This window comes from Hymenobacter fodinae (assembly GCF_004745825.1).
GTDB lineage: Bacteria > Bacteroidota > Bacteroidia > Cytophagales > Hymenobacteraceae > Hymenobacter > Hymenobacter fodinae.
Window position 1 is genome coordinate 461374 of the sequence record NZ_SRLA01000003.1, and the last position, 57671, is coordinate 519044.

46 protein-coding genes (1 of these 46 running past the window's edge) are annotated in these 57671 nt (G+C 54.5%); 20 read left to right on the forward strand and 26 right to left on the reverse strand.

Translation table 11 applies throughout. The features are described 5' to 3' along the window. The first annotated feature begins 505 nt into the window (after positions 1-505). Entirely contained in the window at positions 506-1687 is a 1182-nt protein-coding gene (locus EU556_RS15775) for a glycosyltransferase (protein ID WP_135435105.1), read from the forward strand. 63 nt (positions 1688-1750) lie between these two features. Here EU556_RS15775 and EU556_RS15780 read toward each other — a convergent pair whose 3' ends face one another. Then, on the reverse strand, positions 1751-2698 hold the full coding sequence (locus EU556_RS15780; protein ID WP_135435106.1) for a hypothetical protein: 948 nt from the start codon (positions 2696-2698) through the stop codon (positions 1751-1753). Between the two features lie 289 nt (positions 2699-2987). Here EU556_RS15780 and EU556_RS15785 point away from each other — a divergent pair, with 289 nt between their 5' ends. After that, positions 2988-3968: a glycosyltransferase family 2 protein gene (locus EU556_RS15785; RefSeq protein ID WP_135435107.1), complete on the forward strand. Its 981-nt coding sequence runs from the start codon at positions 2988-2990 to the stop codon at positions 3966-3968. Between the two features lie 61 nt (positions 3969-4029). Further along, complete coding sequence (locus tag EU556_RS15790) at positions 4030-5007, forward strand: glycosyltransferase family 2 protein (RefSeq protein WP_135435108.1); 978 nt, start codon at positions 4030-4032, stop codon at positions 5005-5007. A 4-nt stretch (positions 5008-5011) separates the two neighbouring features. On the opposite strand, the gene EU556_RS26760 is transcribed toward EU556_RS15790, so the two are convergent. The 7 genes from EU556_RS26760 to EU556_RS15825 all read right to left on the reverse strand — a co-directional run bounded on the left by EU556_RS26760 (position 5012) and on the right by EU556_RS15825 (position 11739). Beyond that, complete coding sequence (locus EU556_RS26760) at positions 5012-6592, reverse strand: glycosyltransferase (RefSeq protein WP_135435109.1); 1581 nt, start codon at positions 6590-6592, stop codon at positions 5012-5014. 7 nt (positions 6593-6599) lie between these two features. Further along, positions 6600-7874, reverse strand: coding sequence for a glycosyltransferase family 2 protein (locus EU556_RS15800; protein WP_135435110.1), 1275 nt, complete (start codon positions 7872-7874; stop codon positions 6600-6602). Positions 7875-7883: 9 nt separating this feature from the next. Further along, positions 7884-9167: an ABC transporter ATP-binding protein gene (locus EU556_RS15805; protein ID WP_135435111.1), complete on the reverse strand. Its 1284-nt coding sequence runs from the start codon at positions 9165-9167 to the stop codon at positions 7884-7886. Between the two features lie 5 nt (positions 9168-9172). Next, positions 9173-10030, reverse strand: a complete 858-nt coding sequence (locus EU556_RS15810) for an ABC transporter permease (RefSeq protein WP_135435112.1) — start codon at positions 10028-10030, stop codon at positions 9173-9175. 307 nt (positions 10031-10337) lie between these two features. Further along, positions 10338-10646 (reverse strand): hypothetical protein, encoded by a 309-nt coding sequence (locus tag EU556_RS15815; RefSeq protein ID WP_135435113.1) that lies wholly within the window; start codon positions 10644-10646, stop codon positions 10338-10340. Between the two features lie 448 nt (positions 10647-11094). Continuing rightward, positions 11095-11367 (reverse strand): hypothetical protein, encoded by a 273-nt coding sequence (locus EU556_RS15820; RefSeq protein ID WP_135435114.1) that lies wholly within the window; start codon positions 11365-11367, stop codon positions 11095-11097. Between the two features lie 102 nt (positions 11368-11469). Beyond that, a complete protein-coding gene (locus EU556_RS15825) occupies positions 11470-11739 on the reverse strand; it encodes a hypothetical protein (protein WP_135435115.1) in 270 nt (89 codons plus the stop codon). A 576-nt stretch (positions 11740-12315) separates the two neighbouring features. Between EU556_RS15825 and EU556_RS15830 the strand changes: the two genes are divergently transcribed. Together EU556_RS15830 and EU556_RS15835 are read left to right on the forward strand one after the other, a co-directional pair. Next, entirely contained in the window at positions 12316-12639 is a 324-nt protein-coding gene (locus EU556_RS15830; RefSeq protein WP_135435116.1) for an STAS domain-containing protein, read from the forward strand. Positions 12640-12804: 165 nt separating this feature from the next. Next, positions 12805-13332, forward strand: coding sequence for a DUF421 domain-containing protein (locus tag EU556_RS15835; RefSeq protein WP_135435117.1), 528 nt, complete (start codon positions 12805-12807; stop codon positions 13330-13332). A 42-nt stretch (positions 13333-13374) separates the two neighbouring features. Here the strand turns inward: EU556_RS15835 and EU556_RS15840 are convergent, their stop codons facing one another. The 4 genes from EU556_RS15840 to EU556_RS15855 form a co-directional block, all read right to left on the reverse strand. Further along, complete coding sequence (locus EU556_RS15840) at positions 13375-13779, reverse strand: response regulator (protein WP_135435118.1); 405 nt, start codon at positions 13777-13779, stop codon at positions 13375-13377. Positions 13780-13791: 12 nt separating this feature from the next. Further along, a complete protein-coding gene (locus EU556_RS15845) occupies positions 13792-15222 on the reverse strand; it encodes a PAS domain-containing protein (protein ID WP_135435119.1) in 1431 nt (476 codons plus the stop codon). Positions 15223-15366: 144 nt separating this feature from the next. Continuing rightward, entirely contained in the window at positions 15367-16347 is a 981-nt protein-coding gene (locus tag EU556_RS15850) for an ABC transporter ATP-binding protein (protein WP_135435120.1), read from the reverse strand. Between the two features lie 48 nt (positions 16348-16395). Further along, the gene (locus EU556_RS15855) at positions 16396-16854 is read right to left on the reverse strand and encodes a nucleoside deaminase (protein WP_167855599.1); all 459 of its coding nucleotides are present in this window, start codon (positions 16852-16854) and stop codon (positions 16396-16398) included. 307 nt (positions 16855-17161) lie between these two features. Between EU556_RS15855 and EU556_RS15860 the strand changes: the two genes are divergently transcribed. Then, entirely contained in the window at positions 17162-18706 is a 1545-nt protein-coding gene (locus EU556_RS15860; protein WP_135435122.1) for a SulP family inorganic anion transporter, read from the forward strand. A gap of 71 nt (positions 18707-18777) precedes the next feature. Here EU556_RS15860 and EU556_RS15865 read toward each other — a convergent pair whose 3' ends face one another. After that, positions 18778-19353, reverse strand: a complete 576-nt coding sequence (locus EU556_RS15865; protein ID WP_135435123.1) for a class I SAM-dependent methyltransferase — start codon at positions 19351-19353, stop codon at positions 18778-18780. A gap of 181 nt (positions 19354-19534) precedes the next feature. Here EU556_RS15865 and EU556_RS15870 point away from each other — a divergent pair, with 181 nt between their 5' ends. Beyond that, the gene (locus EU556_RS15870; RefSeq protein WP_135435124.1) at positions 19535-20890 is read left to right on the forward strand and encodes an amidohydrolase family protein; all 1356 of its coding nucleotides are present in this window, start codon (positions 19535-19537) and stop codon (positions 20888-20890) included. A gap of 121 nt (positions 20891-21011) precedes the next feature. Here EU556_RS15870 and uvrA read toward each other — a convergent pair whose 3' ends face one another. After that, entirely contained in the window at positions 21012-23555 is a 2544-nt protein-coding gene (gene uvrA / locus EU556_RS15875) for an excinuclease ABC subunit UvrA (RefSeq protein WP_135435125.1), read from the reverse strand. Positions 23556-23827: 272 nt separating this feature from the next. On the opposite strand from uvrA, the gene EU556_RS15880 reads away from it, so the two are divergent. Next, the gene (locus EU556_RS15880) at positions 23828-25117 is read left to right on the forward strand and encodes an aminotransferase class V-fold PLP-dependent enzyme (protein ID WP_135435126.1); all 1290 of its coding nucleotides are present in this window, start codon (positions 23828-23830) and stop codon (positions 25115-25117) included. 2 nt (positions 25118-25119) lie between these two features. On the opposite strand, the gene msrB is transcribed toward EU556_RS15880, so the two are convergent. After that, on the reverse strand, positions 25120-25575 hold the full coding sequence (gene msrB / locus EU556_RS15885) for a peptide-methionine (R)-S-oxide reductase MsrB (RefSeq protein WP_135435127.1): 456 nt from the start codon (positions 25573-25575) through the stop codon (positions 25120-25122). A 66-nt stretch (positions 25576-25641) separates the two neighbouring features. On the opposite strand from msrB, the gene EU556_RS15890 reads away from it, so the two are divergent. Further along, positions 25642-26034 (forward strand): STAS/SEC14 domain-containing protein, encoded by a 393-nt coding sequence (locus EU556_RS15890; protein WP_135435128.1) that lies wholly within the window; start codon positions 25642-25644, stop codon positions 26032-26034. Positions 26035-26049: 15 nt separating this feature from the next. Here the strand turns inward: EU556_RS15890 and EU556_RS15895 are convergent, their stop codons facing one another. Then, positions 26050-27390, reverse strand: a complete 1341-nt coding sequence (locus EU556_RS15895; RefSeq protein ID WP_135435129.1) for a leucine-rich repeat-containing protein kinase family protein — start codon at positions 27388-27390, stop codon at positions 26050-26052. A gap of 60 nt (positions 27391-27450) precedes the next feature. Between EU556_RS15895 and EU556_RS15900 the strand changes: the two genes are divergently transcribed. The 4 genes from EU556_RS15900 to EU556_RS15915 all read left to right on the forward strand — a co-directional run bounded on the left by EU556_RS15900 (position 27451) and on the right by EU556_RS15915 (position 33047). Next, positions 27451-30843, forward strand: coding sequence for a DEAD/DEAH box helicase (locus tag EU556_RS15900; RefSeq protein ID WP_135435130.1), 3393 nt, complete (start codon positions 27451-27453; stop codon positions 30841-30843). Between the two features lie 227 nt (positions 30844-31070). Beyond that, positions 31071-31793: a dioxygenase family protein gene (locus EU556_RS15905; protein WP_135435131.1), complete on the forward strand. Its 723-nt coding sequence runs from the start codon at positions 31071-31073 to the stop codon at positions 31791-31793. A 41-nt stretch (positions 31794-31834) separates the two neighbouring features. Then, entirely contained in the window at positions 31835-32338 is a 504-nt protein-coding gene (locus EU556_RS15910; protein WP_135435132.1) for a hypothetical protein, read from the forward strand. A gap of 1 nt (position 32339) precedes the next feature. After that, entirely contained in the window at positions 32340-33047 is a 708-nt protein-coding gene (locus EU556_RS15915; protein ID WP_135435133.1) for a pirin family protein, read from the forward strand. 149 nt (positions 33048-33196) lie between these two features. Here the strand turns inward: EU556_RS15915 and EU556_RS15920 are convergent, their stop codons facing one another. Both EU556_RS15920 and EU556_RS15925 read right to left on the reverse strand, forming a co-directional pair. Beyond that, a complete protein-coding gene (locus EU556_RS15920; RefSeq protein ID WP_210116308.1) occupies positions 33197-34810 on the reverse strand; it encodes a protein adenylyltransferase SelO in 1614 nt (537 codons plus the stop codon). 171 nt (positions 34811-34981) lie between these two features. Beyond that, positions 34982-35836, reverse strand: coding sequence for a ThuA domain-containing protein (locus EU556_RS15925; RefSeq protein ID WP_135435134.1), 855 nt, complete (start codon positions 35834-35836; stop codon positions 34982-34984). Between the two features lie 246 nt (positions 35837-36082). On the opposite strand from EU556_RS15925, the gene EU556_RS15930 reads away from it, so the two are divergent. Continuing rightward, positions 36083-37513 (forward strand): RtcB family protein, encoded by a 1431-nt coding sequence (locus EU556_RS15930; RefSeq protein ID WP_135435135.1) that lies wholly within the window; start codon positions 36083-36085, stop codon positions 37511-37513. 383 nt (positions 37514-37896) lie between these two features. Continuing rightward, complete coding sequence (locus EU556_RS15935) at positions 37897-40005, forward strand: T9SS type A sorting domain-containing protein (RefSeq protein WP_167855600.1); 2109 nt, start codon at positions 37897-37899, stop codon at positions 40003-40005. A gap of 113 nt (positions 40006-40118) precedes the next feature. On the opposite strand, the gene EU556_RS15940 is transcribed toward EU556_RS15935, so the two are convergent. Next, positions 40119-41921, reverse strand: a complete 1803-nt coding sequence (locus EU556_RS15940; RefSeq protein ID WP_135435137.1) for a M61 family metallopeptidase — start codon at positions 41919-41921, stop codon at positions 40119-40121. 229 nt (positions 41922-42150) lie between these two features. Here EU556_RS15940 and EU556_RS15945 point away from each other — a divergent pair, with 229 nt between their 5' ends. Further along, positions 42151-42408: a hypothetical protein gene (locus EU556_RS15945; protein WP_135435138.1), complete on the forward strand. Its 258-nt coding sequence runs from the start codon at positions 42151-42153 to the stop codon at positions 42406-42408. A 290-nt stretch (positions 42409-42698) separates the two neighbouring features. Further along, positions 42699-42965: a hypothetical protein gene (locus EU556_RS15950; protein ID WP_135435139.1), complete on the forward strand. Its 267-nt coding sequence runs from the start codon at positions 42699-42701 to the stop codon at positions 42963-42965. Positions 42966-43210: 245 nt separating this feature from the next. Here EU556_RS15950 and EU556_RS15955 read toward each other — a convergent pair whose 3' ends face one another. Further along, positions 43211-45415: a right-handed parallel beta-helix repeat-containing protein gene (locus EU556_RS15955; RefSeq protein WP_135435140.1), complete on the reverse strand. Its 2205-nt coding sequence runs from the start codon at positions 45413-45415 to the stop codon at positions 43211-43213. 363 nt (positions 45416-45778) lie between these two features. Next, positions 45779-47137, reverse strand: a complete 1359-nt coding sequence (locus EU556_RS15960) for a glycoside hydrolase family 2 TIM barrel-domain containing protein (RefSeq protein ID WP_135435141.1) — start codon at positions 47135-47137, stop codon at positions 45779-45781. Positions 47138-47402: 265 nt separating this feature from the next. Between EU556_RS15960 and EU556_RS15965 the strand changes: the two genes are divergently transcribed. The 3 genes from EU556_RS15965 (at position 47403) to EU556_RS15975 (ending at position 53023) form a co-directional block, all read left to right on the forward strand. Further along, positions 47403-49772 carry a glycosyltransferase gene (locus EU556_RS15965; RefSeq protein ID WP_135435142.1) on the forward strand — a complete coding sequence of 790 codons (2370 nt, stop codon included), beginning with the start codon at positions 47403-47405 and terminating at the stop codon, positions 49770-49772. 1293 nt (positions 49773-51065) lie between these two features. After that, the gene (locus EU556_RS15970; RefSeq protein ID WP_135435143.1) at positions 51066-52370 is read left to right on the forward strand and encodes a flavin monoamine oxidase family protein; all 1305 of its coding nucleotides are present in this window, start codon (positions 51066-51068) and stop codon (positions 52368-52370) included. Positions 52371-52396: 26 nt separating this feature from the next. After that, the gene (locus EU556_RS15975; RefSeq protein ID WP_135435144.1) at positions 52397-53023 is read left to right on the forward strand and encodes a thiamine phosphate synthase; all 627 of its coding nucleotides are present in this window, start codon (positions 52397-52399) and stop codon (positions 53021-53023) included. Here the strand turns inward: EU556_RS15975 and thiH are convergent. The 5 genes from thiH to thiC all read right to left on the reverse strand — a co-directional run. Next, positions 53020-54141, reverse strand: coding sequence for a 2-iminoacetate synthase ThiH (gene thiH, locus EU556_RS15980; RefSeq protein WP_135435145.1), 1122 nt, complete (start codon positions 54139-54141; stop codon positions 53020-53022). The genes EU556_RS15975 and thiH overlap by 4 nt on opposite strands. A gap of 66 nt (positions 54142-54207) precedes the next feature. Continuing rightward, positions 54208-54981 carry a thiazole synthase gene (locus EU556_RS15985; RefSeq protein WP_317128717.1) on the reverse strand — a complete coding sequence of 258 codons (774 nt, stop codon included), beginning with the start codon at positions 54979-54981 and terminating at the stop codon, positions 54208-54210. After that, a complete protein-coding gene (locus EU556_RS15990) occupies positions 54978-55610 on the reverse strand; it encodes a thiamine phosphate synthase (RefSeq protein ID WP_135435146.1) in 633 nt (210 codons plus the stop codon). Before EU556_RS15990 ends, EU556_RS15985 begins: the two co-directional genes overlap by 4 nt. Before the next feature lie 9 nt (positions 55611-55619). Continuing rightward, positions 55620-56372, reverse strand: a complete 753-nt coding sequence (locus tag EU556_RS15995) for a hydroxymethylpyrimidine/phosphomethylpyrimidine kinase (protein ID WP_135435147.1) — start codon at positions 56370-56372, stop codon at positions 55620-55622. Positions 56373-56507: 135 nt separating this feature from the next. Beyond that, positions 56508-57671: the 3' portion of a phosphomethylpyrimidine synthase ThiC gene (gene thiC, locus EU556_RS16000; RefSeq protein WP_135435148.1), read on the reverse strand. 708 nt of this gene lie beyond the right edge of the window; 1164 of the gene's 1872 nt are visible here — the last part of the coding sequence; its start codon lies off the right edge, out of view; it ends in the stop codon at positions 56508-56510.

Sequence of the window (57671 nt, forward strand, 5' to 3'; positions counted from 1 at the left end):
ATACCGCTCCAGTAAGTCACCCGGTGGCTTGCTGGAGCGGTAATGTTATTCCATAGTCATTTTGAAATCAAAAGTCTAATGGCAGACCTGCTACTGAGCATATTAAAAGCAAAGAATCAGCAGTTTAGCTCTGGTTGCACTTTGGTGAATGCCTACGCCAGCAAACTTTTAGCTTTTTACATAGCAATTACTTAATATTAAATAGCGTTTTGTTAGGCAGTAGACTGGCGTTGAGCACTTATCATCATCTTGCTCTCATCTAGATGCTTAACTTGGCTAACATATTTGCGTGGCCTACTGCCAAATGGCCTACTTAGATGCGGCAGCCGGGGATCATATCTGAATAGCTACTTTCCCATTCTAGGCCACTTTGCACGTTGCCTGGTCCCTAGCAAGTGCTACCTGCACCTAATCTGCGCCCTGCCCTTCCATCCTGTCTCCCCCTCCTCAAATCTGCTTCGCAACCCTCCTCATTTCACAGGACTGAGCGCCAGATTTTCCAGCTATGAATTTTGTTTTTGTCAGTTTACAGCGCATCAATACCGACCGCGAATCGACCTCTACCAACCTGGCGCGAGAACTGGCCCGGCAGAACCACAACGTGCTGTACGTTAATTCTCCCGTCAACCGCAAAGATTATTTCTTTACGCCAGAGTCGCCGTTTGTAGCCGCGCATTTGCATGCCATCAAGTCTAAGGCCACCCCGTTGCAGGAGTTGGCCCCGCACTTGTGGGTGCTCTACCCCACGCAGCCCCTCGACTCCTTCAATTGGGTTCCGTTTACAAAGCTATTCTTGTGGCTAATTAAGTTTAATAATCAGCGTTTTGGCCACGAGATTCAGAAGGCCACGCAAGACTTGGGCTTCGATGAGTTTATCCTGGTAAACGACAAAGACATCTTTCGCAGCTTCTACCTGAAGGAGATTCTGCGGCCCCGCCACTACGTGTACATGGACCGTGACTACACCGTGGGGGCGCCCTACTGGCTCCGGCACGGCCCTAGCCTAGAGCCCGCGCTCATGCGCAAAGCCGACGCCGTAGTGTGCAACTCCCTCGACTTCACCAAGCGGGCTCAGGTGTACAACCCGCACAGTTTTTATATTGGGAATGGGTTTGACGTAGCGCAGTTTAATATTTCGCACTCCGCACCCGTGCCTGAAGACCTGAAGTCGATACCAGAGCCGCGGATTGGGTATGTGGGTGCGCTCATCACTCTGCGCCTCGACCTAAACTTACTCATTGAAATAGCCCGCGCCCGGCCAACTTGGAGCTTCGTGCTGATTGGTGCCGAAGACGACGCCTTTGCCCAGAGCACCTTGCATCATCTACCCAATGTGTTCTTTCTGGGCTATAAGCATACTCGGGAGGTCCCGGCCTACCTGCTGCATTTTGATGTGTGCATTAACCCGCAGGTGCTCAATGATTTCACCCGCAGTAATTTCCCACTCAAGATTCTCGAATACCTAGCCTTAGGCAAACCCGTAGTGGCCACCGAAACCAATACCATGAATGAGGTATTTGCGGATCACACGTACTTGGCCACCGGCGCAACCGAATACCTGGTGCAGATTGAAAAAGCGCTAGCAGAAAATACCAGCGCCCTGGCTCAGGAGCGGGTGGCCTACGCCGAAAAGTTTAGCTGGGAACACATTGCCAAGCTGTTTATTACGCACTTGCAAACGCTCTAGGCCACCGGACCAGAGCCGGCCGGAGGCTTTACCACGTGCCCACTTACAAGGGCACACATTGCGTTAGTAATGCCGCTCTACGTATGTAAACAGTTCTGCTTCGGTTTTAGCGTGGTATATCTCGGCGCCTGAAAGCTTAGGGAAGATGGTAGTAAACTCCTGCAGGGCATGCTCTACGCCCCGCTTCGAAAAAATAATATTCTTCCCGCCAAAGTAGCTGGCCAGCGTAGCCGTGCCGCCATGCACCGAAATAAAGGCGGATGCATTAGCGTACACGAGCAATTGAAAATGATTGAAACTGGTGACCGAAGCCCGATGCTGCTGGTACAAATCTTCCATCAGAAGCACTTCCGGGTGGTGCGCTCGTAGCCACGCGTGCTCATTGAGCTCCAGTATCTCACTGTTATCGAGTACAATACTGGAAGCCGACGGACGATTGTACAGTATTTTATATTTTCCGGAGAGAGCAGTAATTATTCTATCCAGCAGCTCTATGCTAAAATAATTTATCGGGGGCTGCCCCCATTCGATATTAAACTTATTGGCTATAATCAGCACCGGTTTCTCATACACGAACACCGCATTTTGGTACTTGGCCTTCAGAGGCACGGGCATCCACTTACGGTAGTCGAAGGAGTTGCAGTGCGTCATGTTAGGAACCTCGTAGCTTTCGTCATTAGATTCCCACTCCCGCTGCTCAAACTTCTCTTCGTGGTCGGGGCTGAAGTAATACAGCTCCCGGGTGTTTTTGCACGAGGCCGTGCGTAGCAGCGTACCGTTTTGGTAATGCCAATAAGCGAAAGGCAGCACAAACAACAGCTCCTGCTGAAACTCGCCGTGATACTCAATTACCTTGTAAGGCTCTCTTGTTACGGTGTCTTGGATCAGGTATTTCGTCTGCAGCAGTCGCGCGTAGTAGTTGTCACGAATGAAATAGTGGTTGTCGCCGCTTACCTGCCGGTTTTTAAGAATGGAGTACAGCCGCAGCAACTTAATAAGTAATCCGTGCATTGCTGACAAGTTAGCAGCTATAACGCATCCGTGCCATTTCAGGCTCTAGATAATAAGTTGCGCTTGACGCTTTAGCCATTTGAATGTCGACGGGAAAGGTATAAATCCTTTCTAAACCTATCATATCTTTAATTATATTGCAAGATAAAGTTTGCAAAATGCAAATGTTAGTTTGTTACATCAGAACTAACTGAAGAGTTGTTAGCTGTTTTTTTGTCCTCAACGGCGCAATTAGCTTTCGGTCAATTGCTGCTTTTGTGTCCTCCTGCCTCTGCCAGATACCGTCACTATGTCCCGCATACCCTTATCGCCGCCCATTATAGCACCTGTAGCTATATCTGGGCCTCGTCCTCTTTGGTCTGTGATGATTCCGGTGTATAACTGCGCTAGCTTTCTACCGGAGGCTATGCATAGCGTGTTGCAGCAACAGCTACCAGAGCATCTCATGCAAATTGAAGTAGTAGACGATGCTAGCACTGACGCTGATGTAGAGGCAATCGTTGCTAGCATCGGCCAGGGCCGAGTACAGTATTACCGCCAGCCTGAAAATATAGGGAGCCTGCACAATTTTGCAACCAGTATCAGTCGGGCCCGCGGCCAGCTCGTTCACCTGCTACACGGCGACGATCGAGTTCGTCCAGGTTATTACCAAGAAATAGGTACCCTCTTTGAGCGTTACCCTGAAATAGGGGCGGCATACTGCCGATTTGGCTACATCGACGAGCGCGGTCAACTCAAGTACAATCAGGCTTTGGAGATATCTCAGGCCGGCATACTACCTGACTACTTGCTCCAAATTAGCGAGCGTAATCGTATCCAATATGCTTGTATCACTGTTAAACGCGCAACATACGAGCAGATAGGAAGCTTTTATGGTACCACGTATGGTGAAGATTGGGAAATGTGGGTTCGGATCGCGCGGCATTTTCCTATTGCTTATACCCCAAGCATATTAGCTGACTATCGACATCACGTTAGCTCTATTTCCGGCAGTAAACATATGCGTGGTGAGTATTTAGTGGACTTGCTAACAATTATGCAGAACATTCAACAACACCTACCACCTTCACAACGAAAAACTCTTCTAAAGCGCTCGAAAAAATTTTATAGTCATTACGCCATTCGACAAGCAAACAACCTATGGCATTTACGACACGACAGGAACTCAACACTTAACCACGTTCGGCAGGCATTGCTCCTGCATCAGGACCTCAGCTTGTACGTACAGGTTCTGAAGTTGCTGATTAAGGTGGTCATCAATAAACATTAGCCATTAGATCGGTTGGTGACCATTATTACTCGTGCACCTCTATCTAATACTTTGCTTTAGTATGGAAAGAACACCCCAGTCTCCCCCTCTTATCCAGCCGTTGCCACCTAGTATTAATCAGCCTCTGTGGTCAGTGATGATACCCAGCTACAACTGCTCGTCTTACCTAGAGGTAGCGCTGAGGAGCGTGTTACAACAAGCCCCCAGCGCTGAGAAGATGCAAATTGAAGTAGTAGATGATTGCAGCACTGATGCCGATGTAAGCTCCTTAGTAGCGGAGTTAGGCCAGGGACGGGTGCTTTTTTTCAGGCAAGAGCAGAACGTAGGCAGTTTACGCAATTTTGAAACCTGCATAAACCGTGCTCAAGGACAGCTCGTACACATCTTGCACGGTGACGATTTTGTGGCTGAGGGGTTCTACGCTGAGCAGGAACAACTCTTTGCCCGTTTTCCTGGGACTGGGGCTGCATTTACCAATTTCCTCTACGTAGACGAGCACGGCGATTCTATTCAGGCGCCTCAAGGTTTACTGACTGAACCGGGCATTTTGCCGAATTGGGTTACTACGCTGGCTCAGGGGCAACGTGTGCAATTTCCGGCTATGGTAGTAAAAAGAGCCGTATATGAGCACCTAGGCAGTTTTTACGGAGTGCATTACGGTGAAGATTGGGAAATGTGGACGCGAATAGCGGCAAGTTATCCAGTAGCACACTCGCCCAGAGCATTAGCTATGTACCGGGTGCATACCAACAATATCACTAGTACCACCTACTTGAGTGGCCAGTGTATTCGGGATACCAGCATAGTTATTGAATTAATTCAGCAATATCTGCCGAGAGAACAGCGCGCAGATCTGCGAAATATTTGCCGGCGTAACTATGCTCTTTATTATGCCGAAACGGCCAATAAACTTTACAAGATTACCCGCAACCGTAAAGCAGCCTTAAAACAAGCCTATGATGCCCTTCGGCTTGACTTCAACCCTGTTACTTTTAAACTATTTTCCAAACTTTGTATCAAAACCCTTATCCGATACTAACTATTCAACCCAATCTTCTTTTTACCACTTTAACTGTATGCATAATCTGATATTCTGGGTCGTAATGGTCTGCTTTATCTGGGTCGACGGTTGACAACGCTAGACCATAGAGGTATGCAACTGCCACATATACATTACCTGCAGATTCTATATGCGGCACTTCTTTGATGAAAGCTTTAGCTAACTGACTACGCAGCTCATCGGCTGTGAATGACCAGTACCACGATTTTTTCCACTCTCCTTTACCTGGCACAGTTAGCAACAATACTCCATCCGGCTTTAATACTCGGTAGCAATGTCTTAATAACCGGTTAAAATTATAAGCCAAGTGTAGAGTGTGCGTAAATATCACGCAGTCGAAGGCAGAGTCTGGAAGCTCTTTGAGAGCTAGGCAATTTCGCTTGTACCAAACTACAGGTGTGCTAGCAGCAAGCGTCGATATGTTGGGTTGGTTGGTTAGGCTATTTTCTTCTTCCTGATAAGTTGGATCCTGTAAATCGAGCACCATACCTCGCAGACCAGGAGTAACTCGCTGCCGAAACTGCTCTATATAGCCGCGCTCAACAGGCCAATACAGGTCGTAACCAAACCTTGCCTCAAATGGGACAAAATAAGCTGTTGCTACAGCCAAAGCTCGATAAAGTCGAGCTAACAGTGGCAAGTGTGGCTGAGGAGGCCAAGATCTGGTCTTGGTTATTGCCTGACAATTATCGGCCTTCGCGGGCTGATGGTATAACGCATAATGCTGGCCAGTCAGAGGAGCATATTGCTCAAAAAAATGCATTGTTTGCTTAAAACTGGGTAGTTCCCTAGCTGTGAGCTTAAAATCATCCCCCCCTGCGTAATAAGTAGTCCAGCACTCCATACCCCGCGAATAGCCTTCAATTTCCAGTGGACTTATTATGTGCTGGCGTTGTCGGTCAAGTACGACTTGCACTCCATTAAGCATCTTTTCGGTGTCCGCTGACATGGAAGCCTGATGAATTCTATAAGCCGCTACTAAAAGCTGATGCTGTAGAATAGGGTAGTGCCGAGTTAGATTTAAATACAAGTCATAATCCTCGCAATTGCGTAGGGAAGTGTCAAAGGAAAAAGCGCTTAATGCCCACCGGGTAAACATCACGGTGGATATCATACCTATGAAGTTGCCTAACGATAGTAGCCAATAGTACGGGTTGGGTGCTATAGGCATCTTTTTTACCTCCTCAGGCGACCCATCCATATAAACACGCTTATGAGAACCTGCTACAAATGCTGCCTGAGGGTGGTTTCTTAGGAATGCCACACCAATATTCAATGCATCTGATAGCAACCAGTCGTCGGCATCTAAAAATACTAGATATCTACCCCTGCTTCTGGTAATTCCAGTATTGCGAGCAGCAGAAAGCCCTTGATTGTGCTGATAGATGTAGACCACTTCTGGGTATGTGGCTACTACCTCACGCGTATTATCCGTCGAGCCATCATCAACCACTACAATTTCCTTATACTTATACGTTTGGTTCAAAGCACTTTCAATGGCATCTGCCAAGAAGTGGCCATAGTTGTAGCACGTAATGATGATGGAAACAACTGGGCGAACCATGATAGGACTATCGGTTGAGTGACTGAGATGGTTGGTTCCGATGCTTAAAGTAATAGGTCAATCCCGAAACAATCCCTTTTAGCTCAACCCACAGAGTCCGGCTACGAAAAGTAAAGTGCGGAAATCCTGCTCTTACTAATGAAGCATAATATTTAGGCAAATACCAATAGATCTGTTTAATATATCCAGAACGTGGATGGTGTTTATACTGAATTAAGGCCGCAGTTGTGAAGCCGCTCATGTATGTATATATCTGCCGCTTCAAGTCCTTTATCTCACGGCGGTGGGTGTGATATACAACGGCCCTCGGATTATACTGAATAGTATAGCCTCCTACCAGAATCCGAAACCACATTTCGGAGTCATCGTTGCAGCCAGCGGCCCCTGGCCCTAGCCGCTCATCAAAAAGGCCCACTTTATTAAAAACCTCCTTACGGAAGGCGGTGTTAGCACCTGCTCCAATTTCCCACACGGGTGGGCCAGCAGATTCTACGCGCTTAAAATAGGCTCGGTCGTAAGCAATATCAAGATACCCTCGGTTAAAGCTCCAGTGCTTCTCAAATATTTGCTGTGCTTCAGTATCTAGCTCAGCAGCAATAATTAGCCCGGTCATAGCAAATACTGATGGGTCGAGGAAAGTTTCCCACACTCGGTACACCCATTCAGGGTGCACTAACACATCGTCATCGGTGAAGGCGACAATACCCGAGTTGGCATTGTGTATCCCCGCGTTACGTGCATAAGAAAGACCTACGGAAGGTTCCATAATGTAGCGGACATCGGGGAAAGATTCGGCTACTTTTTTGGTACTATCATCGGATGGTGCATTATCCACTACTATGATTTCGGTGGGCTGGCAAGTCATCCGGTGTAGAGCCTCTATGCACATCTTCAGCGATGATGCTCGGTTACGGGTGCAAATAATTACGGAAACAGGAGCCTTAGTCGGAATGAACTCTGGAGCCCAGGGCTTTAACAACGCCCCTAACCAGTTACTCCATTGGGCAGTATCAATATCTGCTAGCCATGTCTGCCACGGAACTGCATCTACTTGTGCCTTATCAATATAGTTTTCTACTGCAGCTGCTATTGCTTTTGTAACTACGCTAGGCCACTGACTCAAGTCAATTACCTCGCCTGCCTCAATAAATGAGTGGCCAAGTGCTACATTTTTCCACCAGAATACCAAATAGTTGCCTTGATTTTGACAAACTAAGGCAGGTAGTTGCGGAGCTTTGTCGAGGTGAATATGCGTGATAGCATATGGAGGGTATGAATGCATACTGCTTGCTTAATAAAGTACGGGGTCCTGTAATGCAACAGAGAATGGAATTAGTGGGCGCACAGCGCCCCACCACTTACCCTTCCAGCCAGACTCGTCACCTCGATAATCTTCCAAATCAAATGTTAGGCAGCTTTCCAAGTCATAAACCGGAGCCGTACCTGCTAAAACGTACAGAGAAATGTAATAAGCTCCATCATTCAGAAAGTTGCCAGGAATAGTGCACTCGCCTGCTAACATCCCCTCGCGGTAGACACCAGCGGCAGACGGCACCGTAAGCACGCAGTCGCCACTACTAGTATAGAGTCCTAAATGGATGCTCAGCAGAGATTTGTCCACGAGGTTTTTCATTCGAAAGCGCACTGTAAACGGAACGCGTACATCCAGAGGCATCTTGTCGGTGAGTAAGTGAGGCACTAGTTCAACCGATTGAAATTGCACAAATTCATTACCAGGCGCTTCTAACGGATTATCCCACCTCTGCTTTATTACGTTTTGCTGAGTAGTAAGCAAAAACTTATTGACAATCTTGTCAGCAACGCCTTGTTCCTGCACTAGCCCCTGGTTTAACCATAGAGCTTGCTGACATAAATTGGCTACCGCCTGCATATTATGGCTGACAAAAATCACGGTACGCCCACCTGCGTGCGACACCTCCTTGATTTTGCCTAAGCATTTCTTTTGAAATTCGGTGTCACCGACGGCCAAAACCTCATCTAAAATCAGAATATCGGGCTCTAGATGAGCTGCTACAGCAAAGGCCAGCCGCACATACATACCAGAGGAATAACGCTTTACGGGAGTATCTAGAAACCGTTCTAAGCCAGAGAAGGTCACTATCTCGTCGAACTTCTGACGAACCTCTAACTTATTCATACCTAAAATAAATCCGCTTAGATACACATTCTCACGGCCGGTTAATTCGGGGTTAAAGCCCGTTCCTACTTCCAACAAACTGCTTATAGTACCCTTTCCACGCACTGTACCATATGTAGGGCGCACGATACGGGAGATAATCTTGAGCAAAGTTGATTTACCTGATCCATTGCTTCCAATAACTCCCCAAACTTCTCCCTGCTTGATTTCGAAATTAACATCATGTAGAGCTTTGAATAGCTGATTTTTTCCATGCCGCTGAGTTTCATTGCCCGGCGAATGAAAAAAAGGATCTTCCTTTCTTAGGATGGAAGATGTCCACCAACGCTGTAGGTCCTGCCGTAAAGAGCCAGTGCCAGTAGTACCTAATCGATAAACTTTCGATAGGCTTTCTACCTGAATTACTATATCTGACATATTGCCTATACTACGTCAATGAGTTTGTCACCCTGCTTGTTGAAAGTGAGTATTCCAACAACTAACACTACTCCTACGCAGGCAACACTATATACTACCTGCTGTGGCGTCACAAGCCCTTTGCCTAGCAGCACATAACGAAACAGTTCAAACAAAGGAGTCAATGGATTAAGTTGTACAATCCAACGCCATTTTTTCTCCACATAATTGATGGGGTAGACGACGGGAGTTAAAAACATCAGTAGTCGAATCCCTAGCCCAATAATATAGCTCAGATCTCGGTACTTACCTGTTAGTACAGATACTGTCATACCAAGACCCATGCTTAATAGAGCAATAAGGATTACAATTAGAGGAATAGCGGTAATCTGCAGAGAGGTAGGAGCAGTCCAGGCTGTAAACATGACGTAATAAGTTGTTATTAAGCACAATAGAAAGAATTGAATAGCAAAACGTAACAATTGACTCATCATTTGCGCTATGGGAATTACCATACGCGGGAAATATACTTTACTGAATATTTGTACATTATCACGAAAAATAGAACACGTACTCAGAAATGAATCATTAAATAGATTCCAGAGTACAATACCTGTCAGGTAGAATAGCGTGGGTGGAATACCTTCAGTAGAAATTCCTACTAGCTTCCCAAACACCAATACGTAAGTTATCAGTGTAATTACCGGCTGAAACAGCATCCAGAGTGGCCCTAAAACGGTTTGCTGATAACTCAGCAGAAAATCGCGGCGGACCAAACCAATTATTAAGTGACGGTATGACCACAGCTCGGAAAGACTGACCCCTAGCCAAGTTGTCTGCGGCACAATTTCCCAATCCCAGGTGCCATTTTTTTTAGTAACCATAAAGACTATAGAATTTGACGCCAAGCATTGTTGCATGCACGGGAGATTCCTTGAAAAGGTATAGCTTTTAGCCTATAATTCATAGTTTTCCTTAGAAATAGTCTAATAACACAAGTTATGCTAAACTCATTTCTGTATTATAAGGCTATCAACTAATTGATTAATAGTTGTATTCTAAGTTTAGAAAATAGAAGATATAATAGAAAAAATCCATCTATCAACTACTTGCTTATCATAATTGAGAAGCCTGCCTTTCAACTCCGACATGCAGAGTTTTAGGCAGGCTTTATATGTGATGCTTTATAGCTTAATGGCGGTTTTCGGTGGTACCGGGCTTGTGCACGTCTCCTTGCACGCTGAAGTTACTTCCCGAGTCGTCGCGGGGTAGGTCGGAGGCTATTACGTCGCGCACGTGGCCGTTCTCGGGCGTGGGTTCCCGAAACTCCGTGCTGGGCGAGCGGGTAGCAGTAGAAGCGCGCGGCGGCTTGGGCGCGTGTAGTTGGGCTTCCAGGGCATCAAAGCCGGAATAGCTGCTTTTATTTTTTTTCCAGAAGTAGAACGCGGCAGCCGCGGCGGCTAATCCGCCGAGCCAGGCGGTGGTAGCTTGCTTTTTCATATGAGCAGGAAGAATATACTATGTACGCAGGCAATGGCAGAGGTCTTACAATCAGATACCTCTCCGAAAATGCGAAGGTCACAAGTTGCCACCTTCGTTGGTTGCCACCGAAGCTATGGACACGGACTATAGCCTGGTTCCCTGCCCCGGAGACAGTGACGTTATTTAGTTAAAGAACATTTATACCGGCGCAGGCTCCACAGCCAATACTTTGTGAGCCGTTGCAACACAGAGCGCTGGCTATTTGGTACCAGTGCCTACGTTACTGTACGGAACCCGAGCCGCTATGTTAGCTATGATTGGTGCTTCAGCTATGATCGGTGCTTCTCAGTAGCCTAGCATTAGCTTAAGGGCATCTTCCGCTCCTGAATAGGCAACTGATCCAAGAGCAGCCATTTCGAGCTTATGTGGTGGCCTAGAGTGCGTTTACTTGTACAGAAACAAGCAGTTAGCGCTTGTTAGAGTAATGCTCGTCAATGGATTGGTCAATGGCCGTTTGAAAAGCTTCCAGCAGCTTGCTACGTTCCGATTCGGGCATACTTTGGAGGGCCTGTTCAAACGTCATCCGGTAAACGTGGGCCATAAAGTGAGCACCATACGTGGTAAAAAAACCATCATGGATTTTACTGAAGGCTAATTTCTCGGCGGAAGATATGGACAGAGATAAGGCCAGCCATTCTTTGGCATTGTTGGCTAAGCTGAGTTGAAGGTCTTGATCCACGGTAATAGGGCAAAAATTGAAAAATGCGGTTATGCTTAATTTACTAATAGGCTCTTAGGCCTATAGCTGGCCGGTAGTCAGTAGCCCAAGACTACTTAGTGGCTACTGAAGCGAAGGAGTTTCGGCAGCCCAGTTGACCTGCCGCAACAGCACGCGCCATTCGGTTTCTGAGGCAACCCGGCCCTGGAAGCTATACAGCATCTGTCCGTTCACAACCTCGAGAAGCGTCATTTCAGCGTCGTCATAAAGCACAATAGTTTCTTGTCCGCAGTCAGTGGGGCGACTAAAACGGGCTTGGCCGGGCGGAGCGCTGTAGCGAACAAAACCGAACGCCTGTAGAAGCTCAGCAGAGGGCTGAAAATAGGATGGCATACTATGGAATGGGTGAGGCGCAAAGCCGGGGCGCCGTGCGGAAAGTGGTACGCGTAGAACCTTCGTTCCAGCAACAGTCACCAGTGTTGCTACTTGGTTAATGGCCAACCTCTAAAGAGTAGCCTATCACCACTAGGGAGCATGGGCTCGATAGACCCAAATGCGTGCGGCTGGTTTGCAGAGCAGCCCCACAAGCCATTCTCCTACTTTTGCTAAAGATACGCGCTTTAGCTTGATAAGCCGAGCTCACCGGCTACTCTCGCTACCACGAGTGCAGAAAAGCATGAATAACAAACTTGGCAGAGCCTGACGCGGCGAATTAACCCCACTCAGCAGTGCAAGCTCCAGAAACTGACTGGGCCAGCGAAACCCGTTTTTATCTCGCATCCCGTTGCTGTAGCACTTACTATGGCCGGGACAAGTACGGAGGCAAAAATCAGTATTAAGACTCTAGCTCAGCGGTATAGTATTGATTAGCTTTATGTTGTGCAATTATCCTTCCCAGGGTAGTGCTCCTTACTACGCTTCTATTACCCCCGTTCTTGTCCTTTTTCACAATTCCTTGCTCCTACTCCTATGTCTTTCCAGCCCCACAGAATACAGTCGGATCATTTTTCCTCCTCCGAGCTTACGCCCATCAACCTGGATGCGGTAGAGGCCACTCAATTAGCCCGCGCCCTGGCGCGCGATGCACAGCGGCCCCGCCCCCAACTCATCGTCGATTGCAGCCACTTGAAGTGCCTGCGCACCTTAGGCGTTAGCCACGTAATATCGGAGCTGTTGGTGCTGCACAAGGCTGGGGCCAATATTTGGCTTCGCAACGTAGACCCCGCCCTGCAACATTGCCTGTCTCTGCTGAAGCTGACGAGCGTATTCCGGACTTCTCCCCGACTGGCCTAGGCCTATCTCACCGGATTTATCTGCCGTTGGGCTTGCCTGGCGCCTATAGCTTCCCGAGTCGAACCCCGCCCGATTCTTTTGAAACCAGGCGGGGTTTTTACGTAAACTAGTCCGGCCACCTCACCCAGGGGCAGGCAGGTTGGTAGGCTCGTACCCATTCTAGTTATGTTCAAGAAAGTAGACTGGCAGGCCATCTTTATTCCGGAAACCCCGCTGCTGGAGATTTTCATTCGGGGCTCACTGGTGTATTTGGGGCTGTTTCTGCTGCTGCGCGTGCTACTTAAGCGCGAAACGGGCACGCTGGGCATTACCGATATGCTGCTGGTGGTGCTCATTGCCGATGCGGCCCAGAACGGTATGGCCCACAACTACCGCTCCGTGCCAGAGGGCTTGTTTCTGGTAGCTACCATCATCTTCTGGAGCTGGGTGTTGAACTGGCTAGGCCACCGCTTCCCCTTCTTTCAGAAACTGGTTAAGCCCCGTAAACTACTGCTGGTAAAAAACGGCCGCATGATCAAGGAGAACATGCAGAAAGAGCTCATCACCACGAGTGAGCTGATGAGCGAAGTGCGCATGAGCGGCGTGGAAGAGTTGTCGCAGGTGAAGGCAGCCTACATGGAGCCCTCCGGCAACATTAGCATTATCACGTATGAGCAAAGCCCAGGCAAGCGCCCCGAGAAACAGATTGTGTAGCCTGAGCGGCTGCTAGGCCACTCTGACTAAAGCTCTATTAGTCTAATTATAGCTTTCGAAATCCCCTTTCGTTTCCGCTTTAATGACGGCCAACTCCAACTTATCGAGCGGCTTATGAATCAGGCGCGTCACTAAGGGGTTTTCCTCTGCCCGAATACGGTCGGCCTGGGCTAAAGAAGAAGTCAGGATATAGATGCGGCAGTGATTGAGCTGGGTATTGCCTTTTAGGGTCAGAGCATCCAGCAAATCCCAGCCGCTCATAACGGGCATGTTGAGGTCCAGCAAAATCACCTGCGGAATTTTCTCTGCCTCGACATTTTGCAAAAAGCTTAGGGCTTCCTCCGGCGACTGAAAAGCCGTAATGGTGTCAGCAAACTCTTCGCGCTGCAACAGCAACCGCATGAGAAAGATGCTGGTTGAATCGTCATCAATTAGTACGATATGCATACGGGCTATTCTTCAGGATAAGTACAGCGTAAAACGGGTCCCGGCATTTACTTCACTTTGCACCTCAATTCGACCTCTCATGGCATCTACGTGGTTTTTTACCAAATAGAGACCTAGCCCGCGGCCGGCCGGCTGACTATGGAAGCGCTTGTAAAGCTTAAATACATCAGTGCCTGCTCTTTTCAGGTCAAATCCAATCCCATTATCCCTCACAATAATCACGGCTTCAGACGCTGACATATCCTTGGTGGCGCTTATTTCCACCAGCAATGGGCGCTCAGCCGAGCGGTACTTGATAGCGTTTGAAACCAGGTTAAAGAAGATGCTATAGAGGTAGGCCCGGTTGCCGCGCACACGTAGCTCCGCGGGTATTGCCAGCTTCACCTCAGCCCCGCACTGCTGCAACATCTCCTGCAGGTTTTCCAGCACCTGCTCAACCACTTCTGCCAGCGGCACTTGCTCTGGCTGAGCTACGTCTCGCTGATCGCGGATGGTCAGAATGGTGTTCATGTCGCGCATCACTATGTCAAGCTGCTCTGTGCTGCGGCGCAGATGCTGGAGTAGTTCGTCGTACTGGGGCTGCTGTTTATCCATCGATGTCAGCAGCTCCACCAGCCCAAGCATATTGGTTAGGGGCGCACGGAAGTTGTGCGACACCACGTAGGCAAACTGCTGCAGGTCTTTGTTTTGACGATACAGCTCCTCGTGGGCCTTTACTTTATCCGTAACATCGGAGAAGTACACCGACAATCCTTCTTCCGAAGGGAAAGCCTTGACCTCCAACCACATTTGGCGCGGCTCAAAAAAGGCTTCAAAGTGAACCGCTTCCCCCGTGAGCATGGCCTGGCGGTATTGCCGGTAGAACTGCCCCGTAATCTCGCTCACAAACACCTCCCGAATGCTGCGCCCAAGCAACTCCTGGCGGCTGATGTTCAGCAGGCGTTCTACCTCCGAATTAACCGCCGTGAACTTCCACTCCTTATCGAGAAGGAAGAAGGCATCGGTAATACTTTCAAAAATTGTATTGAGCTTCTTAGCTTGCTCCAGGACCAATGAGCGGGAGGCGGTAATAGCCGTGATGTCGCGGCCCACCATGTGCACGCCCGCCACGTGCCCATCAACCCACAGCGGCACTTTAATAATGTCCAGCACTTTGGGCGCGGGAGTACCAAGAAAGTGCACTTCTACCTCAAACTGCACTTTATGCCCCGTAAAAGCTTCTTCTAGTTTCTGCTGGAATAAGACAGCTTTGTCGGGCGGCAAAAAGTCAGATAACGGCCGGCCCAGGATTTCCTCCTTGCGCCGGTTCAGCAACTCGAGAGAGGCCGGGTTAGCGTCTAGAATGGTACTCTGCTCATTCTGAAAAAGAACACTATCGGGGTTATTGTCGAATAATGACCGAAACCGCTGCTCCTCCTCTACAAGTTGGCTATCGTCCTGCATACGTCAAAATCACCTAACATTCTTTGGTCATACGCCAAGTTAAGCTCCACTGATACAGCTATTAGACATTTTTTGAACGCTTGTATTGACGCCTATCGGCAATTTTGGCTCTGCTGGTGGCCTAGCACCGGTATGGTGCTTACGCTACACGTACCAGATGCTTTCGGGAGCCACTGCAACCGTCACAGTAGCTTGGGGCTGCACCGTAGCGGTAGTTTTCAAACGGATGCTGCCACCTCGCAGGGCCACTTCTACTTCAGAGTAGCTCCCGAAGAACCGCACCTTGCTCACGGTGCCCGCTAGGCCAGTGCCCCCAGCCGGTGCCAGCGTAAAGCTCTCGGGGCGCACGAGCATTTTCTTGTTCTGCTTCCGGACGCCCGCCTGTTTGGTGAAGGCTGCTACCAGAGGGCCATCCAGCAGGTTATAGTCACCAAACAAGGCAGCGGCATACTCACTCACGGGCTGCTGGTAAATCTGGAGAGGGGTGCCGCGCTGGATAACGTGGCCGCGCTGCATAACCAGTATTTCATCGGCCCAGGAAAGCGTGTCGTGGGGGTCGTGGGAGATGAGGATGCAGGTAATGCCCAGCCGCTCGCCTACTTCCTGAATGATGGTTTTGAGGATGTTCTTGTGCGCGATATCTAGGTTAGAAAAGGGCTCGTCGAGCAGCAGCAGCTTGGGGGAGCCCAGCAGCAACCGGGCCAGGGCAATGCGCTGCCGCTCCCCACCCGAGAGCTGATTGGTTTGGCGCTGGGCTAAGTGGCTAATGCGGCAGACTTCGAAGAGCATATCGGCGTCCTGCTGGCTTTGCTTGTTAGCATAGCGCAACACCTGCTCCACCCTGAGAAACTTGGGCAGCTCATACTGCTGGGAGAGGTAAGCAATGCCGGGGTTGCCGGGAATCAGCTTTTCGGCGGGGTCTTTCATCAGTTCACCCTCGAAGAACACCTGCCCCGCATCGGGCCGCACCAAGCCGGCAACCACTTGCAGCAGGGTGCTTTTGCCCGCGCCCGTTTCGCCGGCAATGGCCAGCTTCTGAAACTGTTGCTGCCGGAAGCTCACGTCTTGCAAGGCGAAGTTGCCTCTCTCCTGCAGACTGATGCCTGATACCTCTAAAAAACTCATACTCTTGAAAAAACGTGTTGCAGTGTTAAGTGAACCAGCGCCCGTGCGCTAGGCCTGCCCGGCGGACGTGGGAGCAGCTTCATCGGCGCTAGGCCACTGCTTTACCGTGGGCGGAGGCGCCCAATGCGGCGGCACCTGGGTAGTCGTCAGGATGGGGCCGCTGGCACTGGCTCCACCCAGGTAAGGGCTGCCCTGCTCATACACCACCCGCCCAATACCGTGGTAGCGAATAGCGTAGGCGCACATCACGCATGGCTCGTGGGTGGAGTAAAGTGTGCAGTCAGAAAGGTTGGGGTGGCCGAGCACCTCCCGCGCGGCTTGCAGGGCCAACAGCTCGGCGTGGGCCGTAATGGTGTGCATACTCTGGGTAGCTTCGGTGGCGGCCGCCAGCACCCTACCCGCCCGTACTACCATAGCACCTACCGGGCTTTCCCCCTGCTCGGCCGCTTGGGCCCCGAGCTGCTGGCACTGGGCAAGAAAAAACGCATCGGTGGAGAGGTCTGGCATGAGCGGGCAGGTAAGACAACGGCGTAAAGCTAGTGCGTTTACGGGGCGCAGCACGCCAAGCCGCCTGTTGTTGGGGCAGGCCCTTAAGTTCTGGCCCAAGGGCTGCATAAGGGGCAGTACCAGGCTTAACACTCGGTCGTATGACCGTTTCGCGGCGGGCTTTGCGTACCTTTGCCGCTGCTTATGCAACATTCTGCTTCTCCTATTTTCAAGCTCACCCCACCCTGAGGACTGGCCTAGAGTACCCCATGCCGCCGCTTCGTGCCCGAAGCGTGCGGCTTTTCTTTTGCCTTTACCTCAGCTTTTTATGTCACAGGCGCTGTCCTATTTTTCTCAGTACACACACAACGTTAAAAACGAAATTCTAGCCGGCCTCACTACCGCCCTGGCCCTGGTGCCCGAGGTAGTAGCCTTTGCGCTGCTAGCCCACATTAGCCCGTTGGTGGGCATTGGCTCGGCCTTCATCATTTGCCTGGTCACGAGCATATTTGGCGGCCGACCGGGCATGATTTCCGGGGCGGCGGGCTCGGTGGCCGTAGTTATTGTGAGCCTAGTGGTGCAACACGGCGTAGAGTACCTATTTGCAGCCGTAGCCCTCATGGGCTTGATTCAGGTGGCCATTGGCCTGCTGCGACTGGGCAAGTTCATTCGGCTGGTGCCGCAGCCGGTGGTGTACGGCTTCGTAAATGGGCTGGCGCTCATCATTTTCATGGCCCAGCTAGAGCAGTTCAAAGTGCGCGACGCAGCGGGCCAGGAGCATTGGCTGGCGGGAGCTCCCCTCCTACTCATGCTAGGCCTGGTGGCGCTGACCATGGCCATCGTGTACTTTCTGCCCAAGCTTACCAAGGCCGTGCCTGCTTCCCTCACGGCCATCATCGTGGTGTCGGCGCTGGTTATCTTGGGTGGCCTAGAAACCAAGTCGGTGGGCGATATTGCTTCTATTGCCGGTGGTCTGCCCACGTTTCATCTGCCGCAGGTGCCGCTGGAGTGGAATACCTTGGTCATCGTGTTTCCTTACGCGGTTATCATGGCACTGGTGGGCCTCACCGAGAGCCTGCTGACCCTGACCGTGGTGGATGAAATGACTGACACCCGCGGCCGGGGTAACCAGGACTGCGTAGCGCAGGGCCTCGCCAACATTACCTCGGGCTTCTTCGGGGGCATGGGCGGTTGCGCCATGATTGGGCAAACCATGGTCAATCTTGAGTCCAGGGGGCGCGGACGCCTTTCGGGCGTGGTGGCGGCCCTGGCGTTGGCGCTCTTTGTGGTGGCCGGCTCTTCCCTCATTGAGCGGCTGCCGCTGGCCGCGCTGGTGGGCGTGATGTTCATGGTGGTGATTGGCACGTTTGAGTGGGCCAGCCTGCGCATTCTGCGCCGCATGCCCCTCACCGATGTGCTCGTGATGGTGCTGGTCACGGCCGTAACGGCTATTTCGCAAAACCTGGCGTTGGCCGTGCTGCTGGGCGTGGTGGTATCGGCGCTGGCATTTGCCTGGGAGAATGCCAAGCGCATCCGGGCCCGCAAGTACCTCGATGAGGCCGGCGTGAAGCACTATGAAATCTACGGGCCGCTGTTCTTCGGCTCGGTGCAAGCCTTCGGGGAAAAGTTCGATGTGCAGAATGACCCCAACGATGTGATTATTGATTTCAAGGAAAGCCGGGTGGCTGATATGTCGGCCATTGAGGCCCTAAGCAAGCTCACGGAGCGCTACCACCGCGCCGGCAAAACCCTGCACCTGCGTCACCTCAGCCCCGACTGCCGCCAGCTGCTGCGCAACGCCGGACCCATCATCGACGTGAATATTCAGGAGGATCCGCTTTACACGGTGGCCGGCGCCAACACCTACTATTAATACTGGCCTAGGCCTAGTGATCTATAAAGCCCGGCCGACCAATGGCTGGGCTTTTTGTTTGGCTGGGCGATTTATGCTGGCTGGTTTTCAGCGGGTAGCGGCGCATAGACCAGCACGTAGGCAGGCGGCAGATTCAGAAGCACGTGCTCTTGCTGCACCAGCCTGAAAAACCGTTCAAACAGCTTGGTATTGAGCAGCGTGTACTGAAACAGAATCAGCCGGCCAGCGGGCTCCAATAGCTGCCGCGTGTGTTCCAGAATGCGCCAGCCCAACCGCAGCGGCAACGACGAAAACGGCAAGCCACACACCACATAATCGGCCCGCGACAGGCCTAGCTGCTGGAGGTATTGCTCCGTGTTTTCTGCCGAGCCGTGGATGATGTGCACGTTGGGCTGCCCGCGGTAGCGCTCCTCCAGAAGCTGGCTGAAGCTTTCATTGGTTTCAATGAGCACCAGCACCGTTTCGGAGTGGCGGCGTTGCAGTAGCACATCGGTAAACACACCGGTCCCGGGGCCATACTCCACAATGCAGCGGGCTTGCGTGAAATCAATGGGCGCCATAATTTGCTCGGTCAGCTCCGCGGAGCTTGGTACCAGAGAACCCACCATAGATGGGTTGCGAAAGAATTCTTCAACAAAGGAAGACATACAAAAAGCGCAGTAAGAATACGTAGGCCACCAAAAAACAGGTCTACCAGCGCTTGTACGGCTGTTTCCGGCCCCGGATGCTACTGTTCTGCTACTACTCCGCCAAGTGAAGTCTGACTCGGCGGTCAGCTACTCGATTTGTTTCCCTGAGAATTGAACAAGCATTACTCTACTTTCAGGCATGCGAAAACCTCTACTGCTGCTGAAATCCATCCTGCCCTATTGCGCGAGCTTGTTTCTGCTGAGCGGCGCCCTTGGCGTACATGCTCAGACCACATCAATAGCACCAGTTCGGGCCGTGAAATGTGGCCGCTTGCTGGACGTCCGCGCTGGCCGTGTCATTCCGAACGGCGTAGTGCTGGTGCAGGGGACCAAGATTTTGCAGTCTGGCGCCAACGTGACGATTCCGGCCGGGGCCGAGGTCCTCGATCTGGGCAATGCGCTTGTGCTGCCGGGCCTGATTGACGCCCACACCCACCTGCTCCAGAACTACCAACCCGAGCTTGGCGGCGACGATAACAATATGCTGGTTACTGTGGCCACGATGAGCACCGCGCACCGGGCCCTACTCGGCGCAGCCATGGGACGCGAGGACCTGGAAGCGGGCATCACTACCGTGCGCGACCTGGGCAACAGCGGCCATAATGGCGACGTGGCCCTGCGCGATGCTATCAATAAAGGCCAGGTGGTGGGTCCGCGCATTGTGGCTTCCACCCGCGCCTTATCGGCGGCCGGCGGACAGTTTGGGCAGCTGACACCCGAAGCGCAAGCCCTGGTGGCGCAAGAGTACGTGACTGTGAGCGGCGTGGAGGAAGCCCGCCGGGCCGTGCGCCAGGCTCTCTACGACGGGGCCGACTGCATCAAGGTCATTGTTAATACTGACCCGCGGGTTCTCTCGCTCGACGAGCTGAAGGTTATCGTGGAGGAAGCCCATCGCGTGGGCAAACCGGTGGCGGCCCACGCCATCGGCGACGAAGCTACTCGCATAGCCGCTCAGGCCGGAGTCAACTCCATTGAGCACGCCTACACTATTCCCGATGATGTGCTGAAGATGATGAAGGCTAAGAATATATTTCTGGTCCCAACCGATTACCCGGCTGAATTCTACCTCGCGGCATTCCAGGCCCCGGCCAGCGCCACGCCCGAACAACGCCAGGGCTATGAGAGGGGCGCACGGGCGTTTGCCGCCAGCAATAACCAGCGCTTAGCCCGGGCCGTGAAAGCGGGCGTGCGCATTGCGGCTGGCTCCGACGAGTACTACCAACTGCCCGGCAAAACTCGTGGCCAAGCCAGCTTGCAGATGTTTCGCGCCTATGCTGCCGCCGGAATGAAGCCGATAGATATTATTCGGGCGGCCACCCTCAATGGGGCTGAGCTGCTGGGCCTGAAAGACAAGATCGGCGCCCTGGAACCTGGCCTAGCTGCTGACCTCATTGCCGTAGATGGCGACCCACTGACCGACATTACCGCCCTGGAAAAGGTCCGCTTCGTGATGAAAGGTGGTCAAGTCATCAAGCAAGAACCCGCCGCGAAGTAAGCCCCACAATACGTATCCTTTAGCAGATTATTCAAGATTATTCTGACAGTGCCCATCAAACTCCCCTCACTTTAAAAGAGGAGCTAGATGGGCACTGATCATTTATCCATCAGCCGTTGCCCTACTTCATGAAGCGGGCTAAGTAGGGAGCAGTGCGGCTTTCCTTAGCCTTAATGATTTGCGCGGGCGTGCCAGCTGCCACCACCCGGCCGCCCTCGTCGCCGGCTCCGGGGCCGATGTCCATCACCCAGTCGCTATTGGCTACTACGCGCATATCGTGCTCTACTACAATGACGGTGTTGCCGGCTTCGACCAGGCCATCGAGCTGCACCAGTAGCTTTTCTACGTCGGAGGGGTGTAGGCCAGTGGTGGGCTCATCGAGCACGTAGAGGGAGTTGCCGCGCTGGGCCCGCTGGAGCTCGGTGGCGAGCTTGATGCGCTGAGCTTCGCCGCCGGAAAGCTCGGTGGCGGGCTGGCCAAGGCGCAGGTAGCCGAGGCCGACTTCGCGCAGCACCGTGAGGGCGCGCTGCACGGTGGGCTCTTCATCGAAGAACTCCCAGGCGGCATCTACGGTCAAGCCGAGTACTTCCGCAATGTTCTTGTCGCGGTAGGTTATTTCCAGGGTTTTGGCGTTATAGCGGGCGCCGTGGCATACGGGGCAGGGCGCGTATACACTGGGCAGAAATAGCAGCTCCACCATCACGAAGCCCTCGCCCTGGCAGTTTTCGCAGCGCCCTTTGGCCACGTTGAAGGAGAATCGGCCGGCATCGTAGCGGCGCTTGCGGGCGGCGGGTGTGGCCGCAAACAACTTGCGCACGTGGTCGAAGAGGCCGGTGTAGGTGGCCATGTTGGAGCGCGGGGTGCGGCCAATTGGTTTCTGATCGACGCGTACCAGCCGCTTGATGTACTCTAGGCCACTCACAATCTGCCCGCCCAACTCCAGCGGCGCCGACTGCTCCAGCGGGTCGCCCTCCTCCTGCTCGGCGGTTACCTCCTGGCCTAGGTGCTCCGCTACCAGCTCCACCAATACCTGGCTCACCAAGCTCGACTTACCCGAGCCCGATACGCCCGTTACGGTGGTAAACACGCCCAGCGGAAACTCTACATCTAGTTGCTGCAGGTTGTTGCGCGTGACGCCCTGCAGGCGCAGCCAGCCGCTGGGCTTGCGCGGAGTGCGGGCATCTCGCTCCTCACCCTCCTGCCCAAACAGGAAGCGGCGCGTTTGGGAGGCCGGCACCTCGGCTAGGCCACTCGGCGGCCCGCTGTACAGAATTTTACCGCCTTGTTCCCCGGCCGCCGGGCCCACATCTACCAGCCAATCGGCCTGCCGAATCACGTCGAGGTTGTGCTCTACCACGAACAGGGAATTACCGGCCTGCTTCAGGCTAGCCAGCGCCGACAGCAAGGCTTCCGTATCAGAAGGGTGCAGGCCAGCGGAGGGCTCATCAAGCACATACACCACCCCGAACAGATTGGAGTACAACTGCGTAGCCAGCCGCAGCCGCTGCAACTCCCCCGGCGACAACGTAGGCGTGCTGCGCTCCAACGATAAGTAGCCTAATCCTAGATCGAGCAACACCGACAGACGGGCGCACAAGTCGGCGGCAATGCGCTGGGCTACAATGGCCTGCTCGGGGCGCTCGGCGTCATGCTTTTTGCGGCCCGTGGTAGTGCTGTCGGCATAGGGTTTCAGCAGGGCAGCCACCCGTTTTAGCGGCAGGCCCGACAGGTCGGCAATGTCGAGGCCGGCAAACTTCACGGCCAGCGACTCGGGGCGGAGGCGCTTGCCGTGGCAGGTGGGGCACTCGGTGCTGAGCATGTACTGCAGGGCCCGCTTTTTCATGAGGGGGCTCTGGGTATTAGCGAAGGTGTGCAGCACGTGGCGCTTGGCGCTGGTGAAGGTACCCATGTAATTCGGCGGCTCCTTGCGCTTGAGGGCGCGCTGAGTTTCCTCGGGCGAGTAGCCAGGGTACACAGGCACCACGGGCTGGTCTTCGGTGAACAGAATCCAGTCGCGGTCTTTCTGGGGCAGGTCGCGCCACGGAATGTCCACGTTGTAGCCCATGGTCACGAGGATGTCGCGCTGATTTTGGCCGCCCCAGGCTTGGGGCCAGGCCGCAATGGCCCGCTCCCGGATGGTCAGGGAAGGATCGGGCACCATGCTTTGCTCGGTTACCTCGTAGATGCGACCCAAGCCGTGGCAGGTGGGGCACGCTCCTTCGGGCGTATTGGGCGAAAACCCCTCGGCGTACACAATGGACTGGCCTACGGGGTAGTCGCCGGCCCGGGAGTAGAGCATGCGCACCAAGTTGGAAAGCGTGGTGACCGAGCCCACCGAGGAGCGCGTGGTGGGCGTACCGCGCTGTTGTTGCAGGGCCACGGCGGGCGGCAGCCCCTCAATAGAATCTACCTCGGGCACGGCCATCTGGTGAAACAACCGCCGCGCGTACGGCGACACCGACTCCAGATAGCGACGCTGGGCCTCGGCGTAGAGGGTGCCAAAGGCCAGCGAAGATTTGCCCGAGCCCGACACGCCAGTAAATACCACCAGCGCATCGCGCGGAATATCTACCTCCACATTTTTGAGGTTATGCTCACGGGCCCCGCGCACATGCACGAAGCCGGTAAAATCAGTAGAGAAGGTGGGGGCAGATGGGTTTGTCATGGAGGGAGAGTGAGCAAGGAAGGAGGAAACAAAGCAGGTACTACTTCCATACGTATCCGGCGCGGCTATATCCGAAACTCACCCCGGAAAACCCGTCGCAATGCCGCTGCAACAAGGCCAGTTTGCCTCGTTTTAGCCAGCTGTAGCTTACCAGCATTTACGTGGTTGTGCGGAGGAGAATGCGTATTAATTCAGAAGTATCAGGGACGGAAAAACGTATAACCACACTGAATTAGAGCCTCTTTCTTTCCACCCAAGTGCCCTCCCCTCCCATGTCTGACGCCACCCTCTCCAGTCCCTCGCCCTCCGCCCACCAGGCCTTTCCTTCCTCTTTCGATGTAGCTCGTATTCGGGAAGATTTTCCGGCGCTTCATCAGCAGGTAAACGGTCAGCCCCTCATTTACCTAGACACCGCCGCCTCCTGCCACAAGCCCCGCGTGCTGGTGGAGCGCCTGCAGCAACTGTACCTGGAGCAATACGCCAAGCCCCAGGAAAACCACCCCATGAGCGTAGCCATTACCGAGCAGCTGGAAAACACCCGTCAGCAGGTAGCCGACTTAATTAACTGCTCGAAGGAGGAAGTAGTATTTGTGCGCGGCTGCACCGAAGGCATCAACCTGATTGCTACGTGCTTCGAGCGCGCCATCCTGCAGCCCGGCGACGAGGTGATTATCACGATGATGGCGCACCACTCCAACTACCTGCCCTGGGAAATGGCCTGTAACCAAACCAAGGCCAACCTAAAGGTGCTGCCCATTACGCCTAGCGGTGAGATAGACCTCAACCAATTGCAGGACGCCATTACCGATAAAACCCGCCTGATAGCCATTGAGCATTCTTCGCACGTGCTGGGCACTATAAACCCCGTCAAGCAAATCGTACAGATGGCCCATCAGCGCGATGTTCCCGTGCTAGTAGATGGGGCCCAGGCGGCCCCGCACATGCCCGTAGATATGCAGAAACTCGGCTGCGACTTCTACACCTTTTCAGCGCACAAAATGGGCGGCCCCAGCGGCGTGGGCGTGCTGTATGGCCGCAAGCAGTGGCTTGACAAGCTCCCGCCCTACCAGTTGGGCGAAGAAATGGTAGACAAGGTGAGCATTACCCGCCTGCACTCTACCCGCGAATCGTCTTTTAAACCGGCACCGCAGCGGTTTGAAGGCGGCACCCAGGCTTTCGTAGAGATTATTGCCTTCGGTACTGTAATAGACTATTTGCGGGGAATCGGCCGGCAAGAATCCGCCGACTACGAGCAAGCCCTGCTGGAGTACGCGCTGGGCAAAATGGAGGCCCGCGACCGAGTGCAGATCATTGGGAGTGCCCCGGAGAAGGAGCCGCTGGTTTCGTTTACGCTTGATGGCATTGAGGCGAAGAAAGCCGAAAGTTGGTTTAACGAAAACACCGGTATTGCCCTCCGGGCCGGAGAGCTCAGCGCCCAGCCCCTCATGAAGTCGCTAGGCCTAGAAGGTGTGCTGCGCATTTCGCTGGGCTTCTTCAACACCCCTCAGGAGATTGACCAGTTTATGGCGGCCCTGGACAAGTGCATCCGCGCCAAGGGCTAATGCTAATCTGTGGCCTGATCAAGCCGCGTGAGGGCCTCTGAGTTGATGCAATAGCGTAGGCCACTCGGCTCGGGGCCGTCGGGGAAGACGTGGCCTAGGTGGCTGCCGCACACGTTACACAGGGCTTCCATGCGCTGCATATGGTGACTCTCGTCGAAGCCGTAGCGAATGGCGTTTTTAGTGAGGGGCTGCGTGAAGCTAGGCCACCCCGAAATGGCGTGGTACTTAGTAGTAGAATCGAAAAGTAGGCTGCCGCAACCTACGCAGGCGTACACACCGGGCTCGTAAGAGCGGCAGTAGGCGTTGCGGTAAGGCGGCTCGGTGCCCTTTTGGCGCATGATGGCAAACTGAGCGGGCGTGAGCTGGGTAGCCCATTCGGCTTCCGACTGCTCTAGCCGCCGCGGGGGCTCGGGGTTACTATATTTGGCAAACTTGAGGATATCAGCCCAGCGTAGCATACGGTTGGTAGGAATCTAGTACCTTTTAGAGCAAACGTAACACTCCTGCTCACCCTTCAGTTTTGCATGGAGCACCTCTTCGATACCCCGCCTCTCACCATTTCCTACGACCCAACTCACGACTGGCTGTACGTGGAATGGAAAGGCGTGCACAATGCTGATTCCGCCAAAACGGGTGGGGAACGGATACTATCGTACCTGGATGCGCGCCCCTGCCACAAAATGCTCAATGATAACAGCCAGGTCACCAGTGACTGGGAAGAGGGGGCCCGCTGGGTAGGAGGCCACTATTACACCATGCTGGCAGAACGCGGCATCCGGTACGTAGCCTGGGTGTGCCCGCCGCATTGGTCGGCGCGCAGATCTATGGAAACGGCCATGCAGTTCGTGACGAAGCCCATCGTCATCCTATTCGATGATTTGGCCTCAGCCTACGCCTGGTTGCTGCGCCAGGCCTAATCAGAGGCCGGCATTTTATAGCGAAGGGGAAGCGTACTGCGCCACTTCCTGCAAGGTTTGGTGGATTTCAGTGAACAGCGGCCGGGCCGAGACCTGGGGTTGAACGCAGCGCTGCTGCAGGTTGCGCAAGGCCTGAAACGGCGCATATTCCGGCGAAACAGAACAATAGGCTAGCAACTCTTCCAACAGGCAGCCAAAGGCCCGTACTTCCAGGCGCTGCAGGGCGTGGGCCACTTCCGTTTCGTGGGCAGCAAAAAAGCAGGCCGCCCCAAAATCACCGAGCAGGCACTCACCGGCACTGGTGTACAGAATGTTATGGGCGTATAAGTCGCCGTGCAGGATGCCGCGGGCATGTAGGTGCCGGGCTGCGGCTGCAATGCCCGTGGCAATGCGCACGGCCGCTTCGGGCTTGAAGGCGGTGCCGGGGGCGTATACGTCGCGGGTGCAAGAGGCTAGGCTGGGTGGCCCCGCCAAGTTTTGAAAGGCGGGGTCGATTAGCTCCAGCACCAGCCCTTCGGCCTGGGTGGGGTGTTGGGTAAGCTTCCCTTCTACCGCAATTAGGTTGGGGTGGGTTCCGGCGCTGATGCAGGCAGCCATTTCGCTATGCGGCAGTCCGTCACTCGTTACGGCTCCTTTGAACAGCTTCACTGCCACATCCTGCGTCACTTCGGCCCGCTGCCAGAGGGCTTTGTAAATCACTCCAGAGGCGCCTTCGCCTAGTTGCTGCTGGATTTCTAGCTCCTGCCAATCAATCTGGCTGATGGGGTACTGGCCTACGAGGGTCGCTTCGAGTGTGTCGCAGAAGGGGTTACCGGCGTAGGCCAACCACGAGAGACGAGGCAACGTGAGCAGCCAGGCGGGTAGCTCAGTAAACTCATTGTCGGCAATGCGCAGCAGCTCCAGGCGGGTGCAGGCCTGCATGGTGTCGGGCAGGTGCGTGAGGTAGTTGCCGGCCAGCATGAGCTTCTGCAAGTGGGTGCACTGGCCTAGCTCAGGAGGCAGAATGCGCAGCTCATTGTCGGTGAGGATAAGCCAGCGCAGGGCCGGCGTTAGAGCCGCGGCAGGCAGGGTATGAAGGTGGTTCGCCTTGAAACCCACCATGCTTAACTGCGGGCACTGGCCTAGCACGGCGGGCACCTCGGTAAAGTGGTTGTCGGAGCAGAACAGGATGCGCAGCTTGTGCAGCCGGCCGAAGTCGGCGGGCAGCTCCGACAAGGCATTGCCCGAGAGGTTGAGGATTTCCAGGGAGTCGGCGAGGTTGAAAATCTCTGCTGGAAATTCCGTTAGTCCGCAGGCAAGATCCAGGCGCTGAATGCCGGCCAGCTCCCCGGCCCGTAGTTGTTCAAGGGTATGCATGCGGCAAAGGTCGCGAAACAAACAGGCTTCCACCTAACTTGCCGCACCCAGCACTGCCCCATGCCCCACACCCCGGAACTTCCACCGCTCCCGGAGGACTTCCCCTCCACCCACCAGCACCTCTTTCAGGGAAGCACTCTGGCCGAGTTAACCCGGTTTGAGATTGAGAACCTGTGCCCCACCCTGCCGCTAACCGATACGCGGCTGCTGGCGGCAGTGCAGCCTGCTACGCTGGCCGTGAACCACGGCACGTTTACTGGCCTAGGAGCCGCCGCAGGCACCAATCCGGCACCCACCGTCACGGTAGAGCAGCTTCCAAGTGGCCTAGCGGTGTCGTGTATGTGCCCTACTCCCAAAGCCGCGCTGTGTGAGCACCAAGGAGTGGTGCTGCTGAGTTTGCTGCAGCGCAAGGAGTTGCGCCTGTTCTTCGACCCCAAACCGCGCCACGAGCTGCTGCGCGCCGCTGCCCGAGATTATGGCCTGGAGCAGACGCCGGACCTCGACACCTATTTTCAGCTAGTATACACCCCGCAGGGTGTAACCGTTGAGCCCCGGCAGCCGGCGCTGTACCCCGTTACCGCTACCACCAAGCAAGAGCTGGTACGCCAGCTACTGCCGCCCAAGCGTATGCCCACCTCGGCCCCCGATAGCGTTCATCGGTTGGTGGTATTCAGCCGGCACAAGTATTACGGCCACCTGACCATTCAGCTGGCGGAGGCACCCCTGACGGCCGCCGGCAAGGTCAAGAACCCCGTGACGGTGCTTAACCCACTGGATGGCATCTGGCAGACGGAAGATGCGCAGGAATTGAAGTTCTACACTGGCCTAGGCCGCTTCCAGAACAACTACGACGACACCCGCTCGGCGGCGGCTATTGCGGCGTTGCGAGCCATTCTGCACAACCCGGCCGGCCTGCCCTTCTTCGCTCACAACTCCACCATTTCTGATAAGCTCACTGGTCCCTCTCTGGTACCCCTGCTGCTGCGCACGGCCCGCACCGACCTGCGCCTGACGGTACACGAGAAGGGCGAGTTTTTCGAGGTATCGGGGCGCCTGTTGCTGCATGACCAGCCGGTGGAGCTGCGGACAGTGACCGTGGCCTTCGAGTACTTTATTGCGGTTGATAAGACGCTGTACCTGGTGGAAGACCTGGAGGTGTGGCGGGTAATTGAGTTCTTCAAGAAGCGCAACAACACCCTGCTCATTCACAGCTCCAAGTTTGCGGAGTTCCAGCAAGATGTATTGGCCAACCTCGAAGACAAGCTACACATTGCCTATACGTACGTGCGCCCCGCCACCCAGCGCCAGCGCGCCGCCAGCGGCTTTGATGAGGAACCCCAAAAGCTGCTCTACCTCTCCGATGCCGGCCCGCACGTAGAGGTGCTGCCCGTAATGCGCTACGGCACCAAAGAAATATCGGTGCTCTCAAGGCGGCAGCTTTACGCGCTGGATGAAGCCGGCCAACCTTTTGTAGTGGAGCGGGACGTGACGGCCGAGACTCGCTTTATTGCGGCTCTGGTGCGGCAGCACCCGCCCTTTGAAGAGCAACTGCAGCAAGATTCCTTTTACGTGTCAAAGGCGTTGTTTCTGCGGGAAGAGTGGTTCCCGATGGCTTTCGAAGAATGGCAGAGCCAGCAGATTACCATTCTGGGCTTCAACCAGCTCAAGGGCAACACACTCAACCCGCACCGGGCCAAGATTACAGTGCAAGTGACGGCCGAAACCAATTGGTTCGATACCGAGCTAAAGGTGAAGTTCGGCCAGCAGCATGCCACGTTGCGTCACATCTACCAGGCCGTGCGCAACCGCAGCCACTACGTGCGCCTCGACGACGGCACCCGCGGCATTTTGCCCCTGGAATGGGTAGAGAAGTTCGCGCGCTATTTCGCGGCCGGCGAGGTCGTCGAGGATCGAATCCGGACCTCGCACACCAACTTCTCGGCCCTGGAGGAGCTATACGACCCCGAAATGCTTTCGGCCGAGGCCCAGTCCCAACTAGCGGCCTTTCAGGTGGCGGCGGCCAACTTTACGGGTATTGCGCCCGTGCCAGTGCCCGCGGGGTTGCAGGCTACACTGCGCGAGTACCAGCGGCAGGGCCTGAACTGGCTGAACTTCCTCGACACCTTCAACTTCGGGGGCTGCCTAGCCGACGACATGGGCCTGGGCAAAACCATTCAAGTACTGGCTTTCTTACTACATCAGCAGGCCTTAGGCCACCCCGGTGCCAGCTTGGTAGTAGTGCCAACATCGTTGGTATTCAACTGGCAGGCCGAGGCCGCCCGGTTTGCCCCCAGCTTGCGCGTGCACACCTTCTACGGCACGGGCCGCCCGCGCGAGCCGCTGAATTTTGACGGTTTCGATATCGTCCTGACCACCTACAACACGCTAGTATCGGACATCAAGGCGCTGAAGGGGTACCGGTTCAACTATGCCTTTTTGGACGAGGCCCAGGCCATCAAGAACCCCGAGTCGCAGCGCTACAAGGCGGCTTGCTTGCTGCAGGCCCGCAACCGGGTAGTGCTTACGGGTACGCCCGTGGAGAACAACACCTTTGATCTGTACGGGCTGCTGTCGTTTGCCTGCCCTGGCCTGCTGGGCAGCAAGCGGCAGTTTACGGGTCACTTCGCCACGCCCATCGATAAGTTCAAGGAAAGCAAGCGGGCGCGTGAGCTCCAGCGCAAAATCAACCCGTTTGTGCTGCGTCGCACCAAGGCCCAGGTAGCCGCCGAGCTGCCCGACAAAACCGAGATGGTACTGTACTGCGAGATGGGGCCCGAGCAGCGCCGCGTGTACGAAGCCTGTAAAGACGACTACCGCGCCCTGCTGCTAGGCCAGCACCCCGACACGCCCCGCGTACATAGCCTGCACGTGCTGCAGGGCCTCACCAAGCTGCGCCAAATCTGCGACTCGCCCGCCCTGCTTCGCAACACGGAAGACTACGGACACGCCTCCGCTAAGCTAGACGTACTCATGGACGAAATCCGCAGTAAGGCGCCCCAGCATAAAATCCTCATCTTCTCGCAGTTTGTATCCATGCTGAACCTGATTCGGCGAGAGCTGCAGGCCGAGGAAATGCCCTTCGCTTACCTCACCGGCCAAACTAAGGACCGCGCCACGGCCGTGGCCCGGTTCCAGCAAGACGACTCAGTGCGGGTGTTTCTGATTTCACTGAAGGCTGGCGGCGTAGGCCTCAACCTCACCGCCGCCGACTACGTGTATCTGGTGGACCCGTGGTGGAACCCCGCCGTGGAAAACCAGGCCATCGACCGCAGCCACCGCCTAGGCCAGGACAAGAAAGTGGTGGCCGTGCGCCTCGTGTGCCCCGACACCATTGAGGAGAAGATTATGAAGCTGCAGGAAACCAAGCGGGAACTGGCCTACGAGCTGATCAAGACCGATGCTGCGCTGCTCAAAGCCCTCTCGCAGCAAGAGTTGCTGGACTTGTTTAGCTGATCAAGTGCCGGTAACTGGTGGAGGTGGCCTAGTAGGCTGTACGTGCTCATTACGCCGAAGTCGCGCGGGTGGCAGGCAGCGCGCGTGCGGCGGTGGGGGCGGAATTCATCGGTGGAGAGGGGCGATCTGTCGATTGTGCGCCTGAGGCTCAGGGGAATGCCTGCACTTTTGAGGACTGAGTAGCTCAGCACTATTTCTGCCGTCTCACCTCCTACTTCCCACGTCTCATGGAAAGAAAGCACTTCCTCAAAAGCCTCTTAGTGGGCGCCTTCTCCACCCCGGCCCTGCTTTCCGCGTGCAGCAAAACCGACGAGGTTGCGCCCACCACAACCGGTTCTACCACTGGCACTACCGGCACGGGCTCCAGCACCTGCGCCGTAGCCCCCACCGAAACCGAAGGCCCCTTCCCCACCAAAGTGCCGGCTTCGTATGTGCGCAGCGACATCACCGATGGTAAAGCTGGCTATAAAATGACGGTCAAGATTACCATCACCGACAGCAACAACAACTGCGCGGCGCTAGCCGGGGCGCTGGTTGATATCTGGCACTGCGACGCGGAAGGCAATTACTCTGAGTACGGTGGCACGGGTATGCAGTCTACCAATTACCAAGCAGTGCACTTTCTGCGCGGCCGCCAAACCACCGACAGCAATGGGCTAGTGACCTTCACGAGCATTTTTCCTGGGTGGTACTCGGGCCGGGCTACCCACATTCACGTGCATGTGTACAACACCAACGGCACTTCTCTCAAGGTGACGCAGATTGCTTTCCCCGAGGGCACGGGCACCGCCGTAGCCGCCGTAAATGGCTACAACAAAGGCCTGAGCGGGTACACGTCTAACAGCAAAGACAACGTGTTCAGCGACGGAGTTACGCAGGAGTTGGCCACGGTAACGGGCAGCACCAGCGCGGGCTTCGACCTTAGCATTACGCTGGCCGTGCCCGCTTAAACGCCGGCGCCTAGGCCTATCCTATTTCAGTAAGCTTACACGTGCCCGACAGAATTATCACGCTGTGCTATCGGAAGATTATTGATGCCAGCTCCACCAAGCCCTGGGACCAGTTGGTGTTCGAGGATACGTATTCGGAGTTTCGACTGCAGGGCCAGCTTTTCAACCCTCACCAGCAATACCACACGTTTGGGCAGTTGCTGCAGTTTGCGCCGGGGGCTGAGCAACTACACTTTCTGGTGAGTGCGGCGGTGCGCGGCTATCTGCAGCAGCTGAACGGTGTGGTGCCAGACATCCTCGATAACCTGGGTCGTCACTTTCTGCGGTTTACCAAGTTTCAGTTCGAGCTCATCAACTCCGACCTGACCGACAAGAGGCGGCATCAGGTGGCGGTTAATTTCTACTCCGAGCCGCTCGTGTGGCACGACACTGTGGGGCTGTATCTGTTGGTTTCGGAGCAGCAACAAACCACTACCGAGGTGCTGACCTCTATGTTTCAGCTCCAGCCCTTTCTCACTATTTACTCTTTGCAACCGGCGGCGTAACATGATCAGGCAAACTCCCGGCAAAATATTTCTGGCTGATCAGCGCGGCTTGCTCGAAACCAGTCAGTTCCGGCGCTACAGTACGCTAAACTTTGGCACGTATCAGGCTGAGCACAAAGTACCAGTGGGTTCCCTGATTGGGTTCAATGAGGAAACCCTAGCGGGCGGGCATAGTCTGGAGTTAGTAGCGCCCACAGATGCCCACGTCCTGCTTATCCCCATTACTGGGGAGGTGGCCTACAAGGCTACCCCTCTACCCTCCAGTGTGATAGGCGTTGAAGAGGTACAGCTGCTGGCCCTACCAGCCCATACCAGCCTGCGCGTCAGCAACCCCTACGACTCCGAGCTGATCAGCTTCCTGCACATCTGGATTCGGACAGATGAGCCCATTATAGCAGACGCACCGCAGCTAATCAGCTTTGATACTTCGGCTATTGAGAACCGGTTGCACTGCCTTATGCCTGTTTCTGCTAGGACTCCAGCGTATCCGTTTGCCGTGCATCTAGGCCAGTTTGCGGGTCGGCAGGAAGCCGTGTATCAGCTCAGGCCCCACCACCAACTGTTTGCTTTCGTCTTGGCCGGCGCCTTTGAAGTGGAGGGTCGGTTGCTACACGAAAAAGATGGCTTAGCTCTCTGGGACGCGGAGGAAGTGGAGTTCGAAGCGCTAAGCAACAATGCTCTGGTGCTGGTACTAGAGTTGCCCGATTGATACTACTTGTTTAAAAACACATCATCCTGACGCAGGAAGCTTTTTCACGTGTGCCCGAGTGGCCTAGCGCCCCGTGCTGATGTGAGAAAAGCATTTCTGCGTCAGGATGACGTATTAGTTACAGGGGTAAACTCCCTTATTGAAGAGCATTACGAGCTGCACGATAAGGTAGCGCTGCCGGGTTTTTCGCGGGCCCACTCGGGGCGCTTGGCGGCTAGCTCATCGTGTTCGGGCTGCTCATCGAAGGGGGTTTTGAGTACCTGCATCAATCGGTTCAGTTGCGACAGGTCGCCGGTTTCGGCGGCTTCAATCGCTTGCTGAGCGAGGTAGTTGCGCAATACATACTTAGGGTTGGCGCGCAGCATTCCCTCCCGAATAGCTTCCGGGCTGGCGCTTTCCTGGCGCAGGCGCTGCAGGTAGCGTTTCAACCATTGCAATAGCTCGGCTTCCTCTGCGGGGGCCATAGAGTAAGCAGCCAGCTGCAGAAACTCTCGCAACTTGGCTTCTTCGTTTTCGGGGTTGGCCAGCAGCTCGGGGGCGGTGTGCGAGAGGCGCCGGAAGAAAATGGTCATATCAATTTCCGACTCCGCCAGCGCCGGCTCCAGTGCCTCAATCAGGGCCTTGTCCTCTTCCTGATTCTGCGATGTCAGGCCTAGTTTTGCCAGCATCATCTGGTGGCGCGTGCCTTCCAGGGTGTTGATGTACACATCAAGCGCGGGGTTGAGCAGCTTCACGTCTTCTACCAAAGGTGAAATTGCCTGGCCTAGCTGCATCAAGTTCCACATAGCCACCCGCGGCTGCTGCCCAAAGGCGTAGCGCCGCCCACCAAAGTCAGTAGTGTTGGGCGTCCAGTCGAGGTCGTAGGGCTCCAGCCAGCCATAGGGGCCATAGTCGATGGTTAGCCCCAGAATCGACATATTATCCGTGTTCATCACGCCGTGCACAAAGCCCACCGACTGCCAGTGCGCAATCATTACGGCCGTGCGGCGGCAAATTTCCTCAAACCAGCGCACATATACCTCCGGGGAGGGCTCGCCCAGCTCGGGGTATTGGTGCCGGATAACGTAGTCGGCCAGTTGGCGCAGGTTATCCATTTCGCCGGTGGCGAGTAGAATCTGGAAGTTGCCAAACCGCACAAACGTGGGTGCTACCCGCGCCACAATGGCCCCGGGCTCAGGCCGAGCATTGCCGTTGTAAAACATGTCGCGCACTACCTGGTCGCCGGTGGCCACTAGGCTCAGGGCGCGGGTGGTGGGTACGCCCAAGTGGTACATGGCCTCACTACACAGAAATTCCCGCAGTGAGGAGCGCAGTACCGCCCGCCCATCGGCGCGGCGTGAGTACGGGGTAGGGCCAGCTCCCTTAAGCTGCACCTCCCAGGTGGTACCATCAACGGCCGTCAGCTCCCCCAACGACATGGCTCGCCCATCGCCTAGCTGCCCGGCCCAATTGCCAAACTGGTGGCCCCCGTAACGGGCCGCGAAGGGTTTCATGGAGGGCACCAATCGGTTGCCGGCCAGCATTTCTACGGCGGGTCCGCGCTCTGGGGGTCGCACCAAGCCTAGGTACTGGCCTAGCTCTTCTGACCAAGCTAGCAAGTGCGGGGCTTGCACGGCAGTAGGCTCTACCCGCGAGTAGTGGTAGCCGGGCACCTGGCGTGGGTTTTTATTCATGGAAGCCTCACCCCGCAGCTCCTCCACAAAAGAGTTCTGGAAAGTAACTTGCTCCAGGGGTTGTGCCTGTGTTTCAGTTTGTATCGACATAAGAAAAATGTAGGATCAGGAGAGTGACCATCTGGGCCGTGGTAGCGTTTTCAGCTCGGCTAGGCCACTACTTGTACAACAGTTGCGCCGGCAGTTTCAGTTTAAGCTGCCGGTAGCACTTTTGGTTTTGTACGGCGCAAGACCCTGCGGGATGTACTGATTTAGGGGGGCTCAGCGCCGGTTAGCGCGCGTTTTCTTACTACTACCTAGCCACAACAAGGCATCCAGGATGAACTGGTTCTGAAGTTTGTTCTGGAAAGTGAAGGACAGCTCTTTGTTGGTACCGTGCTCGTAGTCGATGTCGTTGTGGCCCATGTTCACATACACCATTCGGAAGTTGTGGTTGGTCCAGGCCACGGGATAATAGCCGCTGTGCCAGATTTCGTGGGGCTTGGGGCCGGTACCTAACGGAAAGCTCTGCGGATCGATGGCCAGCAGAACCGTAATGGCCGGGTTTGTCCGTAAATCATTGCTCCACTTGTACCACTCATTAGGAGCCGACGTGAACGTGGCGGGCAGATGCCGAGTAGCCGGGTGGTGGCGCTCCTGCACCCGCAGCACGGCCGCTGTGGGTCGCCAGGTGTTGCCCACGTAGGTGCCCGCCCCCAGGAAGGTGTTATGATACCAGTCCCAGTTTTGCGGATAGCTTGACGGAGTGAGGGCGAACCCAGCGAAGTGAAAACCCATCCAGGCGCCGCCGTGCTCCATATACTGCTGAAAAGCCGCACGCTGTGCTGGCTCCTCGGGCCGCGTATCCAAGAAAAGCACTACCTGATACTGGCCTAGAAACGCTGTGTTCAGGTTATTCCAGTTGGAAGTGGTGTCGTAGGCGAAGTGATGCTGCTTGGCAATCTGCGGAAACCAGGCATTAGCCTCGTGCACGTAGCTGATGTGCGCTTGGTCGTGCTTGGCCGTGTAGAAGGCAATGACCCGGAAGGCCGGCTTTTGCTGCGCCTGCCCACCCGTAACGGTGCCGAGCAGAAGGAACAGTACGGCCACGATAGTTCGGCTACGAAGAGCGTTCATGCTGGTTGAGTTAGAATAATGAATCTAGAGGGCTACGTAAGCAATGGGTCACCAAGCTACAGAACCCGCAGCGTTTCGCCCCAGAATTGGTGCATGAGCTAGGCCTATACCTCCCTGGCCTAGCACCTCCATCCGGTAGGTTTTGCCTGGCTTACTCAGCTTAACACCTGCCGCTGCCTGTTTAGCTCAACCATAACCCCGGTCTGGAAATCAGCGCTACACATAGCTCCACCCATGCTCTCTCCTATGGCAACTCAGAAGCTGCGCGGCAACGATCTGCGCAAAATTGGCTACCCCGAAGGCCGGGCAATAACGCTGGCGCTGGATATTCTGGAGGACCGCCAACTCAAGAAACTCGACAAGGGCAGCGCCCTGGCTACCCTGCAAAAAATCAAGGAAGACCCCTACGCGTATCTGCGCGACTCGCTGTGGCGTGAACTGGCCAAAGAGTTTGTGCCCGACCCCAAGCGCGATGTCAGTCTCAGCCCCGAGGTTAAAGACTACCGCCGCTATGGGGAGGCATTTATTGAAGACGGAGCCCGTAAACAGATGGACACCGCCATGAAGCTGCCCGTAACGCTTGACGGCGCCCTTATGCCCGATGCGCACCAGGGCTACGGGCTGCCCATTGGCGGGGTGCTAGCAGTTGATAACGCCGTAATTCCGTACGGGGTGGGCATGGACATAGGGTGCCGCATGGCGCTATCGGTGTTTGACTTGCCGCCTCATTACCTGGAGCAGCGCACCCAGGAGCTAAAAAAACTGCTACACAACCACACGCGCTTTGGCAACAAAGAAGTCTTTAGAAATCCAGCCGACGACCCGGTGCTAGACCGGCCCGAATTTCGGGAAATACCGGTGGTAAAAGGCAAGCTCGAGGCGGCCATCAACCAATTAGGCTCCTCTGGCTCCGGCAACCACTTTGTGGAATGGGGCATCGTGGATATTACGGCTGAGGACAATGATTTAGACCTGCCGCTAGGCCAGTACCTAGGCCTGCTTTCACATTCCGGCTCACGCGGACTGGGTGCTGCCATTGCTCAGCACTACACCAAAATTGCCATGAGCAAGTGCCCCCTGCCACCCGAGGCCCGCTACCTGGCTTGGCTTGATCTTGACTCGCAGGAAGGCCAGGAGTACTGGCGGGCTATGAATCTGGCCGGCGACTACGCCTCAGCTTGCCATCGCGATATTCATCGGCGCCTAAGCCTAGCCCTGGGGGCCAAGCCCGCCGCCAAAGTAGAAAACCACCACAACTTTGCCTGGAAGGAAACCCTGCCAGACGGACGGGAGGCAATTGTGCACCGTAAGGGAGCCACACCCGCTGGCAAGGGAGTGCTGGGCGTCATTCCGGGCTCTATGACGGCCCCCGGTTTCATTGTGCGGGGCCGCGGCGAGCAAGATTCCATTCAATCGGCTTCACACGGAGCGGGCCGGAAAATGTCGCGCACGCAGGCCAAGCAAAATCTCTCTGAGGGCGACGTACGCCGTCACCTCCGCGACCATGGTATTGAGTTGATTGGCGGTGGCCTAGATGAAGCCCCCATGGCTTACAAAGACATCCACCAAGTGATGGCCCACCAGCGCGACCTGGTGGATGTGCTTGGCTCCTTTATGCCGCGTATTGTGCGCATGGATGCCGGTGGTGGCGGCAAGAGCAAATACGGTGGCGAGTAGCTTGCTCCATACAAGAATTAGATAACGATAGACCTGCATCTAGTGACAGATGCAGGTCTATCTCATTTATAACTAATTTTATATAAACGGCACAATTTAGACTAACAATGATTTTAAGCCGGTGAATAAGTACTTACACCAAGCAATTATACTAATTGCATTACAGCATTTTACGCAACATAAATTTATTTTAATGAATACTCACAGACGCTATTGCAGCGTATACTCTGTGATTACTTATTTTGCACTATACCACTAATATCCACCGGCATTAATTTATAGAATCACGTTCTATGTTAGCTCATTGTGCCCATACTACTGGGGCTTATATACCTGCCTCGTCCCTCATTCGTCGTAGTGCTGCATTACTCCTATTACTCCTTTTGCTGCCGGTAATAGGTTTCTCTCAGGTCACTTATCTGTGGCGTGGCAGCACATCTACTAGCTGGTCGGCGGCTGCGAACTGGGAGCCGAACCGTACTATTCCAGCCGCCACAGACATTCTTGTATTTGATGGCACGGTAACGCCCACCGCCACCATAGAGCTTGACTATACCACCACGCAGACAGTAGGGCAATTGCGGTTTAGCAATGGCATCAGGGCAACACTGGGCACCAACAGCGACCGGGAGCTACTCGTCAACAACAGCCCAAATGCAGTGGGCGTTATCACAGAATCGGGTACTACGCTGGCAATAGTAGGTACTCAAGCCAGTGGGAGCGGCGATTTGATTATCCGTTTGGCAACCAATGTTCTGGCGCGGTTTGCTGGTCGGCTAGAGCTGCGTGGCTCAGCAACAGCCAGCAGCGCACATCAAATCATCTCTACAACTGTAGGCGCCATTGAGTTTTTAAGTGGCAGCTACGTGCAGCCGGGAAGCAAATTCACAGGCTTTCTATTCAACTCTGGTACGGCTAACAAAAACAGCGTGATTTTTCGCAATGGCGCAACCTATGAGCAGGCTACTGGCTCTACACCGTTCGGTTCTAATACCACCTTTCAAATAGCCAACTTCGAACCCAACAGTCTATTTCTGTACACGGCTACCGGCAATACCATTGGCCTGTCGGGACGCACGTATGGCAAATTAGAAATTAACACCAACCGTACCCTCACGCTCAGCACATATGCCACGAACCCTTGCCTCATCCAATCGGACTTGGTAATTACAGCCGGTCAGGTTACGGTGAATACCAGCAGCGTTGAGCTTCGGGGCAACTTATTGATTAATGGTGGTGGCCTAGCGTTCAATCAGGACGCGAACAACTACCCACTCTCCCTGAAGCTTACTGGTTCAACGCCCCAACGAATTGGTGGCACGGCCAGCAGTTCCCTTACCTTCCCTTCTAACACCACACTAGCCATTGACAATACGGCAGGTGTTACGCTAGAGCGGCCAATTACAGCTCATGGCCCCGTTACGTTGACGCAAGGCAACATTACAACTACCAGCACCAACCGCCTAACGCTCGGCTCAACGGCTACGATCAGTGGCTCGGCCACTGGGTTTGTGCAGGGCCCGTTGGTCCGCCAGTCGGCAGCGGCCGGCACATTGGTTTTCCCAATTGGCAAAGGCAGTAACTACCGGCCTATAACGCTTACCGTAACTACGGCGCCCGGAGTTACTACTTCCTACACGGCTGAGCAGCGAGAAGGCCGCCCCACCGACCAGAACATGCTGGATGATCTGCGCCGCGTTTCCTCCATTCGTTCTTACTCCCTCCTAGCCAGCCCGGCGCCAGCTGCCGGAACCTTCGCCGGAAATATTGCGCTCAGCTTCGGGGCCGATGACAAGGTAGGTGACCCCAGCCTACCCACTTTTGTGGTGGCGCAAAGCAGCGGAGCAGGCTGGAGCAATCTAGGCCACTCAACCAATTCTTCCTCTACGCTCACCTCCAACTCATTCACCAGCTTTGGCGATTTTGCACTGGCCAGCACCGAGCAGAACCAGAACCCATTGCCGGTTTCACTTATCCGCTTCACCGGCAGCTATCAGCCTACAGGAGTAACCCTGCGCTGGGCAACGGCCAGCGAAAAGCACAATGCCTATTTTGAGGTAGAGCGCAAAGTAGCCGATAAGCCTTTCCAAACCCTGGTCCGAATAGCTGGCAACGGCACAAGTTCTACGCTTACCACGTATTCGCACCTAGATGCTTCGCCCGTGGCAGGTACCCTGTACTACCGCCTCCGCCAAGTAGATATGGATGGCACCAGCACGTATTCTGCTGTAGTGGCGGTGGTAGTGCCGGAGCAGACACTACAACTTACTCTCTACCCAAACCCAACCACAAGCCAGTTACATCTGACAGGCCTAGGGAATGACGGGCGGTACCGCATCTTCAATGAGCAAGGCACTTTGCTTGTTACGGGCCTGCTCTCAACCACTACTCTCACTATTGATGTAGCCAGCCTCCGCCCTGGCCTGTACCGGCTGGAAGTGCAGCATGGTAAGCACCGGGTGCTACGCAGCTTCGTCCGCAGTTGTGAATAGCTCTGCGGGTTTAGCCCACATCCTATACAAGGCCTAGGCTACCTCTCTTCACTAAACTGCCCCACCAGCGCTAGGCCAGTGGGGCAGTTTAATTAAGACACGCTCAAATGCACTTACAGGTTTTTCAGCCACACCTCGCGCAAGGCCAGTTGGGCCGGCGTAGCGGCGGGGTCCTGCGTAAACACGTAGCGTTTGATTTCCTCCATGCTACCCAGCTTTACGGGCAGGGTCTGCTCTTTCCCATTACGGCTGATGGTAAAGGGCACTACCGTGCCGGGCGCTTGGCTCATGATTTGTCGTAGCGCGGCACCCATATTCGTGCGGGCCTCATCAATGGCCACCAACTGGTCGCCGGCCTGAATGCCAGCGGCTTGCAATGGGCCACCTGTTTTGGTGAAGTAAATATTGGTTTCGCGCGCTTCTAGGCTCATCGGCCCCAGTGTGGTGACTTGTTTGCCCGTGGGCACTGCCTTCTGATACCGAACCCCAATTTTGGAGTAGTACTCCTGCAAGGGCAAGGGCTCCGCATTCTTGATGTAGCGTTGGAAAAAGTCTCCTATTTCGGGGTAAGTCATCTTGGTGAAGTCCTCGAAGAAGTTCTTCTCACTGATGGGCTTGTTGGGGCCGTATTTCTTCGCTAGCTCCAGTAGTACATCACGCAGGCCGCGCTTACCGCCGCTCAGCTCCAACAAACGCAAATCTAGCAGGCCCGCCGTAAGGGCTCCGCGCTGGTAGATATTGCCGTACTGGCGCTGCCCCTCGTCGCTGAAGGAGTTGAGCCCCAGGCGGCTGAGGCTATAGGTGGTATCAGCCCGGGTGCGGTCGTAGGTAACCTTATCGTGCAGCATGCTCAGGTAGTCATCCAGCGGCACTAGGCCACCGCGGAGCTGCATCATGTGCGAGGCCCATTCGGTGGTGCCTTCATACAGCCATAAATGTTCTGAGCCCGTGGGCTGCACGAAGTTGAAGTGCTCAATAATTTCAGAATGGATATTGAGCGGAGTCATCACGTGAAAAAATTCGTGCGCCGCAATGTCCACTACTCCCTGCGCTGTTTCGGGAGTCAGCGGCGTCTCGGGCAATACATATTCCGAGCTATAGGAATGCTCCCACGCCCCCGCCGATTTGTCAGCGAAGTGATACAGGAAAGCATAGCGCTTCACGGGTAGTTGGCCACCAAAAAACGACTGCGCAGCGTTTAGCATCTTCTGCATGTAGCCCAGCAGTGGCTCGGCCTGCACCTTATCCGTGGCAGAGTAGCAATACAAAGCCACATCGGCGTTGCCTAGTTTGGTGTGCGCTTCGGTGAGGCGACCTAGCAGGATCGGTGAATCAACGGCATGGTCGTAGTCCTGGAGGTGGTAGTATCCTTGCGCATCGGGCACCAACACTGAGCCAGCCTTCCAATTGGTGGGATATTGCAGCTTGATTCGCAAGGGCTTGTCCTGCATTCCCTGCGGATAGCCAAACAACGTTTGTCCGTTTAGCAGGGCATGATCTGTTTCCAGGGAGGAGCCACACATCCGGTAAATATTGTGCTCTTTCACAGGCGTATCCCAGGTTTCCGCAATTGTATAGCGAATCTCCCGGGTTTTATCGGGCTGCGACAACTGCCACTGGTTGGTGGAGAGCTGCTTTACTTCCAGTGCTTTGCCCTTGCTGTCAAACGCTTGGAAGTTGCTTACGTAGCGCCCCATATCCATTACCTGATATGTACCAGGAGCAGTAGCCGCAAACTGGTACACGGCCTGGTCTTTTTTCAGCTTGGGCAGCTCTAGCTTCACTTGGAAGGCATTGCTGTTGGCGGCAGGGTCCATGGTTACCGTATAGGTAAGCTCGCGAGGAGCCTTGCCTAACACGGGGGCGGCGGTGGTCAGCAGGGCTGCCAGCGCAGCCGAGCGGAAGAGAGAGTTCATTTAGGGAGATACTGAAAGATGGAATGAGCTACTGACGTGCAAACCTGCCACCAGTTGCGCCCACCCACGAAACTACTATATCCAGCTTGAAACCGCTGCCGGGTGGCCTAGGCTTCCCAGCATTACTCGAATTACCTATCCAAGCTCAACCATAACTCCCCTACTCTATCGCAGTACACACGGTATACATGCTTGTTAATTCTCGCGTTCAACCTAACCGCTTTCACCCATGACTCAACCTGCTCCTGATACCAACCCGACCCAACTCCTGCGCTACCTGCTGCAGGTAGATGGCCTAACGAACGCCGACAGCATTGGGCGGGCACGAGAAGTGCTTACAGGCCTAGGCCTATTAGTAGACCGTATTGAAGCCGGCGAGGCAGAAGTAGCCGTTGCCTCTGCCACCAACCCTGGACCGGAAGGCATAAGTGCCGCCCTGCAATCTGCTGGCTTTGCTGTGCAGAACATCACAGCGGAAAGCAGTTAAACCCGCTCAGTGCCACTAGCTAGGCCACCTAAACCAGTGAGGTTGGCGCAAGTGGAAGCTAATCTGATAGTCTTATTTCATAAGTACAGAAGCCCGGCTGCTACGCACTTTCTTGCGTAGCAGCCGGGCTTCTGTACTTATGATACAATCATACTTACGTACCACTCTGTGAAAAATAAGGGTTTTCCCCCGCATAAATCAGTAATAACCAGGTATCCATTGCTGGGCACAAAAAGTTAACTAGTCAAGCCTCACGGCTTTTCGTGATGTGCTTTCTACTTGTGTTATTGATGCTAACGCTTCCAGAAACTACAGCTTTGCGCCTGCATGCCACCCCCCGGGGCCACCGGCTTGATTTTACAATTCCCGAAGGGCGCTATGCATATGTGTATCGGCGCACGGAAAATGAGCCGTGGTGCTGCGTAGCCCGAAACGCCTGCAGCCCTTACGTAGACTCTAGGCCGCTGTATCAAGAAACCAAGCCAGAGTATGTGGTGTGCTTCTGTGATGGGTCAGGCATCATCATGGCCGCGACTCCCATCGTTCAGGCGCGGTAAACTGCCAGCAGCCCGTCAGCAGCATTGCTGCTGTGCACTAATATCTTCCTTTACCACTACGGGCTTTGCTTTCTGAAATAGAACTGAGCACTTGTTCGCGTGTCTGCTAGCTGCGCTGCAAGTGGCCTAGCGCATATTCTCTGTGCACATGCAGCAGGTCTACAAAGCGTAGGCCTCTCAGACGAACCACGCTTTCTAAAAGTGCGTGCTGTCTGAGAGGCCTACGCCTACTGAGTATGGATGATTTATTGATGCATCAGCTTGGTCACCACACGCGTTGCACCTTGCTGCACTGTCAGGCTGTATACACCTAGTGGCAGTTGCGCTACTTCAGGTAGAGAGACGGTAGACGCTCCTTTGTTTACTTCAACCGAACGCGTTAGTACCGTCCGTCCCATAGCATCCGTGCAGGTGATAAAAGCTTTTCCGCCGGCTGGGCTTTGAATCTGCATACTTAGCTCTCCAACGAAGGGGTTGGGCCACGCTTGCATTTCCAGTTTAACAACATCACTGAGCGTGACGACTTTCACTGCGGAGTATGACGACTTGCCGGACAAATCAACTTGCTTGAGGCGGTAGTACACCACAGAGCTCGAGTATTTGGCAAGGGCATCCTGCGAGGAATAGAAGTTGGTTTGCGTAGTCGTACCGTTGCCTTTGACTGTAGCAACTCGGCTGAATGCTTTTCCGTCGCTGCTAGCCTCTACTTCGAAACGGTCATTTTGCAACTCAGACGCAGTGCTCCAACGCAGTACGGCAGTGTTGGCCTGTCGCTCGGCCGTGAATAATACGAGCTCAACGGGCAAGGGCGCTGCTTTAGTCTCTGACTCACTGGCGCCCAGGTTGCCCAGTACTCCGGGAGCTGGCGTTGCTGAGCCAAAGAAGTCGCGAGAGCCAGGTATTAGGTTAAATTCTGTAGCCAAATTCAATCCCGTGCCGATAGCAGCCGAGTTTGGCTGTAGTTTGTATGCATCCCAGGAGGTCAGCAGTCGACGGTTACCGTTCGATGTATTCAGAGCACCTCCCTGACCAGCACGCACGAAGGCAGGATCCAAGCTCACGCCCACTGACCGGCTGCCTACCGTTTCCTGACGAGTAGAAGTGCGCCAGTCGTCCAGGTTACTAAAGGAAGCGGAGCCCCACTTGATGCTCAGAGGTTTGCCGGTGCCCCAATAGCAATTGCTTTGGAACGCAATGCCATCAGTGGCAAGAGCTTTAACCTGCGCTACGCCTGCTGTTGTTTGGAAGATATTGTTACGCACCGTGATTTGGCTCACCCCATTGCTTGAGAGGTAGAACGCATTGGCCTCAGAGCCATCGACAGCGGGCGTCAGGTACACCGTATTGTTGTGGATGGCCGCATTCTGAATGCCGCCATTATCTCCCGACGACCACAGCATGATAGCACCCTGCCCAAACCGGCGGGAATCATTTTCGCTGATGTTGTAGCGAATGGTGAGGTCGTGCATGGGAGGCGCTCCATTGAATTGTGCCAGCAAATAGCCAGGGCCATCATTATCATGCGAGTAGTTGTACTGCATGATGGAGTTGGTGCAGCCACCATCCAAGTCAAACCCTCCACCATCATGGGCCAAACCCGAGCGGTTGTGGTGCGACTCACACTCCTGAATAACCAGTTTATTGCAGAGCCAGCCCCAAATGCCCACCGGACCACCACTCGGGTTACTATTCAGCCAGCCATTGTTGAAGGCTTCGCAGTGTTCAATCGTAGCTCCATCAATGCTGGAAAGCACAATACCGTTTCCAGTATTGGTAGTGGTGATTTCCGAGCGGCCCGAATTGTTATACGCCTGGCAATCTGCCACGTAAAAATCCTTGTGGCAAACGTTAGGATATGCCCCGTAGGTAGAGATGCCAGCCTCTCCGTTATCGTGGGCCTGGCAATTCGTGATACGCACGTTGTCGTAACCGCTGGTAACGCTTGAGCTACCAATAGCAATACCCGTTTTGATGTATCCACTCACATCAAGGCTATCCAACACCAAATGGGATAGACGCTGATTGGTGAGACCCGTAGCGAAAATTACTCCTGAGTTGTTAGTCGAGGTACGACCAGACCCCACAAATTTCAACCGTCGCAACTCAATTCCACCAGCATCAGGGCAATAGAATGCATAGTTGTTGCCGCTAGCAATAGTAGCAACCCCCACTCCATAAGAGCTAATCTTGATAGGGTTGGCAGCGGTGCCTTTGCTTCTAAACCACAGCGAGCCTGTAAAAGTCTTGCCTGCCTCAAACAGCACCCGGTCGCCAGGCTTAAAGCTGACGTTGTTTACTTGGGCAATGCTGCTCCAAGCCGTTGCAACTGATGTACCATCATTGGTATCGTTACCTGTTGAGCTTATATAGTACGTTGTAGCTAAAGCTGACGAGCTGCTCGTAAGCAAAGAGACAAAGAGAACTGATAAGAGTACAAGTTTTACGCGCATTGACAAAGTCTTTGGTACGACAATGCAATACTATGTAAATGAGATAGATATAAAAATATAAACGTTTTTCAAAGATTTATAACCCTTATAAGGGCCATACAAACTTTAATAATGCAAAATGCAAAGCATTACAGCATATCTTTGTATAGAGAAAATTACAATAAAACTCGTACAATTACTATATATAAACCGCAGTACCTGTTTTTACTCACAAAATAGGATTATGTCATGAAAAAGGCTTGTCGCCATTTAAGAATAATTATACGCTCTTATGCTCCTGCGAACCTATAGTTTATAGAGTAACCTGCGCAACCATTATTGCGCATAAGACGCTCCTGTTCAGTTTACATCAGACATACTATGCTACTTCTCTCCCGAAACCACTAAGAATGGTATACCAATAGTAGCTGCACTTCCTTTGCCGTCAAGCACAGTAGCGGAGAGCCGGTAAGGTCCAGGTTTGCGAGGAGTATGGAGCACCGCTTCTAGCATGCTCAAGGCTCTGATGGCATGTTCGATTGGCACAGTTGGAGTAGATTTTACTATATCGCTAGCATCAGTCAGAATAGCATCAGGTGTTAACTGCCATTGGGCCTGCAAAGAATCGTTTTCGGGATCTGTGGCTATTAGCTTCAAAGAGTAGTCTTTATCAGGAAGCAGTTGCCGATCATATAACGTCGACTGGCCTGCGACTTGCAATTCCTGAATTTGTGGAGATAAGTTGCGGGGTGGTTTGCCGGTCCATAGTTCCTGCATCACATCTACTGTAGCCGTTTTTTCACCAGTAGGTGTAAAAAGGCTAAACCACGTAGAGGTATACTCGAATTTATTTCCCCAATAGAAAACATATCCCCCCAAACAGGTAGTAGGGTTGCCGGCTATAGCTTTCTCGTACCGTTCGCGTGCAAACTGAGCCTTTTGGGTACTCGTCTGCTCTTTGGCGGTGCCCCACCCTGTTTTAGGTGACTCCCAATATCCTCGCGCTCCAAATTCTGTAATAAGGAATGGTCCGTGCCATCCCTCCCGCTTTAGCCTATCAGCTACAGAGTATAAGTTGCCAAAAGAATTAACACTGATAAAATCTAAATCTGGACATAGCCGTTTGATCCTATCAAAATTTTCTAGTGTACTTGTTACCGTAGAGGTCACCGGATGATATGGATCCAGCTCGTGCACCATGCGGGCGATATCATTTATAGCCCGGTATAGCAGTGGATTATTGGACTCGTAGTTTACCTCATTGCCTACTGACCAAGCCAACAATGCAGGGTGATACCGATAGCGTAGCACCTGTTCGCGAATTGCCTTCTTTTGCTGTTCAACTTCCCAAGTGTTATTGTAGTCAAATTGCTTCGACTCATGGACTAACCACACACCCAGTGTCACGGTCAGCCCTTGCCGTTGGGCTTCGTCCATCCGGTCGTCGGCATAGTCTGCCGACCAGAGTCGCACCGAGTTTGCTCCTGCGGCTTTAAGCTGGTCATAGTGCTCTAGGCCAGCTCCTCCTTTTATAAAGTATGGTTTGCCATTCCGTTGCAATTGGTAGCCACTCCCCACACGTACTACTCTGACAGGTACAACACCAGCGGGTAGTTGCGTGGTAGCAGGTTTTTCGTGCTTGGTGGAACACGCCCCTACCAGGAGACAAACCTGACTACCGATAAAGCTTGCTACTACCCACCGCCGAAGGTTTTTCAGCAGCTTACTTGAAATTAAACCCATTGGGAAATGCGAAACTTGATGGTCTGTGGGATGTATGCTAAGCTGACTTATTAATAAAGTATAATTTTAAATAAATATTATCAAATAATAGAACTTTCCGTACATAAGGCTCCTTATAGCTGGCGGAATAAAACATAGTATGCATAGATTCAGTGAAAAGACAGTAAATCATCCACTGGCTCTTAGACGGCAACGCACGATTAACAGCAGAGGTAAAGAAAAAGAAGCGACTATATGCAGCAAGCAAGCTGATGGTGTCACCCATATGCGGCACTTAGTAGGCCTAGGCCTAGTGAGCTTGGTTTATTTTGTTGTCTGGTTTGCTACATCAAAGCCGATTGGCTACGCACCTCTCTTCTGGTTGCTCACTTTCTCACTGGGGTTCAAGATTCTGCGCATGTTGCACGAGTGGTATCACTACGTCAACGTTACGGAGCCCTTACCACCGGTAGCACAAGTGCCCCAGTTTACGGTAGATATTCTCACGACTTTCTGCCCCGGAGAGCCGCATGCCATGGTAGTGCAAACGCTAGAGGCCATGCAGGCAGTTACCTATCCGCACACCAGCTACCTCTGCGACGAGGGTAACGACCCATATCTCCGTGCAGTATGTGAGCGACTAGGCGTTGTGCACGTTACCCGCGAAATCAAAGTAAACGCCAAGGCTGGCAACATCAACCATGCCTTAGAGCAAGCTACGGGAGATTTATGCGTGGTTCTTGACCCTGACCACGTGCCTACGCCCGATTTTCTGGATCATGTTGTTCCTTATTTTGCTGATGCCAGCGTAGGCTATGTGCAGGTGGTACAGGCCTACGGCAATCAGCAGGAAAGCCTCGTAGCACGAGGAGCCGCTGAGCAGACGTATCATTTCTACGGCCCCCTCATGATGGGCATGAATAGCTATAACACGGCACAGGCTATTGGGGCAAACTGCACATTCCGTCGGGCAGCGCTGGACTCAATTGGTGGACATGCGGCAGGCTTAACAGAGGATATGCATACGGCAATGCGGCTGCACGCTGCGGGATGGCAGTCAGTATACGTGCCACGCATCCTGAGTCGGGGCTTGGTGCCCTCCACTCTCGGCGCCTTCTATTCGCAGCAGCTCAAGTGGGCCCGAGGTGCTTTTGAGCTACTATTTGAAGTGTATCCCCGGCTCTTTACACAATTCTCCTGGCGTCAGCGGTTACACTACGCCATTTTGCCCTTGTACTTTCTTTCAGGCCTAATCACCCTTATTGATTTGGCCGTGCCTATCTATTCACTCGCCTTCTCAGTTTACCCTTGGCACATCTCGCTACCCGCGTTTGTGCTGCACCTAACTCCGCTTTTGGGTATCGGGCTACTAATTCGCTACAAGGCGCAAAGCTGGTTGCGTGACCCTTCGGAAAGAGGCTTACACCTAGCGGGCGGCATACTCCGGGTTGGGACGTGGTGGGTGTATCTATTAGGCCTAGTGTATACGTTTTTGCGCGTACGCGTACCCTACATTCCAACTCCCAAGGAAGGCAATTATCGGAATGAATTTCGGATTTGCTTGCCCAACATATTGGTAATAGTAGCTTGTGCTGTAGCAGTTAAGTACGCTGGCTATGTTGACTGGAGCCCGTACTCCCGGTTAATGGCGTTTCTGGCAACCTGCAACGCGGGTATTCTGATGGCTGCCGTTGTTATGGGTCAGCACGTCTGGGCTCGTAACCTGATGCAAGACATGGGTTCTGAATTTATGATAGCCATACTTAGCCCCATGGTGAGAGTAGTGCGAACCATGAATGCGCGCATTCAATCAGTTGCCGCTTTTGTGGCTGCAGGAAGTGTTGCCCTGGTTGCTTTTACTGATGTGGCAATGCATGTGCACGCTGAATCAATATATCCTGAGGTATACACTTGGCTGCTTAATGGCGGCGACAAGCTTCGCGTAGGCACTCAATTTACTACTTTACCGGAAAAGTTGCCGGTGCAGTTTACGGCTGGCTCGGATAGCAAACTACTGGCCTACGTAAGTTCCGAGGAAGCGCCGGATGTTGCAGCCCTGAATGTGACCAAGGAGGTGCCTACAGCAACTATTATGGCATTGCAGAAGCAAGGCACAGCTCCGTTGCTTACTTGGCAGGCAGGCACTTCTGCAGCCAGCTGGCGCGCTATGGCAGTAGCCTTACAGCACATAGACAAGCCCGTGCTGTTGCGGCCACTCATACAAGCTTCGTCGCCGGAAGCATACCGAATATCCTGGCAAGCAATAACGCAGGAGTTCAAGGCAGCAAAAGCTACTAAAGTATTGTGGGTCTGGACCCCACCCACGACTGCATCAGTTCAGGCGTATTTCCCGGGCAAAGCCCTTGTAAACTGGGTGGCGGTGCCTTGTTCTGTAGAAGCGGGTTCTGCCAAAGATGCAGGTACTGCATATGAAACCTACCGCCACCAGTTTGCTACTTCTATGGCCTTACACGATAAACCCATTATGCTGCTGTTGCAGGATGTGGTACCAGAGAATAAGCAGGTAGTACAGCGCGTGGCGCAGCGTTACCCCGAAGTCAAAGCCATATTGTTTCCGGCTCCAACACGTGAAGACATGGCACCGCTGCTCACAAACACGAAAAAGAGTCTTCTGCTATCGGCTTTTACGAAGTAAGTGCGAGGCATTGGCTAAACAAAAGAGCCTGTCACTAGTGCGGCAGGTTCTTTTTGGTTCTCATATATAGTAGGCCACTTACATGTCTGTTTCAGTAGGCACGACTTGCTAGAAAAATATAGAAACCATTATATAGAATATGAGTATTTATTACGAACTGAAAAAAGATATTAATACGGTAGCATTTTCCGTACCAGTTGTTGATTTTTAGGCACTTCGAACCCGTTTGCATCTCTAGGCCGGCCACCACGCTAAATCACTATTCTTCGTGGGCAAGTCATGTACCCTGCGCGTTTATGCTGAAGCTGATGGCCCCATTGTGGCACTCATCTTAGTGGCGCATTCGCGCACCGGAACGGACCTCTCGGAGATAGAATTACCTTACCTTCTCTGGCAGTCAATGGGCACTAGGGCGGCCGCGGCTATGGTAGCGCGGTTCTACCGCTGGAACCACCCTGAAATAGTGCGCCAACTCGGCAAAGTAGCCGTTCAGCGCAGCATTACTTCACTTCTGCAGCTACACCAGCGTCAATCTCGCAGCCACCTTCCCTAGGCCTCTGCATTGGTTTTCCCCGCCGCGCTCAGCTCTAACCCCAGCGCTGAGTTGCAGAGCCTGCAAAGCAAATTCAGCAGTTTACTCTGGCAAAACCCGTATTTATCCGTAGGCACTTTTTCGCTAAGCAACGTTTAACCACCCATCAGTACCTGCTGCATTGCGTGCGCATCTGATGTGTCCGTTCTTCGTCTGCTTACCTATTGAAAACAATGCTTACCCTGGCCCCAACCGCAACTCTGCACCTGTACCTCGTTCCTACGGGCTGCCGCCTCAATTTTCCAACTCCAATGGGGCAATTTGCCTACGTGTATCGGCGAAGCCGTAACCAAGCGTGGCAGTGCATTGCACGTAATGCCTGCAGTCCTTTCCTCGACCGTACTGCTAACCTCTCAGGCACTACGCATGAGTATAAGGTACAGTACTTAGATGGGGCAGGCACCATTCTACAGTCGACCCCAATTGTGTGGGCTGCCCCCGCAGGGCTTCCGGCTAGTCCCAGCTGGATCAGTTTGCGCTAGACCACCAGCACCTTATCATACGCGCAGCTTGCTCTCTGTAGGCCAGTGATTATGCCCATCGCCACCTGCGCAACAGTGAGAAGTTAACTGACACTGCCCCTAACTGAACAAGTGCAGACTTGAGCGGTTAGTTGCGTAGCGTTACCTTTCCCTAAACTTTATGTGGCTGTTATTGCTTCTCTTCAAGCACCCTCCCACTTTGGGTGCTGATCTGTTTGCATGCCTACGTACCCTATTTTAATTGTTGGAGCCGGCGCTGCTGGTTTAATGGCTGCCCGTACTCTCACCCAAGCGGGCCAGCACGTAATCGTCCTCGAAGCCCGCAACCGACCGGGAGGCCGCATTCACACCTTTACTGCAGCCGGATTCACTGGTCCTACTGAAAGTGGAGCTGAGTTTCTGCACGGTGATGTGGCCCTTTCCCAAGCTCTTCTGCGAGAAGCTGGCATCCGCACGCATGATCCTGAGGGCAGCAATTATGAAGTTGCGGGGGGCAGCGCTCAGGTGGCGGAAGGATTCTTCGTGGAGGATATGCCCTTGCTTCTGGAAAAGCTGTATGCGCTGGAGCATGATGTGCCCTTGGCTGAGTTCTTGGCGCAACAGTTCCCCGACGAGCAGCACCAGAAGCTGCGCGACACGGTCACGCGCTTTGCGGAGGGGTACGATGCTGCCGATGCCCGCCGGGCCAGCGCCTTTGCGCTACGTGAGGAATGGTCGGGCAACGGGGCCGAAGACTCGCCCCGACCCGAGGGCGGCTATGGCCAGTTGATAGAGTGGTTGGTGCAGGAAATAAAAGCGGCGGGTGGTGAGCTACATTACTCCACCACCGTGCAAGAAGTGCGCTGGCAAGCTGGTTATGTAGAAGTGCGCTGCCAGGGCGGGCGTAGCTTTCAAGCTGCTCAGGCTATGCTCACGCTGCCGCTAGGTGTATTACAGGCCGAAGAAGGAACGCCGGGTTACGTACGCTTCACGCCAGAGTTACCCGCTTACCGGGCTGCCGCCACGGCGCTGGGCGTGGGGCCCGTCGTTAAATTCCTGCTCGAGTTTCAAGACGCATTCTGGCAAGCACCATCCGCCGAGGTAGGCCAGCCCATGCCCGAAATGGGGTTTCTATTCTCCGATGCGGCCGTACCCACGTGGTGGAGTCAGCTGCCCGCCACCCGCCCCTTGCTCACTGGCTGGGTAGCGGGCCCGGCAGCCGCAGCCCTGCGCGAAACCTCTGATGCCGACTTACTCACATTGGCGCTTGACAGCCTAGCGTACTTGTTTGGCTCTACAACTGAGTTCTTGCGTCAGCAGCTACGCGCCCACCGCATAGTGAACTGGGGCGCCGACCCATTTGCGCGAGGAGCCTATACCTACGCCACCGTTGGGGCCGCCGCAGCTCATCAAGTTCTCAACCAGTCAGTAGAGGACACGCTCTTTTTTGCGGGTGAAGGGGTGTACGAAGGGGCCCACATTGGCACAGTAGAAGCCGCGCTGGTAAGTGGTGAAACCGCGGCCAAGAAGCTGCTAGGCCAGTAGCTCGCCACCCAACCACGCGTTTCCCCATGTCGTTTGATCTGCTGGTCATCTCCCCTCCTGCGCATCTAGAAGCCGAGCAACAACTGCTGCTGCGGCTCTTCGAAGCTGGTTTGCAAACCTACCACGTCCGCAAACCGGGCTGGTCGGAGTCGGAGCTAATAGCATACTTGGAGCAGATTCCGGCTCTCTACCATGACCGGTTGGTAGTACACTCACACTACACACTGGCCCTGCAGTTTCCACTCAAAGGCATACATCTGACCGAGCGCAGCCGGCGCGCCTCTACTACACCGGCCCTGCTGCGCCAGTTGCCGGGCCGGAGCATTTCCGCCTCGCTCCACACTCTACATGACGTTTTAAGTCACCGTTGGCCTTACCATTACGTGTTTCTCAGCCCAATTTTTCCGAGCATCAGCAAGCCGGGCTATCAGGCCGACTTCAAGCCCGAAGCCCTGGAACACGCGCTAGGCCACTTGCGTGGCCGTAGAGGTTACATCCCGAAAGTTGTGGCGCTGGGCGGCGTCACCCCCACCAACTTGCCTTGGGTGCAACAGGCTGGTTTTGCGGGGGCAGCCGTGCTGGGCGGCATCTGGCAGGACCCCGATCCGGTGGCCGCTTTTCAGGAGTTGCAAGCAGCCATACTTGGCAGCTAGGGTACTGGCGTTGCCAACGCCTGGTCCCAATCTTTCCAGACGGGCTCGTACCCTTGGCGCCGGATCATGGCCGCAATTTCGGCGGGGCTGCGCTCGTCGCTGATTTCAAATTGCTCCAATGATTCTGGCTCTACCACGTAACCGCCAGGGTTAGTTTTGGAGCCCGCACTAATGGACGTGATACCGAGCTTAATAATATGGTCGCGGAAGGTGGGCGTTTCGCGGGTCGAAATCGACAATTCCACCTCTTCATTCAACAGCCGATACGCGCAAATCAGCTGCACCAACTCCCTATCTGACATTTCTACCTTGGGCTGCAACAGGCCTTCCGCCGGCCTCAGCCGCGGGAAGGATAAGCTGTAGCGGGTTTGCCAATAAGTGCGCTCCAGGTAGGCCAGGTGCAGCGCTGTGAAAAAGCTATCCGTGCGCCAATCTTCTAGGCCAAACAACACGCCCAGCCCCATCTTATGAATGCCCGCCTGGCCTAGCCGGTCGGGCGTATCGAGGCGGTAGTAGAAGTTCGATTTCTTGCCCTTTGGATGGTGCTTTTTGTAGTCTTCCTGATGGTAGGTTTCCTGATACACCAGCACTGTGTGTAGGCCATCGGGGATGAGCCGCTCATAGTCTTCGCGGTCCAGGGGCTGCACCTCCATAGAGATATGCGCGAAGTGAGGCCGCAACGTCTGGATGGCTTTCTGCAGGTAGTCAACGCCCACGGTTTGGTTGGCTTCGCCGGTTACCAACAACACATGCTCGTAGCCCCACTCCTTCAGCACGGTCGCCTCTTGCAGCATTTCCACGCTGCTGAGCGTGCGCCGCCGGATCTTGTTATCGAGGCTGAAGCCACAATACGTGCAGATATTCTGGCACTCATTGCTCAGGTACAACGGCACATACAGCTGCACCGTGTTGCCGAAACGCTTGCGGGTGAGTTGATTGCTCAACCGAGCCATCTGCTCCAGGTACGGAGCAGCGGCTGGCGAAATCAGCGCCTTGAAATCTTCCAGTGTACATTTCGGCGCCGCCAACGCCCGCTCTACATCAGCGGCAGTTTTGGCGTAGATACTTGCCTTGACGTCGTCCCAGCGGTGAGCATCGAAGATGGGGCGGAAGGACATGATTTAGTTATTATTGTCAGTTGCCATTGAAAGGTGTCAGTTGTATTAACAACCCACTGTGGGCAACTAATCCAGGAAAGATGTGAGGGGTGAGCTGGCCTCGGCGTGGGCTCTGGGAGCGGCCAGCCGAGCCTCGTAGGCCAGTCGGCCAGCTTCTACAGCTAAGCGGAAGGCATGCGCCATCTGCACGGGTTGGCCGGCCACAGCAATGGCGGTATTTACTAGCACCGCATCGGCTCCTAGCTCCATAGCAGCGGCGGCGTGCGAGGGCGCCCCGATGCCAGCATCTACTACCACCGGCACCCGGCTCTGGTCGATAATAATTTCCAGAAACTCCCGGGTTAGCAGGCCTTTATTAGAGCCGATGGGCGAACCGAGCGGCATCACGGCGGCCACCCCCACTTCTTCCAGACGCTTGCACAGCACGGGGTCGGCATGAATGTAGGGTAGCACCACAAAACCCAGCTTTACCAGTTCCTCGGCGGCTTTCAGGGTCTCTACCGGGTCGGGCAGCAAGTATTTGGGGTCGGGGTGAATCTCAAGCTTGAGCCAGTTGGTTTCCAAGGCCTCACGAGCCAGCTGCGCCGCAAATACTGCTTCTTTGGCCGTGCGGACGCCGGAAGTGTTGGGCAGCAGCTGAAATTGGGGGTGACTGAGGTGGCCTAGCAGGTCGTCGTGGGCATCGGTCACGTCGACCCGCTTCAAGGCCACGGTTACCAGCTCCGAGCCGGAGACCAGCAAGGCTTCTTCCATGAGCGGCGCCGAGCTGAACTTGCCGGTGCCAGTAAACAGGCGCGACGAAAATGTACGCCCGGCAATTACGAGGGGTTGCATGGTCATGAGGAAGTAGGAAGTAGCGTGGGCAAACGCTCCAGAAAAGCCATAGCCGTAGTTGCGGGGTCGGGCGAGGCGGATATAGCCCCCGATACGGCTACGCCATGTAGGCCAGTGCTCAGCAGCGGAGTAACATCTACCAGGGTAATGCCGCCAATACCAATGACAGGCGTCGTGATTCCAGCGGCCCGGCACTGAGTAAGCAGAGCGTCATAGCCGTCTAGACCCAGAATTGGGCTAAGCTTTTCCTTGGTGGTAGTGAAGCGGAACGGCCCTAGGCCTATGTAGTCTACGCCAGCCGCCACCAGTCGCTCAATGTCAGCAAACGTGTTGGCGGTGCCACCGATGATAAAGTCGGGCCCGAGAATGGCGCGGGCTTCCGTCGGCGACAAGTCTTCTTTACCGAGGTGCACGCCATCGGCCCCAATTTCCAGGGCCAGCTGCGGCTTGTCGTTGATGATGAGGGTAGCGCCGTAGCGCTGGCACACCTGCTGGGTAGCCAGCGCCCGTTGCTTCCACTCGGCGTAGGCCAGGTTTTTCACGCGCAGCTGCACCCATTGCACGCCCCCGGCGCAAGCCTGCTCCGCCTGCTCTGCCGAGGTGGTGATAAACTGTAGGTTACTAATCTGTTTCATTTGATGAGTTCAAAAATGATAGCCAAGTAGGCTAGGGTTGCTGGCCAACACCCGCGTGGTATACTCCTTCCCCAGCCGGCAAGCTTCTATCAGCGGCTGCCCTTTCGCCAACTCCGCCGTAATAGCCGCCGACAACACGCAGCCGCTCCCGTGCTTCTCCCCGTTCGGCAGGCGCGGGGCCGTGAAGGAGTGCTGCTGCCCGTTCAGGAATAAAACGTCCGTGGACTGTGCCCCCTCCTGGTGCCCTCCTTTCAGCAGCACCGGACAAAAGGCACTGACCGCCGCCGCTGCTTCCTCGGCGGAAGTGCTAGGCCACAGGCGCAGCATCTCGGGTTGGTTAGGCGTGAGCAAGGCTAAGCCAGTGCACACCTCGCGCGCCAGTTCCCGCGGCGGCCCGGCATGAAAGTCGAAACCGGAGCTGGCTTGCAGCACCGGGTCCCAGACCACCTGTACCCGCGGGTTTTGCTCCCGCAGCCAACTCAAGAGTTGCGGCAGTTGGGTTAGGCTTTCTATAAGGCCAATTTTCACATGACCGATAGCAAACCGAGTAAACAGCAGCCGCGCCTGCGCCTGCACTTCCGCCTGCGCCACCCAACTTACCCGCTCAAACTGCACATCGTTCTGCACCGTCAGAGCCGTGCACACGCCCAGGCCATAGACGCCGAGCGCCTCCATGGTCTTGCTATCGGCCAGCAAGCCGGCCCCTCCACTAGGGTCGAAACCGGCTATACTCAGGGCGTAAGGGCGAGGCGGCTGTGACATTTGAAACTTATTTGACCGTCATGCTGAGCTTGCCAAAGCATCTCTACCTCTGGCTAACTACTGACCTAGGCCTATTGCAACGAAGCGTAAGAGAGATGCTTCGCCAAGCTCAGCATGACGTTCTTCTTGGTTTGGTTACAGGTAAATCTCGCTGCCCTTTTCCACGAACTCCCGCGCCTTTTCGGCTAGGCCGTGTGTCAGGGCCTCATCGGGCTGCACGTCCTGCTTGGCGGCAAAGTCGCGGACTTCTTGCGTGATTTTCATTGAGCAGAAGTGTGGGCCGCACATGGAGCAAAAGTGAGCCACCTTGGCTCCTTCAGCGGGCAGCGTTTCGTCGTGGTACTCGCGGGCCGTGTCGGGGTCGAGCGACAGGTTGAACTGGTCTTCCCACCGGAACTCGAAGCGGGCTTTGCTCAGGGCATTGTCGCGGTACTGGGCTCCGGGGTGGCCCTTGGCAAGGTCAGCGGCGTGGGCGGCAATCTTGTAGGCAATAACGCCGTCTTTCACGTCCTGCTTGTTGGGCAGGCCTAGGTGTTCTTTCGGGGTAACGTAGCAAAGCATGGCCGTACCAAACCAGCCAATCATGGCCGCGCCAATAGCGGAGGTGATATGGTCGTAGCCTGGGGCAATGTCGGTAGTCAGTGGCCCCAGCGTGTAGAAGGGCGCTTCGTGGCACTCCTTCAACTGCTTGTCCATGTTCTGCTTGATCAGGTGCATGGGCACGTGGCCGGGGCCCTCAATCATTACCTGCACATCGTGCGCCCAGGCAATTTTCGTGAGCTCGCCCAGCGTTTCCAGCTCGGCAAACTGGGCTTCGTCGTTGGCATCGGCAATAGAGCCAGGGCGTAGGCCATCCCCTAGCGAGAAAGCCACGTCGTAGTCCTTCATGATCTGGCAGATTTCCTCGAAGTGGGTGTAGAGGAAGTTCTCCTTATGATGCGCCAGGCACCATTTCGCCATGATAGAGCCGCCCCGCGATACAATGCCCGTCACGCGCTTAGCCGTGAGCGGAATGTAGGGCAACCGCACGCCAGCGTGAATTGTGAAGTAGTCTACGCCCTGCTCAGCCTGCTCGATGAGCGTATCTCGGAACAGCTCCCAGGTCAGGTCTTCGGCCTTGCCATTCACTTTCTCCAGAGCCTGATAAATGGGCACGGTGCCCACGGGTACCGGGCAGTTGCGGATAATCCATTCCCGTGTCTCGTGAATATTCTTGCCCGTGCTCAGGTCCATTAGCGTGTCGCCCCCCCAACGGCAGCTCCACACGGCCTTATCTACCTCCTCCTCAATGCTCGACGT

Coding starts and splice junctions, on each gene's coding strand:
- EU556_RS15810 (WP_135435112.1), bottom strand. CDS start 10,030: ATGGTTACTAAAAAAAATGGCACCTGGGATTGGGAAATTGTGCCGCAG.
- EU556_RS15985 (WP_317128717.1), bottom strand. CDS start 54,981: ATGACCATGCAACCCCTCGTAATTGCCGGGCGTACATTTTCGTCGCGC.
- EU556_RS15815 (WP_135435113.1), bottom strand. CDS start 10,646: ATGAAAAAGCAAGCTACCACCGCCTGGCTCGGCGGATTAGCCGCCGCG.
- EU556_RS15920 (WP_210116308.1), bottom strand. CDS start 34,810: ATGTCGATACAAACTGAAACACAGGCACAACCCCTGGAGCAAGTTACT.
- EU556_RS15915 (WP_135435133.1), top strand. CDS start 32,340: ATGATCAGGCAAACTCCCGGCAAAATATTTCTGGCTGATCAGCGCGGC.
- EU556_RS15925 (WP_135435134.1), bottom strand. CDS start 35,836: ATGAACGCTCTTCGTAGCCGAACTATCGTGGCCGTACTGTTCCTTCTG.
- EU556_RS15930 (WP_135435135.1), top strand. CDS start 36,083: ATGGCAACTCAGAAGCTGCGCGGCAACGATCTGCGCAAAATTGGCTAC.
- EU556_RS15945 (WP_135435138.1), top strand. CDS start 42,151: ATGACTCAACCTGCTCCTGATACCAACCCGACCCAACTCCTGCGCTAC.
- EU556_RS15900 (WP_135435130.1), top strand. CDS start 27,451: ATGCCCCACACCCCGGAACTTCCACCGCTCCCGGAGGACTTCCCCTCC.
- EU556_RS15845 (WP_135435119.1), bottom strand. CDS start 15,222: ATGCAGGACGATAGCCAACTTGTAGAGGAGGAGCAGCGGTTTCGGTCA.
- EU556_RS15995 (WP_135435147.1), bottom strand. CDS start 56,372: ATGTCACAGCCGCCTCGCCCTTACGCCCTGAGTATAGCCGGTTTCGAC.
- EU556_RS15990 (WP_135435146.1), bottom strand. CDS start 55,610: ATGAAACAGATTAGTAACCTACAGTTTATCACCACCTCGGCAGAGCAG.
- EU556_RS15890 (WP_135435128.1), top strand. CDS start 25,642: ATGGAGCACCTCTTCGATACCCCGCCTCTCACCATTTCCTACGACCCA.
- EU556_RS15780 (WP_135435106.1), bottom strand. CDS start 2,698: ATGCACGGATTACTTATTAAGTTGCTGCGGCTGTACTCCATTCTTAAA.
- EU556_RS15840 (WP_135435118.1), bottom strand. CDS start 13,779: ATGCATATCGTACTAATTGATGACGATTCAACCAGCATCTTTCTCATG.
- EU556_RS15790 (WP_135435108.1), top strand. CDS start 4,030: ATGGAAAGAACACCCCAGTCTCCCCCTCTTATCCAGCCGTTGCCACCT.
- thiH (WP_135435145.1), bottom strand. CDS start 54,141: ATGTCCTTCCGCCCCATCTTCGATGCTCACCGCTGGGACGACGTCAAG.
- EU556_RS15905 (WP_135435131.1), top strand. CDS start 31,071: ATGGAAAGAAAGCACTTCCTCAAAAGCCTCTTAGTGGGCGCCTTCTCC.
- EU556_RS15965 (WP_135435142.1), top strand. CDS start 47,403: ATGCGGCACTTAGTAGGCCTAGGCCTAGTGAGCTTGGTTTATTTTGTT.
- EU556_RS15895 (WP_135435129.1), bottom strand. CDS start 27,390: ATGCATACCCTTGAACAACTACGGGCCGGGGAGCTGGCCGGCATTCAG.
- EU556_RS15785 (WP_135435107.1), top strand. CDS start 2,988: ATGTCCCGCATACCCTTATCGCCGCCCATTATAGCACCTGTAGCTATA.
- EU556_RS15865 (WP_135435123.1), bottom strand. CDS start 19,353: ATGTCTTCCTTTGTTGAAGAATTCTTTCGCAACCCATCTATGGTGGGT.
- msrB (WP_135435127.1), bottom strand. CDS start 25,575: ATGCTACGCTGGGCTGATATCCTCAAGTTTGCCAAATATAGTAACCCC.
- EU556_RS15855 (WP_167855599.1), bottom strand. CDS start 16,854: ATGCCAGACCTCTCCACCGATGCGTTTTTTCTTGCCCAGTGCCAGCAG.
- EU556_RS15950 (WP_135435139.1), top strand. CDS start 42,699: ATGCTAACGCTTCCAGAAACTACAGCTTTGCGCCTGCATGCCACCCCC.
- EU556_RS15870 (WP_135435124.1), top strand. CDS start 19,535: ATGCGAAAACCTCTACTGCTGCTGAAATCCATCCTGCCCTATTGCGCG.
- EU556_RS15800 (WP_135435110.1), bottom strand. CDS start 7,874: ATGCATTCATACCCTCCATATGCTATCACGCATATTCACCTCGACAAA.
- EU556_RS15955 (WP_135435140.1), bottom strand. CDS start 45,415: ATGCGCGTAAAACTTGTACTCTTATCAGTTCTCTTTGTCTCTTTGCTT.
- EU556_RS15850 (WP_135435120.1), bottom strand. CDS start 16,347: ATGAGTTTTTTAGAGGTATCAGGCATCAGTCTGCAGGAGAGAGGCAAC.
- EU556_RS26760 (WP_135435109.1), bottom strand. CDS start 6,592: ATGGTTCGCCCAGTTGTTTCCATCATCATTACGTGCTACAACTATGGC.
- EU556_RS15775 (WP_135435105.1), top strand. CDS start 506: ATGAATTTTGTTTTTGTCAGTTTACAGCGCATCAATACCGACCGCGAA.
- EU556_RS15825 (WP_135435115.1), bottom strand. CDS start 11,739: ATGCCATCCTATTTTCAGCCCTCTGCTGAGCTTCTACAGGCGTTCGGT.
- EU556_RS15880 (WP_135435126.1), top strand. CDS start 23,828: ATGTCTGACGCCACCCTCTCCAGTCCCTCGCCCTCCGCCCACCAGGCC.
- EU556_RS15830 (WP_135435116.1), top strand. CDS start 12,316: ATGTCTTTCCAGCCCCACAGAATACAGTCGGATCATTTTTCCTCCTCC.
- EU556_RS15960 (WP_135435141.1), bottom strand. CDS start 47,137: ATGGGTTTAATTTCAAGTAAGCTGCTGAAAAACCTTCGGCGGTGGGTA.
- uvrA (WP_135435125.1), bottom strand. CDS start 23,555: ATGACAAACCCATCTGCCCCCACCTTCTCTACTGATTTTACCGGCTTC.
- EU556_RS15805 (WP_135435111.1), bottom strand. CDS start 9,167: ATGTCAGATATAGTAATTCAGGTAGAAAGCCTATCGAAAGTTTATCGA.
- EU556_RS15975 (WP_135435144.1), top strand. CDS start 52,397: ATGTCGTTTGATCTGCTGGTCATCTCCCCTCCTGCGCATCTAGAAGCC.
- EU556_RS15940 (WP_135435137.1), bottom strand. CDS start 41,921: ATGAACTCTCTCTTCCGCTCGGCTGCGCTGGCAGCCCTGCTGACCACC.
- EU556_RS15860 (WP_135435122.1), top strand. CDS start 17,162: ATGTCACAGGCGCTGTCCTATTTTTCTCAGTACACACACAACGTTAAA.
- EU556_RS15835 (WP_135435117.1), top strand. CDS start 12,805: ATGTTCAAGAAAGTAGACTGGCAGGCCATCTTTATTCCGGAAACCCCG.
- EU556_RS15970 (WP_135435143.1), top strand. CDS start 51,066: ATGCCTACGTACCCTATTTTAATTGTTGGAGCCGGCGCTGCTGGTTTA.